Source organism: Bradyrhizobium sp., assembly GCF_035309285.1.
GTDB lineage: Bacteria > Pseudomonadota > Alphaproteobacteria > Rhizobiales > Xanthobacteraceae > Bradyrhizobium.
Genome location: NZ_DATGFH010000161.1, coordinates 1 through 57,333, shown reverse-complemented (window position 1 = coordinate 57,333; position 57,333 = coordinate 1). Strand labels below are relative to the sequence as shown.

The 57,333-nt window shown below is 64.5% G+C and carries 51 protein-coding genes and 1 riboswitch (1 of these 52 only partly in view); of the genes, 29 read left to right on the top strand and 22 right to left on the bottom strand.

Features of this window, described 5'->3' with window-relative positions:
* The 3 genes in view from glgC to VKR55_RS28320 are tightly spaced (at most 59 nt apart) and all read left to right on the top strand, a layout consistent with a single transcriptional unit that may run on beyond the window.
* A protein-coding gene (gene glgC / locus VKR55_RS28330; protein ID WP_324408653.1) for a glucose-1-phosphate adenylyltransferase crosses the window boundary here: on the top strand, positions 1-557 show its 3' end. 706 nt of this gene lie to the left of the window's left edge; the window shows 557 of its 1,263 coding nt (coding positions 707-1,263); the start codon falls outside the window, past its left edge; it ends in the stop codon at positions 555-557.
* Entirely contained in the window at positions 554-2,011 is a 1,458-nt protein-coding gene (glgA, locus tag VKR55_RS28325) for a glycogen synthase GlgA (protein ID WP_324408651.1), read from the top strand. Before glgC ends, glgA begins: the two co-directional genes overlap by 4 nt.
* A gap of 59 nt (positions 2,012-2,070) precedes the next feature.
* The gene (locus VKR55_RS28320) at positions 2,071-2,580 is read left to right on the top strand and encodes a DUF3617 domain-containing protein (RefSeq protein ID WP_324408649.1); all 510 of its coding nucleotides are present in this window, start codon (positions 2,071-2,073) and stop codon (positions 2,578-2,580) included.
* 164 nt (positions 2,581-2,744) lie between these two features.
* Here VKR55_RS28320 and VKR55_RS28315 read toward each other — a convergent pair whose 3' ends face one another.
* The 3 genes from VKR55_RS28315 to VKR55_RS28305 all read right to left on the bottom strand — a co-directional run bounded on the left by VKR55_RS28315 (position 2,745) and on the right by VKR55_RS28305 (position 6,727).
* Complete coding sequence (locus VKR55_RS28315; RefSeq protein ID WP_324408647.1) at positions 2,745-4,301, bottom strand: EAL domain-containing protein; 1,557 nt, start codon at positions 4,299-4,301, stop codon at positions 2,745-2,747.
* Between the two features lie 175 nt (positions 4,302-4,476).
* The gene (locus tag VKR55_RS28310; protein ID WP_324408645.1) at positions 4,477-5,595 is read right to left on the bottom strand and encodes an amino acid ABC transporter permease; all 1,119 of its coding nucleotides are present in this window, start codon (positions 5,593-5,595) and stop codon (positions 4,477-4,479) included.
* Positions 5,596-5,599: 4 nt separating this feature from the next.
* Complete coding sequence (locus VKR55_RS28305) at positions 5,600-6,727, bottom strand: amino acid ABC transporter permease (protein ID WP_324408670.1); 1,128 nt, start codon at positions 6,725-6,727, stop codon at positions 5,600-5,602.
* Between the two features lie 141 nt (positions 6,728-6,868).
* Here VKR55_RS28305 and VKR55_RS28300 point away from each other — a divergent pair, with 141 nt between their 5' ends.
* From VKR55_RS28300 to VKR55_RS28275, 6 genes are all read left to right on the top strand, one after another.
* Positions 6,869-7,744 carry a MurR/RpiR family transcriptional regulator gene (locus VKR55_RS28300; protein ID WP_324408643.1) on the top strand — a complete coding sequence of 292 codons (876 nt, stop codon included), beginning with the start codon at positions 6,869-6,871 and terminating at the stop codon, positions 7,742-7,744.
* Between the two features lie 5 nt (positions 7,745-7,749).
* Positions 7,750-9,093 carry an aspartate aminotransferase family protein gene (locus tag VKR55_RS28295; protein ID WP_414642476.1) on the top strand — a complete coding sequence of 448 codons (1,344 nt, stop codon included), beginning with the start codon at positions 7,750-7,752 and terminating at the stop codon, positions 9,091-9,093.
* Between the two features lie 44 nt (positions 9,094-9,137).
* Complete coding sequence (locus tag VKR55_RS28290; protein WP_324408641.1) at positions 9,138-10,151, top strand: amino acid ABC transporter substrate-binding protein; 1,014 nt, start codon at positions 9,138-9,140, stop codon at positions 10,149-10,151.
* 172 nt (positions 10,152-10,323) lie between these two features.
* The gene (locus tag VKR55_RS28285; protein ID WP_324408639.1) at positions 10,324-10,962 is read left to right on the top strand and encodes an aspartate/glutamate racemase family protein; all 639 of its coding nucleotides are present in this window, start codon (positions 10,324-10,326) and stop codon (positions 10,960-10,962) included.
* Positions 10,963-11,081: 119 nt separating this feature from the next.
* Entirely contained in the window at positions 11,082-12,332 is a 1,251-nt protein-coding gene (locus VKR55_RS28280; protein WP_324408637.1) for a multidrug effflux MFS transporter, read from the top strand.
* 202 nt (positions 12,333-12,534) lie between these two features.
* A complete protein-coding gene (locus VKR55_RS28275; protein WP_324408635.1) occupies positions 12,535-13,170 on the top strand; it encodes a TetR/AcrR family transcriptional regulator in 636 nt (211 codons plus the stop codon).
* A gap of 194 nt (positions 13,171-13,364) precedes the next feature.
* Here the strand turns inward: VKR55_RS28275 and VKR55_RS28270 are convergent, their stop codons facing one another.
* Positions 13,365-14,549, bottom strand: coding sequence for an MBL fold metallo-hydrolase (locus VKR55_RS28270; protein ID WP_324408633.1), 1,185 nt, complete (start codon positions 14,547-14,549; stop codon positions 13,365-13,367).
* A 1,552-nt stretch (positions 14,550-16,101) separates the two neighbouring features.
* On the opposite strand from VKR55_RS28270, the gene VKR55_RS28265 reads away from it, so the two are divergent.
* Positions 16,102-17,607: a glycosyltransferase family 39 protein gene (locus VKR55_RS28265; protein WP_324408632.1), complete on the top strand. Its 1,506-nt coding sequence runs from the start codon at positions 16,102-16,104 to the stop codon at positions 17,605-17,607.
* Positions 17,608-17,706: 99 nt separating this feature from the next.
* On the opposite strand, the gene VKR55_RS28260 is transcribed toward VKR55_RS28265, so the two are convergent.
* The 7 genes from VKR55_RS28260 to VKR55_RS28230 all read right to left on the bottom strand — a co-directional run bounded on the left by VKR55_RS28260 (position 17,707) and on the right by VKR55_RS28230 (position 27,010).
* Entirely contained in the window at positions 17,707-18,087 is a 381-nt protein-coding gene (locus tag VKR55_RS28260) for a hypothetical protein (RefSeq protein WP_324408630.1), read from the bottom strand.
* Between the two features lie 465 nt (positions 18,088-18,552).
* Complete coding sequence (locus tag VKR55_RS28255; RefSeq protein WP_324408628.1) at positions 18,553-19,782, bottom strand: ABC transporter substrate-binding protein; 1,230 nt, start codon at positions 19,780-19,782, stop codon at positions 18,553-18,555.
* A 458-nt stretch (positions 19,783-20,240) separates the two neighbouring features.
* Positions 20,241-21,710, bottom strand: coding sequence for a GH1 family beta-glucosidase (locus VKR55_RS28250; RefSeq protein WP_324408626.1), 1,470 nt, complete (start codon positions 21,708-21,710; stop codon positions 20,241-20,243).
* On the bottom strand, positions 21,700-22,752 hold the full coding sequence (locus VKR55_RS28245; protein ID WP_324408624.1) for a glycoside hydrolase family 16 protein: 1,053 nt from the start codon (positions 22,750-22,752) through the stop codon (positions 21,700-21,702). The genes VKR55_RS28250 and VKR55_RS28245 overlap by 11 nt, the downstream gene beginning before the upstream one ends.
* Positions 22,753-22,853: 101 nt before the next feature.
* The gene (locus tag VKR55_RS28240) at positions 22,854-24,074 is read right to left on the bottom strand and encodes a serine hydrolase domain-containing protein (RefSeq protein WP_324408622.1); all 1,221 of its coding nucleotides are present in this window, start codon (positions 24,072-24,074) and stop codon (positions 22,854-22,856) included.
* A gap of 103 nt (positions 24,075-24,177) precedes the next feature.
* Entirely contained in the window at positions 24,178-25,797 is a 1,620-nt protein-coding gene (locus tag VKR55_RS28235) for a DHA2 family efflux MFS transporter permease subunit (RefSeq protein WP_324408621.1), read from the bottom strand.
* Positions 25,798-25,801: 4 nt separating this feature from the next.
* The gene (locus VKR55_RS28230; protein WP_324408619.1) at positions 25,802-27,010 is read right to left on the bottom strand and encodes an HlyD family secretion protein; all 1,209 of its coding nucleotides are present in this window, start codon (positions 27,008-27,010) and stop codon (positions 25,802-25,804) included.
* A 180-nt stretch (positions 27,011-27,190) separates the two neighbouring features.
* Between VKR55_RS28230 and VKR55_RS28225 the strand changes: the two genes are divergently transcribed.
* Positions 27,191-27,868, top strand: coding sequence for a TetR/AcrR family transcriptional regulator (locus tag VKR55_RS28225; RefSeq protein WP_324408617.1), 678 nt, complete (start codon positions 27,191-27,193; stop codon positions 27,866-27,868).
* Positions 27,869-27,923: 55 nt separating this feature from the next.
* On the opposite strand, the gene cobS is transcribed toward VKR55_RS28225, so the two are convergent.
* Complete coding sequence (gene cobS / locus VKR55_RS28220) at positions 27,924-28,694, bottom strand: adenosylcobinamide-GDP ribazoletransferase (RefSeq protein ID WP_324408615.1); 771 nt, start codon at positions 28,692-28,694, stop codon at positions 27,924-27,926.
* Positions 28,695-28,697: 3 nt separating this feature from the next.
* Entirely contained in the window at positions 28,698-29,201 is a 504-nt protein-coding gene (gene cobU, locus VKR55_RS28215; RefSeq protein ID WP_324408613.1) for a bifunctional adenosylcobinamide kinase/adenosylcobinamide-phosphate guanylyltransferase, read from the bottom strand.
* Positions 29,202-29,328: 127 nt separating this feature from the next.
* Between cobU and cbiB the strand changes: the two genes are divergently transcribed.
* Both cbiB and cobD read left to right on the top strand, forming a co-directional pair.
* A complete protein-coding gene (gene cbiB / locus VKR55_RS28210; RefSeq protein WP_324408611.1) occupies positions 29,329-30,273 on the top strand; it encodes an adenosylcobinamide-phosphate synthase CbiB in 945 nt (314 codons plus the stop codon).
* 9 nt (positions 30,274-30,282) lie between these two features.
* A complete protein-coding gene (gene cobD / locus VKR55_RS28205) occupies positions 30,283-31,248 on the top strand; it encodes a threonine-phosphate decarboxylase CobD (protein WP_324408609.1) in 966 nt (321 codons plus the stop codon).
* On the opposite strand, the gene VKR55_RS28200 is transcribed toward cobD, so the two are convergent.
* Positions 31,237-32,685: a cobyric acid synthase gene (locus VKR55_RS28200; RefSeq protein ID WP_324408607.1), complete on the bottom strand. Its 1,449-nt coding sequence runs from the start codon at positions 32,683-32,685 to the stop codon at positions 31,237-31,239. The two genes, cobD and VKR55_RS28200, sit on opposite strands and share 12 nt — an antisense overlap.
* 10 nt (positions 32,686-32,695) lie before the next feature.
* On the bottom strand, positions 32,696-33,319 hold the full coding sequence (gene cobO / locus VKR55_RS28195; RefSeq protein WP_324408605.1) for a cob(I)yrinic acid a,c-diamide adenosyltransferase: 624 nt from the start codon (positions 33,317-33,319) through the stop codon (positions 32,696-32,698).
* 41 nt (positions 33,320-33,360) lie between these two features.
* Positions 33,361-33,584: riboswitch (cobalamin riboswitch) on the top strand.
* A gap of 96 nt (positions 33,585-33,680) precedes the next feature.
* Here cobO and VKR55_RS28190 point away from each other — a divergent pair.
* From VKR55_RS28190 to cobJ, 7 genes are read left to right on the top strand one after another with little or no spacing between them, the layout of a single operon-like run.
* Positions 33,681-34,055: a DUF1636 domain-containing protein gene (locus tag VKR55_RS28190; protein WP_324408603.1), complete on the top strand. Its 375-nt coding sequence runs from the start codon at positions 33,681-33,683 to the stop codon at positions 34,053-34,055.
* Positions 34,052-35,086, top strand: coding sequence for a cobalamin biosynthesis protein CobW (gene cobW / locus VKR55_RS28185; protein ID WP_324408601.1), 1,035 nt, complete (start codon positions 34,052-34,054; stop codon positions 35,084-35,086). Before VKR55_RS28190 ends, cobW begins: the two co-directional genes overlap by 4 nt.
* Positions 35,086-38,334, top strand: coding sequence for a cobaltochelatase subunit CobN (gene cobN / locus VKR55_RS28180; protein WP_324408600.1), 3,249 nt, complete (start codon positions 35,086-35,088; stop codon positions 38,332-38,334). Before cobW ends, cobN begins: the two co-directional genes overlap by 1 nt.
* The gene (cobG, locus tag VKR55_RS28175) at positions 38,331-39,494 is read left to right on the top strand and encodes a precorrin-3B synthase (RefSeq protein ID WP_324408599.1); all 1,164 of its coding nucleotides are present in this window, start codon (positions 38,331-38,333) and stop codon (positions 39,492-39,494) included. The genes cobN and cobG overlap by 4 nt, the downstream gene beginning before the upstream one ends.
* Entirely contained in the window at positions 39,494-40,123 is a 630-nt protein-coding gene (locus VKR55_RS28170) for a precorrin-8X methylmutase (protein ID WP_324408597.1), read from the top strand. Before cobG ends, VKR55_RS28170 begins: the two co-directional genes overlap by 1 nt.
* Before the next feature lie 2 nt (positions 40,124-40,125).
* Positions 40,126-40,860, top strand: coding sequence for a precorrin-2 C(20)-methyltransferase (locus VKR55_RS28165; RefSeq protein ID WP_324408595.1), 735 nt, complete (start codon positions 40,126-40,128; stop codon positions 40,858-40,860).
* Positions 40,857-41,591, top strand: a complete 735-nt coding sequence (cobJ, locus tag VKR55_RS28160) for a precorrin-3B C(17)-methyltransferase (RefSeq protein WP_324408593.1) — start codon at positions 40,857-40,859, stop codon at positions 41,589-41,591. Before VKR55_RS28165 ends, cobJ begins: the two co-directional genes overlap by 4 nt.
* Here the strand turns inward: cobJ and VKR55_RS28155 are convergent.
* Complete coding sequence (locus VKR55_RS28155) at positions 41,567-42,313, bottom strand: cobalt-precorrin-6A reductase (RefSeq protein ID WP_324408591.1); 747 nt, start codon at positions 42,311-42,313, stop codon at positions 41,567-41,569. The genes cobJ and VKR55_RS28155 overlap by 25 nt on opposite strands.
* Here VKR55_RS28155 and cbiE point away from each other — a divergent pair.
* The 7 genes from cbiE to VKR55_RS28120 all read left to right on the top strand — a co-directional run bounded on the left by cbiE (position 42,312) and on the right by VKR55_RS28120 (position 50,155).
* Complete coding sequence (gene cbiE, locus VKR55_RS28150) at positions 42,312-43,505, top strand: precorrin-6y C5,15-methyltransferase (decarboxylating) subunit CbiE (protein ID WP_324408590.1); 1,194 nt, start codon at positions 42,312-42,314, stop codon at positions 43,503-43,505. The genes VKR55_RS28155 and cbiE overlap by 2 nt on opposite strands.
* Positions 43,502-44,284, top strand: coding sequence for a precorrin-4 C(11)-methyltransferase (gene cobM, locus VKR55_RS28145; RefSeq protein ID WP_324408588.1), 783 nt, complete (start codon positions 43,502-43,504; stop codon positions 44,282-44,284). The genes cbiE and cobM overlap by 4 nt, the downstream gene beginning before the upstream one ends.
* Positions 44,284-45,597, top strand: a complete 1,314-nt coding sequence (locus tag VKR55_RS28140; RefSeq protein ID WP_324408586.1) for a cobyrinic acid a,c-diamide synthase CobB — start codon at positions 44,284-44,286, stop codon at positions 45,595-45,597. The genes cobM and VKR55_RS28140 overlap by 1 nt, the downstream gene beginning before the upstream one ends.
* Positions 45,594-46,322 (top strand): uroporphyrinogen-III C-methyltransferase, encoded by a 729-nt coding sequence (cobA, locus tag VKR55_RS28135; RefSeq protein ID WP_324408584.1) that lies wholly within the window; start codon positions 45,594-45,596, stop codon positions 46,320-46,322. The genes VKR55_RS28140 and cobA overlap by 4 nt, the downstream gene beginning before the upstream one ends.
* A complete protein-coding gene (gene cobF, locus VKR55_RS28130; RefSeq protein ID WP_324408581.1) occupies positions 46,319-47,071 on the top strand; it encodes a precorrin-6A synthase (deacetylating) in 753 nt (250 codons plus the stop codon). Before cobA ends, cobF begins: the two co-directional genes overlap by 4 nt.
* Positions 47,072-47,083: 12 nt before the next feature.
* Entirely contained in the window at positions 47,084-48,136 is a 1,053-nt protein-coding gene (gene cobT / locus VKR55_RS28125) for a nicotinate-nucleotide--dimethylbenzimidazole phosphoribosyltransferase (protein WP_324408579.1), read from the top strand.
* A 195-nt stretch (positions 48,137-48,331) separates the two neighbouring features.
* Positions 48,332-50,155, top strand: a complete 1,824-nt coding sequence (locus VKR55_RS28120; protein ID WP_324408577.1) for a chloride channel protein — start codon at positions 48,332-48,334, stop codon at positions 50,153-50,155.
* 98 nt (positions 50,156-50,253) lie between these two features.
* Here the strand turns inward: VKR55_RS28120 and VKR55_RS28115 are convergent, their stop codons facing one another.
* The 6 genes from VKR55_RS28115 to VKR55_RS28090 form a co-directional block, all read right to left on the bottom strand.
* A complete protein-coding gene (locus VKR55_RS28115; protein WP_324408576.1) occupies positions 50,254-51,906 on the bottom strand; it encodes an acetolactate synthase large subunit in 1,653 nt (550 codons plus the stop codon).
* Between the two features lie 83 nt (positions 51,907-51,989).
* On the bottom strand, positions 51,990-52,790 hold the full coding sequence (locus VKR55_RS28110) for an SDR family NAD(P)-dependent oxidoreductase (RefSeq protein WP_324408574.1): 801 nt from the start codon (positions 52,788-52,790) through the stop codon (positions 51,990-51,992).
* A gap of 1 nt (position 52,791) precedes the next feature.
* A complete protein-coding gene (locus VKR55_RS28105; protein ID WP_324408572.1) occupies positions 52,792-53,346 on the bottom strand; it encodes a carboxymuconolactone decarboxylase family protein in 555 nt (184 codons plus the stop codon).
* Positions 53,347-53,363: 17 nt separating this feature from the next.
* Entirely contained in the window at positions 53,364-54,176 is an 813-nt protein-coding gene (locus VKR55_RS28100; RefSeq protein WP_324408570.1) for an SDR family NAD(P)-dependent oxidoreductase, read from the bottom strand.
* Positions 54,177-54,325: 149 nt separating this feature from the next.
* Positions 54,326-54,964, bottom strand: coding sequence for a Vgb family protein (locus VKR55_RS28095; RefSeq protein ID WP_324408568.1), 639 nt, complete (start codon positions 54,962-54,964; stop codon positions 54,326-54,328).
* A 32-nt stretch (positions 54,965-54,996) separates the two neighbouring features.
* Entirely contained in the window at positions 54,997-56,217 is a 1,221-nt protein-coding gene (locus tag VKR55_RS28090) for a helix-turn-helix domain-containing protein (protein WP_324408566.1), read from the bottom strand.
* 82 nt (positions 56,218-56,299) lie between these two features.
* Here VKR55_RS28090 and VKR55_RS28085 point away from each other — a divergent pair, with 82 nt between their 5' ends.
* Both VKR55_RS28085 and VKR55_RS28080 read left to right on the top strand, forming a co-directional pair.
* Positions 56,300-56,428 carry a hypothetical protein gene (locus VKR55_RS28085; RefSeq protein WP_324408565.1) on the top strand — a complete coding sequence of 43 codons (129 nt, stop codon included), beginning with the start codon at positions 56,300-56,302 and terminating at the stop codon, positions 56,426-56,428.
* Positions 56,429-56,482: 54 nt separating this feature from the next.
* Complete coding sequence (locus tag VKR55_RS28080) at positions 56,483-57,181, top strand: DUF899 domain-containing protein (RefSeq protein WP_324408563.1); 699 nt, start codon at positions 56,483-56,485, stop codon at positions 57,179-57,181.
* Positions 57,182-57,333 lie beyond the last annotated feature (152 nt).

Genomic DNA, 57,333 nt, shown 5'->3' with positions numbered 1-57,333 from the left:
ACATCATTCCCTACATCGTCAGGAACGGCCGCGCGATCGCCCATCAGTTCAGCCGCTCCTGCGTCCGCTCGGGTAACGATCAACCGAGCTACTGGCGCGACGTCGGAACGGTCGATGCTTATTGGTCGGCAAATATCGATCTCACCGACACCGTCCCTGATCTCGACCTTTACGACCAGTCCTGGCCGATCTGGACTCACGCCGAAATCACGCCGCCGGCGAAATTCGTCCATGACGAGGAGGGACGTCGCGGCGAAGCCGTCACCTCGCTCGTATCCGGAGGCTGCATCGTCTCCGGCGCGGCGTTGCGGCGCTCGCTCTTGTTCACCGGCGTTCACCTGCATTCGCATGCGCGAGTGGAGAACGCGGTGATCATGCCCTATGTGGATGTCGCCCGACATGCCCGCTTGAGCAATGTGGTCATCGACCGCGGCGTGCGGATTCCGGAAGGCCTCGTGGTGGGCGAAGATCCAGAGCTTGACGCGAAGCGATTCCGGACCACGGGCAATGGCGTCTGCCTGATCACCCAGCCGATGATCGACAGGCTGAATGCATGACGTCCCTTCGCGTCCTGTCGGTCGCCTCGGAAATCTATCCCATCATCAAGACCGGCGGCCTCGCCGACGTCGCGGGCGCCTTGCCGATCGCCTTGAGGGCCGAGGGTGTCGAGATGCGCACGCTCGTGCCCGGATATCCCGATGTCCTGAATGCCCTCGCGAAAGCGGAGGGCGTTCTCGAATGGCAGCAATTCTTTGGCGGAACGATTCGACTGCTCAGTGGATCGTGCGGAGAGCTCGACCTGTTCGTGCTCGATGCGCCGCATCTCTTCGCGCGCCCCGGCAATCCCTATCTGTCGCCCGAGGGGAAGGATTGGCCGGATAACGGGCTGCGGTTTGCAGCGCTCTCGCGCATGGCCGCCAATATCGGGCTCGGAGCCGTCCAGGATTTCGTGCCTGATGTCGTGCATGCGCATGACTGGCAGGCGGCGCTCACTCCGGCTTATCTACACTATAGCGGCCGGCCGCGCCCGCGCACGATGATCACCGTGCACAATCTCGCCTTTCAGGGGCGATTTCCGCAATCGATGCTGGCGGAGATCGGGCTGCCGCCGGACTCCTTCAACATGTATGGCGTCGAATATTATGGCGACATCGGCTTTCTGAAGGCCGGCCTGCGATTCGCTGACATCATCACAACCGTTTCCCCAACCTACGCCGTCGAGATTCAGAGTGATGAAGGCAGCATGGGCCTTGGCGGCCTCTTGCGCGATCGATCAGGCGACCTCCGCGGCATCCTCAACGGCATCGATACGAATGTCTGGAATCCCGCAACCGATCCTGCCATCGCCAGCCGTTACGACGCCGGTGATCTTGATTCCCGCGCGGCCAACAAATCCGCGTTGCAACGACGGTTCGGCCTCGAGCAGAGGCCGGATACATTTCTGCTTGGCGTGATCAGCCGTCTGTCCTGGCAAAAGGGGCTCGATCTTCTGCTCGAGGCCATTCCGACGGTGCTGGCCGATGATATGCAGCTCGCCGTGCTCGGCAGCGGCGACGCCGATCTTCAGGAGCGCTACCGCGCGGCCGCGCAAGCCAACGGCGGGAAGATCGGCGCCGTGATCGGCTACGATGAGGAGCTGGCCCATCAGATCCAGGCCGGCAGCGATGCCCTCATTGTGCCGTCCCGGTTCGAGCCGTGCGGTCTCACCCAGCTCTGTGCGCTGAGATACGGGGCGGTCCCCATCGTATCCCGCATGGGCGGCCTCGAGGATACGGTGACTGAGGCCGACACCGCAGCCATTGCGAGCGGTGCCGCCACCGGCTTCAAGTTCGCGCCGGTGACCACTGACAATCTCGCCGCAGCGCTGCGTAGGGCTCATGCGGTGTTCGGCGACGGGCCGACGTGGCGGACGATTCAGGACAACGGGATGCGAACGGATGTGTCCTGGCGCGACCGCGCCCGCCGCTACGCCGATCTCTATCGCGAGATGATCGCGCTTGCACCGGCCTGACTTGCGGCCATCGCTCACGACAACGAAGTCATTCCCGCATTGAGGTGCAAGACGTCATCATGAAGATAATTGGAATAGCCGCCGCGTTGGCCGTGTTCTGCACAACTTCGGCCCTCGCAGTGGACACGATGTCGCGCAAGCCCGGCCTGTGGGAAGTCAAGACCAGCATCGAAGGAAGCAATGCGCCAGCGCGGACAGTCCGCCAGTGCATCGATGCCGAGACGGACAAGATGTTGCAGTCAAGCGCGGGACCCTTCAATCCCGCTGCCTGCAAGCAGAAGGTACAGACGTCGGGAGACACAACGACGACGGATTTCACCTGCACCGTCGCCGGTAAGCCCGCAACGGCACATTCGGTTGCGTCCGGAAATTTCGACAGCGCCTACACGATGACGGTGGCGGCGGAGAGCCCCGCGCTTCCGGGTGGCAAGATGGTCATGTCCATGGATGCGAAATGGCTGGGCCCGTGCGCAGCGGACGAGAGGCCGGGCGACATTGTGCTGAGCAACGGCAGGACGGTGAACATCCTCGATATGAAGAAACTCGCACCTCCGTCGGCGCCGCGTTAGATCGTTGGCAAGAAATAACGAAACGAAAGAAGTCAGCAAAGGGACGTGATCTTGAAAGCCATTCCGACCATCGACGCGCATCATCATATCCGGTGCCTGAGGACACGCGACATCAGGCGGCCTGACGCAAGCATCCCGATTTTATGAGTACACGGCCTAACCGTTCAGGCAACCAGCGCGGCGTCGTCGACGATGCTCTTGGCGGTGAAACGCGCCTGCCGGATTTGCATCAGCTCGATGAATTTCGCGCAAGGAAGCGGCGGCGAGACGATATAACCCTGACCTTCCTCGACGCCGCAGGCGAGCAGCGACTGCATCTGCTGGTCGGTCTCGATGCCCTCGGCCACTACCGTCATCTGCAGGTCCCTGGCGAGCCGCACCAGGGTTTCGACGATCCGCGAGGTGGATTCGTCCTTGATGGTGTCGACGAAGAATTTGTCGATCTTCATGGTGTTGGCGCCGAGCGCCTTCAAATGCGATAACCCGCTATGGCCGACGCCGACGTCGTCGATCGCGACCTTGAAGCCGAACTCGCGCAGATCGCGCACGATTTCAGCGGCCTTGCCGAGATCCTGCAGTTCGTCGCGCTCGGTGATCTCGAGCACGATCTGCCGCGCCGATACTTTTGCGTCGGCCACGGTCCTGCGGAGCTGCTCGACAAAGCCCTCGCTCATGAGATGGCTCGGGACAACATTGAAGGACAGCTTGAATTCCTTGCTATGTCTCAGATGCGCGTTCAGTTCCTTCAGCGCGATGGCGAGGATCTGCCAGGTCATGACGCGAATGCGTCCGCTTTGCTCGGCAAGGGGGATGAATTTCATCGGTGGAACGATGCTGCCGTCCGCGCGAATCCAGCGCGCCAGCATCTCGCAGCCGAGTATCTCGCCGGTTGCGAGATGAAAGATCGGCTGGAAGAACGGCCTGAATTCAGCTCGCGCCAGCGCCTGGTCAAGATCGGCGAGGGGACCTTCGACACGCAGCGCGCGGGTGAGCAGCACGCCGAAGGCGAGCCCGAGCCCGAGCGCGGCCAGCATCCCCGGCCAGTAGCCATGCCCGTAGGCCCTGGCGAGCGCGCTGCTCTCGACGCGGATCGTGGCATGGAGCGGATAGCGGCTGGAGGTCTTCGTCAGCTCGATGGGATCCTGAAGGTCGAGATTCTCGAGCGAGAACTGCGCAAGCTGCTGATCATTGTTGAGCGCCAGCACGACCTCGCTGTGCGCGCGCAGCTCGGCCGGCATGATGTCGAACAGGTAGGAGTTGATGCCGATAATGGCGACGAGCCCGCGCTTGGGATCGACGTCGCGCAGCACGCCGAGCGCGTCGCCGCCGAATTGCTCGACGCGGAACAGGCGAAGCTTGTCGTCGCTGGTCGCCAGCATGTCGCGGCGGGTGACCCAGTCCTTGTCGAACTCAAGCGTCTCGGAATAGGCCGAGCATACGATCGAGCCATCGTGATTGACGAGCCGCACGTCCTTGACCGCGGAGCGCTGATAGGCCTGCAGGCGGAACTGCTGCAGCGACGTCGGTTCGCAATCGAGCTTGCCGATCGATGCGAGCTCGTCGACGCTGGCGGCGGCGAAGTCGACCGCGACCTCCGACCGGCGCAGCGCAATCTCGGTCAGCTCTTGCAGCCGCTGCTGCTCCTGACCTCCGATGATGGCTTGTGCGACGAAATGACCGCCCGCAGCGAACACGGCCATGCTCGCGACAACAGTAGCCATGGATGCACGACTCGGGCGGCGGAGCTTCATCGAAACACGCTGGTGCTAAGGCAATTCGACTGCCAACGGTAGGGTGGTAGCTTCTAATATTCGTTTAAGGAGGGAGATCACAAAACCATGAGGTGTGCCCCTCAATGGCCGGCTTTTACGAAGCCCTAACCATAAGCGAGGCCGGTCAGGTGCGTTTGCCCTGTGCCTCGAGATGCCGGCTGTAGCGGGACATTGCAAAGCAGAACACGAAATAGATCACGGCGACAAACAGGTAGACTTCGATGCTGAAGGCCTGCCAGGCGGGATCGAGGATCGCGGTCTTCGCCGTGGTGAGCAGGTCGAAGATGCCGATGATCAGTACGAGGCTGGTATCCTTGAAGAAGGCGATGAAGGTGTTGACCAGCGGCGGAATCACATGGCGGATCGCCTGCGGCAGGATGATCAGCCGCTGCTTGCGCCAATAGGAGAGGCCGAGTGCGTCGGCCGCTTCGTGCTGTCCGCGCGGCACCGCCTGCAATCCGCCACGGACCACCTCGGCGAGATAGGCGCCGGCGTAAAGCACCACCGCGATCTGCGCGCGCAGGAGCTTGTCGATGTTGAAGCCCTCGGGCATGAACAGCGGAAACATCACGCTCGCCATGAACAGCAGGCTGATGAGCGGAACACCGCGGATCAGTTCGACATAGAGCACGCAGAGCGAGCGGATCGCCGGCAGCTTTGAGCGGCGGCCGAGCGCAACGAGGATTCCGAGCGGGAAACCGAAGGCGAGGCCGAAGGTCGCCAGCACAAGCGTCACCGGCAGTCCGCCCCAGCGTTCCTGTGATACGAAGGGCAGGCCGGGAACGCCGCCCCACATCAAGAGCCCGATCAGCGACAGCGCCACGGCCCAGATCAGCACCAGTTCTCTGCGCCAAAAGAAGCGCAGGCTGGAGACACAGAACAGCGCAATGAACAGCAGGGTGGCGAGCGCCGGCCGCCATTGCTGGTCGTAAGTATAGGTTCCGAACAGGATGAAGCGATATTTTTCCGGGATCACCGCCCAGCAGGCCCCGAGGCCCCGCGCGGCCCGGCATGCGCCGGTGTCGTTGCCGGGAACACTCCAGACCGCATTCAGGATGCCCCATTGCACAAAGCCGGCGATGACTTTTGCGAGCAGCGCGAACAACAGTAGCGTGATGACGGTCGAGGTGATCGACGAGAACAGGTTGGCGTGCAGCCAGCGCAGCAGAGGATAGGCGTCCACGCCTGTGCGCGGGCGGTTCGAGGGACGCGGCATCTGCGGCAGTTCGGTTGCGATTGCCATGGCCTTAGCGCTCCACCAGCGCGATGTGGGCGTTGTACCAGTTCATGAACAGGCTGATGCCAAGGCTGATGGTCAAGAACACCGCCATGATCAGCGCGATCGACTCGATCGCCTGCCCGGTCTGGTTCAATGTGGTGTTGGCGACCGAGACGATGTCCTGATAGCCGATCGCGACCGCGAGCGAGGAGTTCTTGGTGAGGTTCAGATATTGGCTCGTCATCGGCGGGATAATGACGCGCAGCGCCTGCGGCAGCACGATCTGGCGCAGCACGAAGCCGCGCCGCAAGCCCAGCGCGACCGCCGCATCCCACTGTCCCTTCGGCACGGCCTGGATGCCGCTACGCACGATCTCGGCGATGAAGGCTGAGGTGTAGGTCACCAGTGCGATCAGCAGCGCGAAATATTCCGGCGCAAAGGTCCAGCCGCCGGCAAAATTGAAGCCGCGCAATACGGGCATCGTCGGGGTCCAGGCAACGCCGAGCCACCAAGACAGCAGCGCCGGTGCGGCGATCACGAACAGGATTCCATAAGGCCAGATACGCCGAGGATGGCCGTCCCGCACCTGGCGGGCGAGCAAGTCGCAGCGCAGAAAGTAGAACGCCACGAGCCCGAGCAGCGCGGTACCGATCACCCACGCTTGTCCGCCATCGAGCGGAAGCGAAGGCACGATCAGGCCGCGATTGGAAAGAAAGACGCCGTTGATCGGCTTCCAGGCGCCGCGTGCCGGTGGCAGTCCCTGCATCAGCACGTACCAGAACAAAAGCTGCAGCAGGAGTGGAATGTCGCGCAGCACCTCGACATAGACCAGTGAGAGCCGCGACAACAGCCAGTTGGAGGAAAGCCGGGAGATGCCGACCAGGGTGCCGAGGATCGTCGCGAGGACGACGCCGATCACGGCCACCCGCAGCGTGTTGACGACACCGACGACGAAGGCCCACAGGTAGGTATCCCTCGGACTGTAGGGGAGCCAGGTATCGATGATCGGCATGCCGGCTTCGCGGCCGAGGAAGGCAAAGCCGGTCGAGATGCGCCGGACCGACAGGTTGTGCACAGTGTTCGACCACAGCCAGGCCGCGATGCCGACCACGATTGCGACCACCACGATCTGCCAGAGTAACGCCCGGAAATTCATCCGCCGGCGGGGAGGGCGTTTGGGTGCAGAGGTCGTCGGCGCAGGTGTCGTCACGGCACGATTCCTTGAACAAGCGAGGTCGGGTGTCGTCGGCGCGTTTCATATGTTGCATTGAATGAAGGAATATGCAACATTTGTTTCATGCCCGAGCAGCCGTCGAAATCCTCGCCCTTGAACGAGCTCTGCAGCGCATTGCCCTCGCTGCCGATGCGGCTGCAGGAAGTCGGCCGTTTTGTCGCCGCTAACGACTACGACGCCACCACGCGCTCGATGCGGGAACTCGCTTCCGTCGCCGGCGCCGATCCCGCCTCCTTCACGCGCCTCGCCAAGGCGCTCGGCTATTCCGGCTGGGACGGACTGCGCGCGGCGCTGACCGAAGCGCGCCGGCCGGCGCAATCCTCGCCGTTCTCGGGCCGTGCGCGCGGCCGGCGTCATGGGCCGAATGCCGACGTCTCGCTGATCTCAGACAAGCTGGACGCCGAAGCTGCAGGTCTTGCGCGCATTTCCTCCGACGCGGTTGCGGGAGCAGCGAGGGCGCTGCACGCCGCGCGGAAAATCTGGATCGCGGGCTTTCGAAGCTGTCGCAGTGTTGCCGAGCTGCTCAACTATCAGCTTCGCCTGTTCCGCTCTGATGATGTGCACCTCGTCGGCGGTTCGGGGCCGCAGGATCTCGACTTCGGCGCGTTCCGCTCCGGTGACGCCGTCGTCGTGATCGGATTCATGCCCTATTCGACCGCAAGCGTTGAGTCGGCGCGTGCGGCGCACGGAGCGGGCGCAAGCCTGATCGCGATCACCGATTCCCTCATGGCGCCAATGGCCGAAGGCGCCGATCACCTCCTGCTCTATGAATCTGCGTCCTCGCCCGGATTTTTTCCGAGCCTGACCGGTGCGATCGCGATCGCGCAATCGCTTGCCGCGGTCACCTTCTCGCTCGGCGGCGCGGACGCGAAGAAGCGACTTGAAGCGACCGAGGCCCGCCTCGTGGCGATGTCGCAATACGTCACCGGGAAAGGTTGATCACCATGGCCACCACCCGCGTCCTGCATCGAAGCCTGCGCGAGACGCCGCCCAAGGCGATCGGCGGCGAGGGCATCTGGCTGATCCGCGAGGACGGCCGCAAGGTGCTCGATGCATCCGGCGGGGCGGCGGTGTCCTGCCTCGGCCATCAGCATCCGCGCGTGCTGGAGGCGATGGCGAAGCAGGCGTCGAAGCTTGCTTATGCGCATACCGCCTTCTTCTCTTCGGAAGCGGCCGAGACGCTCGCCGATCATCTGGTCGGCCATGAGCCCGGCGGGCTTGCCTATACCTATTTCGTCAGCGGCGGATCGGAAGCGATCGAGGCCGCGATCAAGATCGCGCGGCAATATTTCATCGAGGTTGGCGAGCCGAAGCGGGCGCACTTCATCGCGCGCCGGCAGAGCTATCATGGCAACACGCTCGGCGCGCTGTCGGCCGGCGGCAATGCGTGGCGGCGCGAGCCCTATGCGCCGCTGTTGTCGCCGTCCTTCAGCCATGTCACGCCGGCTTTCGCCTATCATGAGAAGCGAGACAGCGAATCAGAGGCGGATTTCATCGCGCGGCTGGCGGCAGAGCTCGATGCCGAATTCCTCAGGCTCGGGCCCGACACGGTTGCCGGGTTCATCGCCGAGCCCGTGGTCGGCGCGACCGCGGGTGCGGTGACCGCGCCGGAAGGTTATTTCCGCGCGGTGCGCGAGATCTGCGACAGGCACGGCGCGCTGTTGATCCTCGATGAAGTCATGTGCGGCATGGGCCGCACCGGCACGATGCATGCGTGGGAGCAGGAGGGCGTTGCGCCCGACATCCAGGCCGTCGCCAAGGGGCTGGGCGGCGGCTATCAGCCGATCGGCGCGATGCTCACGACAAACCGTATTGTCGACGCGATCCGGCAGGGCTCGGGCGCGTTCCAGCACGGCCATACCTATCTGGGACATCCGATGGCCTGTGCTGCCGCGCTCGAGGTACAGCGCGTGATCGCCGAGGAGAACTTGCTCGATCGCGTCAAGGAGCTGGGAAAACATCTGGAGCGGCGGCTGATCGAGCGCTTCGGCAATCACCGTCATATCGGTGATATCAGGGGCCGCGGCCTGTTCCAGGCCATCGAGCTGGTCGAGGACCGCGCCACGCGAAAATCCTTCGATCCAGGTCTGAAGCTTCATCAGAAGATCAAGGCGGCGGCGTTCGAGGGGGGCCTCGGCTGCTATCCGTCGGGCGGCGCGGCCGACGGCAAGAATGGCGACCATGTGTTGCTGGCGCCGCCTTATATCTGCACGCCTGCCGATATCGACATGATTGTCGATCGGCTGGGTAGCGCGGTCGACAGTGCGTTGAAAAGTGCAGGTCACTAGAAAGACAGGTCACTAAAAAAGTTGATAACCAGGAGGAGAGTGCAATGAAGTGGGGAGTGATTACGACTGCAGCGTTGCTTGCCGTTGGCGTTTCGAGTGCCTCGGCGGCCACGCTCGACACCATCAAGCAGCGCGGCACGCTGGTGTGCGGCGTCTCGACCGGCTTTGCCGGATTCTCGATGCCGGATTCGCAAGGCAATTTCAAAGGACTTGACGTCGACTATTGCCGCGCGCTTGCCGCCGGCATCTTCAACGATCCGAACAAGGTGCGCTACGTCGCGCTCACCGCGCAGAACCGTTTCACCGCGCTGCAGTCGGGCGAGATCGACGTGCTCTATCGCAACTCGACGGAGACCTTCTTGCGCGGCGCGACGCTCGGCCTCAGGCAGGGACCGATCAACTTCTATGACGGTCAGGGCTTTGTCGTGAAGAAGGACGCCGGCGTCAAGGAGCTGAAGGATTTGAAAGGAGCGACCGTCTGCGTCGCGCAGGGCACCACGCACGAAGTCACGCTCGGCGATTACGGTCGCGCCAACGGCATCGATTGGAAGCCGCTGGTGTTCGACCGCGTCGACACCATGTACCAGACTTTCTTCGGCGGCCGCTGCGACGCCATGACCCAGGACGCTTCCGCGCTCGCCGGCGCGGTCGCCACCGCCGCGCCCAATCCGGCCGACTATGTCGTGCTGCCGATCACCATCAGCAAGGAGCCGCTCGGTCCGTTCACCCGCAATGGCGACGAGGTCTGGACCGATATCGTCGCCTGGCTGCATTACGGTCTCGTCGAGGCGGAAGAGCTCGGCGTGACCCAGGCCAATGTCGACGAGAAGGCAAAGTCGGATGCGCCCGCCGTGCAGCGCCTGCTCGGCATCTCCGGCGATTTTGGTTCGCGGCTGGGGCTCGACAACAAGTGGATGCAGCAGGCAATCAAGGCGGGCGGCAATTACGGCGAGATCTTTGAGCGCAATGTCGGCAAGACCAGCCCGCTGCACCTCGAGCGCGGGCTGAATGGACTCTGGACCAAGGGCGGCTTGATGTACGCCCTGCAGTTCAAGTAAGGACACGTGTGTTCATCTCTCCCCGCTCTTCGCGGGGAGAGATCGATCGCGAAGCGATCGGGTGAGGGGGCTCTCCGCGAGTCCGTTTCTCACCGTTTGGGCGGAAGCAGCCCCTCACCCCAACCCTCTCCCCGCGAAGAGCGGGGCGAGGGAGAAGAAGCACCGATCCATCATGCGCATCACGCTCGTTCATGCCCTGAAGCATTCGATCGTCCCGATCGAAGCATCCTTCGCCAAGCTCTGGCCGGAAGCGCGGCTGATGAACCTGCTCGATGACAGCCTGTCGGCCGATCTCGCGCGCGACGGCGAGCTCACCGATGCCATGACCGAACGTTTCCTCGCGATCGGAAACTATGCGGCGCGCACCGGCGCCAACGGCATCCTCTTCACCTGCTCGGCGTTCGGTCCCTGCATCGAGGCGGTGGCCGGCGCGCATGCGCCGATGCCGGTGTTGAAGCCGAACGAGGCGATGATCGAGCAGGCCGCGAAAGCAGGCCGCAAGGTCGGGCTGTTATCGTCATTTCCGCCGACGCTGGCCTCGATGCCCCGGGAGTTTCCCGCATCCATCGCGCTCGTGCCGAAACTTGCGGAAGGTGCGCTGGCTGCCCTCGATCGCGGCGATCGCGCCGAGCATGACCGTCTTGTGACGGAAGCCGCGAAGGATTTGCGCGACTGCGACGTCATCGCGCTCGCGCAATACAGCATGGCGCCGGCGGCCGAGAAGGTTGCTGAGGCCACAGGCAGGCCGGTGCTGACAACGCCCGACAGCGCCGTAATGAAGCTGAAAGGCATGCTCGGCGTTGCCGGTTAGGCAGCTTGTGCCGATAAATTGGGCGACCTAGTCCGGCGCCGCCACCCACCCATGCCCAAATCGCGCGTTGTGCGCCGCAGCACGGTCGATTAAATGCAGCCTCTGCAAGAGGTTGCTTCGTGACTGAAATCAATGCCGATGCCTGGGTCTCCTCAGGCCATCGCCCGATGGGCTTTCCGGAATTCGTTGTCGCCATTGCCGCCATCATGGCGCTGAACCCGCTGGCAATGGACATGATGTTACCGGCGCTGCCGAACATCCGCTCCGCCTTCGCGCTGACTGACGCCAATCGCGCGCAGCTTGTGCTGTCGACGTTCCTGACCGGCTTCGGCGTCGGCCAGTTCGCGATGGGGCCGTTGGCGGATCGTTTCGGCCGCAGGCCGGTGCTGCTTGGCGGGATGATCCTCTATTCCGTCGCGAGCCTGCTTGCGATCGCCGCGCCGTCGTTCGAGCTGCTGCTCCTGGCCCGGGCGCTGCAGGGGCTCGGCACCTCCGCGACGCGCGTGATCGCCACCTCGATCGTCCGCGACTGTTATGCCGGTCGGCGCATGGCGCATGTGATGTCGCTTGCGATGATGGTCTTCATTGCGGTGCCGGTGGTCGCGCCGTCCTTCGGACAGGCGGTGCTGCTGCTTTCAGAGTGGCGCGGCATTTTCATCGCACTCATGCTCTACGGCATGATGGCGCTGATCTGGAGCGCGCTGCGCATGCCGGAAACGCTCCCGACGGACATGCGCAAATCGCTCGCGGTGCGCGAAGTGTTGTCTGCGTTCCGGCAGACTATCACCAATCGTCAGACGCTCGGCTATGCGTTCGCCTGCGGCGGTGTCTGGGGCGCGATGTTCGCCTTCGTGTTCTCGTCGCAACAGGTGTTCACCGACATCTACAGGCTCGGTCACTATTTCCCGCTCGCGTTCGCGGCCGTGGCGGTCGGCGTTGCGATCGCGGGCTTTGTCAACGCGCGCCTGGTCGGGCGTCTCGGCATGCGCGTGATGTCGCATGGCGCGCTGATCGGCTACGCGCTTGTTGCCGCGGCGATGTTGCTGGCCGTGAAGCTGCACGCGCTGCCCTTGCCGTTGTTCATGGTGCTGTCGGCGCTGATGATGTTCGCCTTCGGGCTGATGATGGCGAACTTCACGGCGCTCGCCATGGAGCCGCACGGCAACATTGCCGGCACGGCCTCGTCGCTCTACGGCTCGATCACGACGCTGCTCGGCATCGGCGTCGGCATGGCGATCGGCCAGAGCTATGACGGCACGCTGGTGCCGTTCGCGACCGGCTTCTTCATCTGTGCGCTGGTCGCGCTCGCGATTGCGGCGGTGACCGAAAAGGGCCGGCTGTTCCAGCCGCATCACGCGCCGATCAAGTAAGTTTCACGGAAACCCGCAAGGCTTGCGGGCCGCTCGCCGCGGATAGTCGGGGAGGGCGTTCGTGCAGCCGTGCCGCCCGCGCCGATCAGTCCGGTGTGGATCGCACCGTCGCGCGTCTTGACGCGGTACCTATTGGTACCATATCCTACCGGGCCGATGGTACTCTGTGGTACCTAATCAAGCGAAAGAATTCGAGATCGATGTGAAACAGCTTCAGAAAGAGGCGGAGGAAACCCCGGTTCGCCGGCGCATCCTCGAGGCCGCGTTCTCGGCGTTCCGGGAATCCGGCTACGCGGGGACGAGCACGCTTGAAATCGCAACGCGCGCACGGGTCTCGAAGCGAGAGCTTTATGCGCTGGTCGGCAACAAGGACGAGTTGCTTGCTGCATGCATCGGCGCGCGGGCCAGGCGGCTCCAGATGCCGGCCGATTTGCCGGTACCGCGCGACCGGAAAACTCTTGGCGCGACGCTGACTTCTTTCGGAGTCCGCCTTCTGCGCGAGATCAGCGACCCCGCGGTGATCGGCGTGTTTCGACTCGCGATCGCAGAGGCGGTCCGTGCGCCCGAGGTTGCGCGGGCTCTGGATTCGATCGGTCGCGGGACCAGTCGGACCGCCTTGCGGGGACTCATGGATCAGGCCCGATCGGCCGGACTTCTCGACGGAGAGGTGGGTGAAATGGCCGAACAATTTTACGGGCTGCTGTGGGGCAGCCTGCTGGTCAGCCTGCTGCTCGGTGTCGCCGATCGACCGTCCGCGCGCGAGATCACGCGCCGCGCTCACGACGCTACGGTCGCCTTTCTCCGACTTTATCTCAAGCCGCATGACGCGGCGCAATGATGCCCGGCGTGCTTCACTACAACGAGCCGGCGACGGAAGAAGCACAGAAGGAACTGGCGCTCGCGTTGGGACGGTTCGTGCGTCCGAAGCTCTCAGGCAATTCGTAGCAGAGCTTGGCCTGCCAACGCGCCCGCAGCCCTGGAACGATCCTGCCTGCTTGCTCTCTCTGATCCACCATTGGAAGCCGTCTCCAATCAGGGCTCCAGCTCGAAGCGGTCGCGATTAGCTTCAGCGCACTCGCGCATCGCAGTCAGCGCGCGCTCGACCGCCGGAGTTCCCATAACGAACGGGTTGGGCTGTGCAGAGCCGGCTTGGATCGAGGCGAGTTTCTGCAATGCATTGTCGAAACCTGAATGGTTCGAAATCAGCACGTCGATATGCTGCTGCGTCGCCAGCGATTGCATGCGCGCCGTGCTGTCGATGTAGCTTGCGAGCCGCGGCAAATCCTTGCCAAAATTGAATCCCGTTCCGCCCCAAAGCATCACGCGATGCGTACTCTTGCCATCTCGCACGTCAAAGACGGGCGACAGCGTACCCATGGTGTGACCGGGTGTCAGGTAGAGCTTGATAGTGGTGTCACCTAGCCGGACTTCGTCGCCGTCGTTCACGGCCATGTCGCGCTTTGGAGGCGCGGGCCAGAGCGGGGACGTAAACTCGAGCTGGGTTTCAGTCATGGTCCAGTCGGCGGCGCTCATGACGACGCGCGGGTGGTACTTCTGCACGAGAAAGGGAACGCCACCGTAGTGATCGCCGTGTGCGTGCGTCACGATGATGTACTTGATCTGCGCCGGATCCATGCCGAGCTTGCGCAGACCGCCCACGATCTGGGATTCTGCCTCATCGGCATTGTTCAAGGCGTCGATCAAAATAATGCCGTCGGACGTCTTGATGGCCCATGAGCTGACCCATTTGGCGCCGACAAAGTAGAGATTGTCGAAGGCCTTTCCCGGAGACGGCCTGGGCTCGGCAATGGCTTTTGCGAGAAGCTTGTCGACCTGCTCTTGCGACGGTCTCTGAGCCGGCGCCGGCTTGCAAAGAGACATCAGCGATTTTAGATCGTCGCCCGCAGCGCGCGTCGCGGCCATCACGTGCGCCGCGACGGTTTCCTGGGATGCCCCGCTTTCGGCCCTGCTCGCTCCAGCCACGAACGCGATGACAAGAGCCACCAACCCCTTCCTCATTGTCGAGGATAATGACAACATGCGATTCCGACCCCATGACGTTTTCCGAATTGATTTGGGCACTCTATCAACTGACGAAGTCATTTCAACTCCGCCTATCTCGGTTGACAGAGTCAGTTCGACATGCTCATCAACTGCACTGGCGTTTTTCCGCCGCCACCGATGAAATGCCGGATCGCCACGATCCGCGGTTTGCATACTGGAAGAGCCCTGAGCGAAGCGGATCGACAGCGGTTTCGTTCATAGCGACCGCATGTAATGCCGCCGGGTGTGGGATGTTCCGCCGCAGGCGCGATTGCACGGTCGCACACGTTTACCAGATCGCCGCGCGGCGGGCCGATAATCAATGTTTGCCGTCGTGTCCCTTAGGACAGCCGGATGCGGGCTTGTCGCATCCCTCCGTTTGCTACAGGCCGGATCGTGCAATCCTTTGGCACGCTTCCGACAGGCGCTGGGCTATTCACCGACGGATTCGCACGCCGGCGCGCCAATAACACCCGTGGTGAGAAACAGGGTAGGGGTGAATGGGCCGTCTGACCACCACCGCTCCATGAGGTGCAACGCATCCGGCGCGATCGACCCCGCGGGCGCAGACGACGGCGCCCGTGGTGGGTATGCTTGCAGCCAGCACAAGTGCGGTGAGGCCCAGCACCACCAGCTGCCTTCCAGGGCTGATCGACGGAAGTCTTGTCATGGCGTTTCTCCTCATTGTCATCGCGTTTCCTTCAATGCTTCAAAGGATTTTGCCGGAGGCCGTCGCGCGCTTCTTGAAGACAGCCAGGATCAGGGGCCTCTCGACGAGCGGTCTGGCGACACAGGCCAGAATCGGGAGCAGCAGCGCCCATAGGACGAACTCTTCTGCGATCGGCGGAAGGCCTCGGCTCGCGGCCCGATGCGCTGCTCTTCAGGGTTGGCATGGTGAGAATGTGGCTGCAAGCGGAGCTGCAGCAATCCGTCTGATGCTGCGACACGTCACGACCATGGCGGTTACGCCACTGTTCGAGGTTGTCAGATTGCAACGACGCCTGGGCCGACAGTCTAACGTGTAACGTGCATCGATAAAGAGGTGCTGGTTGATGTCGAAAAAAATCAGACGCGCTCGGCCAGCTAAATGGTCACGGTCATTCGATCACCTGATCGGCAGTCGCAAGTAAGGACGGCGGGACCGAGTTGCGTTTCGGGCACGCGGATTCGCTTATCGGCAATTCTGCCAAGGCCCTCTTCGCGCTGCAGATCGCCCTAAGTCTGCACTAAGTCTGGGGCGCAAGAATTGTCGGCCTTTATCCCCTCCTGCGCAAGGACCCGACGATGCGCGTTCTGCCAATCGAAGACGACCGGACGTTCAACACGACCATCCGGCAGGCGCTGAGAGGCGCGGCTTGCGCGATGAGCTGGGTCCTTCGGCGCGAGACCCCCATGCATACGGCGGAGAGCGAAGCATCAAGTTCGCCTCGCTCCATCTCAGGCGTCCCAAGACCGACGGCCAAACAGTGCCTCGAGCGCCTGCGCGCTCCTGGGTGCAGGCTTGCAGTCATCATCGGGACAGCGCGGGATTGAATCGACGGGATCGATCTCGGCCAACCGCTCTCTAGAAACGGCCTGAATTTGTTTCGCGCAGCGGGAGAGGAACGCCAACTTGCTTAGCCTCTTCCTGCAACGAATTTGGATTCCGGTTTGTGCTCGCTTCTCGGCAATGGCTGCTCGCTCAGAAGCGTCACCGGCGCGTTGGCGACGTCCCTTTCTAAGGTGGATGGACGGTATCGAGGCAGGTTGGGCCATTCCGCTTTTGCTCATTGGGTTCGTCGCAGTTTGGCAGGCGTTTCTCTCAATCGCATATTTCAACGGCGATCTGCATCCGGATGTTCTGGAAACATGGACGCTCGGGCGCAGCCTTGAATGGGGCTCCTCTAAACACCCACCGCTGATGGGGTGGGTCGCGCGGGCCTGGACGTCGATTTTTCCACTCAGCAACTGGTCCTTCCAGTTGATGGCGTTGGTCAATTCGGCAGTCGCATTGTGGATCGTCGATCTCATTTCGCGCCGCTTCACAAGGGGCGACAAGAGACTGGTGGTGCTGCTGCTTCTGATGCTGCTGCCGACCTACCAGGTTCATGCGCAGCGGTTCAATGCGAACGCGGTTCTTCTCGCGACCTGGCCGTTGGCCACCTATTGCTTCCTGCGGTCATTCGAAACGCGCCAAGCCGGATGGGCCGCCGCTGCCGGCGCTGCTGCCGCCCTTGCAATGCTTGGCAAATATTATTCGGCTTTTTTGATTGCCAGTTTCGTTGTCGCCGCGATCTTGCATCCACAGCGGCGCGCTTATTTTCGCTCTTCGGCGCCTTGGGTTTCGCTGACTATCGGCCTTGTTGCGCTCGGACCGCATTTGTATTGGCTGGCAACGACAGGAGCGAAGCCATGCTCTTATGCGCTCACGCATGCTGGTAAGCCCGTTGCTCGCGCACTGAGCGAAGCGTTGCTTTTCATCCCGGGCGTTGCGATGGTCCTTGCGCTCCCTGCAGCGGCCTGGGTTCTGATCGCGGGAGAACGGCTCAAGAGGTTTCCTCAGGACTTCCGGGCGATGAACCCCGGCCTATGGTTGCTGTTTCTCGTCAGCGTCGGAACGATCGTCTTTCCCGTTATCACGACGCTGGTGCTGCGAACCGACATGGAACCAATTTGGGCTCTGCAGGGCCTTTTCCTGTTCGCGATCTTGATCGTCTGCGCCGCCAGCTATCCGATTGAGCGCTTTTATTCCGTCAATCTCGCGGTCACTGTCATCGGCATAGCGTTACTGGCAGTCGTCCTGGTCGCGCCGGTTCATGCCCTTTATCGAAACAACCACCCACTGCACGAGGGCCGCAATTTCTATCGGAAGGCCGCGGCAGAATTGACCGGGCAATGGCACGCGCAGTTCGATACCGCGCTTTCCGCTGTCGGCGGCGACGATGACCTCGCTTTTGCGGTCGCATTCTACAGCCCCGACCACCCCGTCTATACGAGGCGCCTTGTCAACTCCAGTGGCGGGCATTTGCCAGATCCCTCCGCCCTCGAGGTCGGATGGGCAGCCTTGTGCTTTGGTGAAGATGCCGCTTGTGTCGCTGCCATGGAGCAACTCGCGGCGCGAGCTCCGCGGTTCGTCAAGTCCGAGTTCGGCGTTCAATCAACGCTATTGGGTCTGCGCGGCGTCAGCCAGCGCTTCACCGCCATCATGGTGCCGCCTGCCGCAGGGCCGACGACCGCGCCGTCCCCCCGGTGAATTGTGGGTTTGTGCGCAAAGCTGGTTGGTGATCTCCCATCTCTCGACTCTTGGATCGAGGCGGATCGTTTGCCGGACCGCAGCGCGGCAGGCCGACAATCAATGTTTGCCGTCGTGTCCCTTAGGACAGCCGGATGCCGGCTTGTCGGTAAGCATCCCTCCATTTGCCACACGTCGGATCGTGCAGTCCTTTGGCACGCTTTTGGGTTGTCCGCCAAATCCAAGGCCGATGACAGTCGTCGTCGGCAGGATGTCTCTTCCGGTGCATACAAGCTGGAGCGTCGAGCATCCGTGAATGCATTCCTGCAGGGTTGTCGCTGGATGCACATCCGAGCTGCCGCTGCAAATGCAGCCCTGGCACGCCTGCCCCTGCAAATCCTCTGCAGCCGAAAAGCAGAGCACAATACCGAGTGCGATCTTGAGCGCCGTTACAGGCCTGCGCATGTCGAGGCTTTCGCTATCGTAGAGGGCTTTCCTCACAAGCTCCTCCCGTAGAAGCGGGAACAACCGGGATCGCGCAAGCAGGTTCCTCCATCGCGCCGATGGACAGGGCAGCGATTGGCTGAACGCTGCGCCGCCGGCCGTCGCGGCCGACCCGCACGCGTGTTGGCTTGCGGGATGCGATGGACGCGGAGGGTCAACCGACGAGTAACGCCTAAGCCCGGCGGAGCCACACCGTTGACCACCGAAGTCCGCCTTCGACGAAGGCGGTAGGCGAAGGCCGGTGCCGCGGATGGCGAAGTCACATGGTCCCCCGCGCCATTGGCCAAAGGCGGGTTGCGCGGGGACTGCCATTGGAAGGAGGGACCTGCGCGCCGTCCGCAATGGGCGAAGCCATCCTCTATCGCTCCGGTCCGAATCTCGTCATGTCCCTGCAGCGGTCGAGACGCGAGTTGATCGTCACTCGCGACGACGCTCCTCCATGCGAAATCAGGTTGACCGGACCTACCCGCCGACTTCGCTGCTGAGCAGCGGCCCGAACAGCACCCATGTCTGGCCCTCGAACCTCCTGAGCCTGACCTGCTTGATCGGCGCGAAATCAATCGGGCTGGTGTTGATCGTGATGCCGGGCAGCAGATTCGTGGTTCGAAACTTCTTGAGGTTTGCGGCCTGTTTCATCACGTTCTCGCGCGTGAGATTGTCCCCGCACTGCTTCAGCACCTGAACCAGCGTCTGGCCCTCATTGTAGCCGGTCACCAGCAGGCTGTCGGCCCGGTTGCCTTCGGGAAAATAATTGGCCAGGAATTCGTCGAACGCCTTCATGCCCGGATCATCCTTCCATGTCGGGTCGAGCGGGTCCATCAGGTAGGCGACCGAGATGATACCTTGCGCGTTCTGAAAGCCGGCCGGCTTGATCACGGCGCCGATGGAGGTGGCGACGCTGTTGAGGATGTGCAGCGGCTTCCAGCCGATCTCGGCCATCTCTCTGATGGCCTGCGCAGCGAATTTCGGTGTGGCGACATCGACGAACACGTCGGCATTCAGCGATTTCATCTTGACGACGTGCGAGTCGACGGTTGTCTCGGCCACATCATAGGCGTCCGCGGCAACGATCATCGACGCGGCCTTGTCGCCGAGGCCATCCTTCAGGCCTTTGAGATAGTCCTTGCCGTAATCGTCGTTCTGGTAGAGCACGCCAATCTTAGCGTTCGGCTTATTCGTCAAGATATACCGCGCGTAGATCCGTGCCTCGCTCTGGTAGTTAGGTTGCCAGCCCATGGTCCACGGGAAGTTCTGCGGATCATTCCATTTGGTCGCGCCGCTGGAGACAAACAGCTGCGGCACCTTCTTCGCATTCATGTATTTTTGAATGGCGGTGTTCGAAGGTGTGCCGAGCGGGTCGAAGATCAGGAGAACTTCGTCGCTCTCGACCAGTTTGCGCGCCTGCTCCACCGCTTTTGGCGGGCTGTAGGCATCGTCATAGGAAATGAAGTTGATCTTGCGGCCGTTGATGCCGCCTTCGGCGTTGATCTTGCGAAAGTAAGCCGCCTCGGTCCTGCCGATCACGCCATAGGCCGACGCCGGCCCGCTGTAAGGCATGATGTTGCCAATCTTGATCTCCGTATCGGTAACGCCCGGATCGTATTTCTTCTGGGCAGGCGCGCTGCTTCCGCTGGCAGCAAGCACGATGAGGGCGGTTGAAAACGCCGCCAATCGTCGCGTGACGAAGGACATTTCGTTTCTCCCTATTGAAATCAATGAATGCGTCTGTCGCGGGACCTCTTGCGGGTCTCTTGTCCGACATTGAATACCCTCCATCACGCCCTGTCGATATCGATGAGCGCCGCTTCGCGTGCGCTTTCGACGCGGCTCGCGATCAGTCAATGTTGCTGACCGTAATCCTTCATAAGCTGCGTCAGGACGCTTTTTGGTCGAGAGAGGTGTGCAGCGTTTGCGCGCCCTGGATCCTCAAGCCCCTCCGCGGAAAATATTGTGCTTCCGTACTCGGGCGCAAAACGCGTCGCGGGACGGTGGTTGCTCGTCATTGCGAGCGCAGCGAAGCAATCCACACTGGTTCCGCCGATGCAGTATGGATTGCTTCGTCGCTATCGCTCCTCGCAATGACGGCGCGGCCGTTTGACAGTTTGAATCGGATCGGGTGCCGGCGCGATGGGAGCGGCGCTAGCACCCCGTCACGAGCTCACCGCGTTCGTCGCGATCACGTTGCGGTAGAACTCTGCGCTGAGCTTCGGGAGCCGCTCCAGTGTCTGGAAGTCGACGTGGTAGAGTCCGAAGCGCTGCTCGAAGCCCCAGATCCACTCGAAATTGTCCATCAGGCTCCAGAGGAAATAGCCGCGGACCGGCGCGCCATCGGCGATCGCACGCTGCAGCTGCATCAGGTAGTTGCGGAGGTACATGATGCGGTCGAGGTCGTAGACCTTGCCGTCGGCCGCGATCTTGTCGTCCGACGAGGTGCCGTTCTCGCTGATATAGATGGTATCGACGTTCCAGATCTTTGCCGTCAGCCGCGGCGCCCAATACGCTGTTTCGGGAGCGATCAGCAGCCACTTGGATTGCATGTGCGGAAACGAGGCGGGGAAGGGGAGGATGTGGAAGCCTGCCCCCTTGTCCTTTGGCTCGATGTAGCATTGCGGGGTATAGATGTTGAGGCCGACGAAATCGATCTTCGAGCCGATGATCATCAATTCTTCCGCGTTGAACTTCGGCGCGTCCTTGCCGGCGTAGTCGAGATAGCCTTCCGTGTACTTTCCTTCCAGGATCACGCCCAGAACGCCGGAGTTCAGTTCGCGCATGGCGATCTCGGCGGCGCGAACATGCTCCGGCGTGTCGATCGCAGGCACGCAGGCGGCGATGTTCTCCGCAAGGCCAACGCGCGTGCCGGCGCGCGCGTGGGCGCGGATCGCCTGCACGGCGAAGCCGTGGCCCAGCACGACGTTGTGACGGGCCTGGTTCAATTCGCCGGTCGGCAGTTTCAGGCCCGGCGCGTCGATGCCCCAGCCATAGCCGAAATTGAGGAAGCGTCCGCACTCGTTGATGGTAAAGAAGTTTCTCACGCGGTCGCTCAGCCGCTCGGTGACATAGCCGGAATAATCGCCGAAGGCCTTTGATGTGTCGCTCGACCGCCATCCGCCGACGCGGTCCTGCAGGGATTGCGGCAGATCCCAGTGATAGAGTGTCGCATAGGGCTCGATGCCCCGGGCCAGCAACTCGTCGATCAGGCGGTTGTAGAAATCGAGGCCTTTCGGATTGGGGGCGCCGTCGCCGTTCGGAAACACGCGCGGCCAGGCGATCGAGAAGCGATAGGCCTTTGCGCCAAGTTGCTTGATCAGGCCGACGTCTTCCTTGTAGCGGTGATAATGATCATTGGCGCGATCGGCGTTGGTGTTGTCATCGATCTTGCCCGGCGTGTGGCTGAAGGTGTCCCAGATCGAGGGACCGCGCCCGTCTTCGTGGACCGCGCCTTCGATCTGATAGGCCGATGTCGCCGTGCCCCAGACAAAGCCGTCCGGGAAGCTCGCGGGCGCGCTTTTTTCGTTGGCCGCGCTCGTGCGGCTGTCCTTCGCCGCGGCCGGCGAAACCATCGAAAAACCGGCAAGGCCGGCAAGCCTGGCAAAATTCCGGCGCGAGAACCTACCGGGCATCGCTTTCTCCCTCGAAACTCGCCTTGATCGGCTGAGCACCCTGCGGTTGCGGTGGCTTATACGGCTGGAACGGATCGATCTGGTAGGCCGAAATCCGGTCGATCTGGAATTCGACCATCTCCGGCGACTCGCCGTCGACGACGCCGACGCCGCCGAACCATTTCGAGCCCATGGCGAGGTTGACGATCATGTACATGGGATCATCGAAGCCGATCGGGACCTTGATATCGGACACCGGCTTGCGGTCGATGAAGTAGATTATCCGGTCCTGCGCCCACAGCATACCGTAATTGTGGAAGGCCAGCGCGGCGTCCGCGAGCTGGAAGTCGAAGCCGCAGGACTCGATCTTCTGGGTTGTGGGAATGCGCCAATGGGTCGTCATCACGAGGTCACCCGGACGCTGCCCGCGTCCTTCCAGGACGTCGATCTCCGGCGGCCAGCCGCCATCATCGGCGAGCATCCAGAACGCGGGCCAGACGCCGGTGCCGACCGGAACCTTCGCGCGGATCTCGAAATATCCGTACTTCTGCGAGAACCAGCCCTGCGTGGTCAGGATGCCCGAGATATAGGCATTGTTGAACAGCACCGGCTTCAGCTCGGGCGGCGTGCGGCTTGCGACGATCGACAGCACGCCGTTGCGGACTCGAAACGGATTGAGCCCGAGCGGCTTTTTTGCAAGCCCCGCATAGCGGGGATCGACATAAATCTGCTGCTCGCCGTTGGGCTTGGTCTGGCGCCTGAGCTGCGAGGTGCTGCCGCCCCAGTATTGCGCCTCGGGCCACATCGCGCCGCCGGCGTAATGCGGCACCCACCGTCCGTGCGCGAGCGGATGCACGTTGAAATCATCATTGAAGGTGCGGCGCAGGACGACGGGAGCAAGGTTTGAGGGACCGGCGTTCTCGACCCGGCGGCATTGGGCACTGACCGGTTCGCGCGTTGCTGCAAGCGAAAGTTTTCGCGGCGCGTCCGCCAGAGGGTCTTGCGCGAAAGTGGGCGGCGCGGACACCAGGCAGCCGATCAGGACAAGAAGCTTCAGTCTCAACGCTGCTTCTCTTGCTGGATATCTTGCCATCCCGGCATCACACTATTCTCCGGCCGCTGCGACGTCTTGGATGAAATAATCACAAATAAGGCGTGGCCAAGTCACGCGGCTTTGATGGCGTGATAGACGCCGCGCTCGAAGGCGCGATAAAGCTTCAGCGCGGGTGCATCGGCGAAGGGCAACACCTGCATCATGATGACGCCGGCGATGCCGGAGGCGGGATCGATCCAGTAGTAGGTGTTGAGCAGGCCGGCCCAGGTCAGGCTGCCCGCCTTGCGGCCGCCAGCCACTGGATCGAGCGTCATCATGTGGCCGAAACTCCAGCGCTTGCGCACGTGTGGAAAGAAATCGACGTCGCTAGAGAGTGCCGGATTGGTGGTCTTCATGATGCCGGCTTCGAGGTCGCCGATCTGGTTCTCCGACATCAGCGCCACCGTCTCGGGCTTGAGCAGCGTGGTGCCGCGCAGGCTTCCGCCATTGAGCAGCGCCTGGAGCAGGGTCAGATAATCGGGCGCGGTGGAATAGATGCCGCCGCCGCCCGTGAACGAGGTGACGACCGTAGGCTTCTCCTGCGGCTCGGCCTTGAAGCTGCCGTTAGCGTTGCGCCTGTGCACGCTGGCCTCGCGCGCACGCTGGCTGGCCGAGAGATTGACGGTGGTGTCGTGCATGCCGAGCGGGCCGGTGATGTTTTCATGGAAATAGCGCTCGAGCGGCATGCCGCTTGCGATCTCCACCAACCGGCCGACATTGTCGATGCTGCTGCCATAGGCCCATTTCGTGTCGGGATCGAAGGTCAGCGGCCTGTGCGGGAGCGTCTTGTCGGTCCGGCAGCATTTCAGGTAGCGGACGACCTCGGCGTCCCAGAGAGGATAGCTGAAGCCGGAGGTATGCGTGAGCAGGTTGCGCAGCGTGAGCGGCTTTCGGGGCGGGCGCATTTGAGGCACGCCCTTGTTGTCGAAGCCATTGAGCACAGGAACAGAGCCAAGCTCCGGATCGATCGTCTCAGCCGGTCCATCGAGCTTGAGCTTGTTGCGCTCGACAAGCTGCATCGCGGCGACCGATGTGAGCAGCTTCACCATCGAGGCGATGCGGAACACGGTGTCGGGCGACATCTTTGCCGCAGTGCCGACAGAGCGCGGTCCGAACGCACCTTGGTAGATGATGGAGTTCTCGGTCGCGGCCATGGCAACGACGCCCGGCACGTCCCTCGCGTCGACGCCGTGCTTCAGGATCACGTCGAGCGCATGGTTGCGAACGGGTGCGGCAGCAGCGAGGCTGGGCGAGGGCGCGCCGAGCATTGCGCCCGCACCGGCCAAGGCCATTGTTTGCAAGGCACCGCGGCGGCTGAGCGTCCCCGTCATTGGCATGGGCTCAAGAGGCTGGTGATGCTCCGGCGCGAATATAAGGCGATTTGGCTGCCGTTGTCTAATGCGCGCCGGCGCCCGCCGCCGTGGCCTTCGCCTTCCGCGTCAGCAGGATGGCCGCCGCGGAGAGCAAAAGCACCACGCCGAGCACCATGAAGGTGTCGCCAAAGCCCAGCACCAGGGCCTGGCGCTTGACCACCTTGCCCAGTGCGATGATGGCCTGCTGGTGGGCGGCGGCCGGATCGGCCACGCCATGGCTCAGGAAATAGTTGGTCATCTGGGCGATCCGGTTGCGCACTTCCTCGCGGCCGAGATCGACCGACTGGCCGATGATGTTGGAGTGGAACTGCTCGCGCTTGGTCACGATGGTGGCGAGCACGGCGGTTCCGATCGCACCGCCCAGATTGCGCATCATGTTGGAAATGCCGGACGCGGCCGCCGCGTCCTGCGGCGCGACGCTGCCGAGCGAGACGTTGCTCAAGGGCGCCAAGGTCAGCGCCTGGCCGACGGCGCGGACGATATTGGGAATCCAGAACTGGTCGCCGGAATAGTCCAGCGACATGGTGGTGTTCATGAAGGAAGAGGTGGCGAACAGCAGGATGCCGAAGGCCGCGAGATAGCGCGCATCGATCCGCTGCATCAGCTTCGGCACCAGCGGAATCAGGACGAGCTGCGGCAGGCCTGTCCAGGCGAGAACCTGGCCGATCTGCTCCGCATTATAGCCCTGCACCTGGCCGAGATAGGCCGGCAGCAGATAGATCGAGCCGAACAGTCCGAAGCCGAGGAAGGTCGCCGCAGTCGTGCCCATGCCGAAATTGCGGTTGGCGAGAAGCCGTAGGCGCAGCAGCGGCTTTTCGACGATAAGCTCGTTGGCAACGAACAGCGACAGGCTGATCGCGGCAGTGACGGCGAGCTTGACGATGAAAGGCGAGCCGAACCAATCGTCCTTGTTGCCTTCCTCCAGCACCGCCTGCAGCGCCGAGAGGCCGACCGCCATCGTGGCAATGCCGAACCAGTCGCCTTCGCGGAGCAGGCCAAGCTGCATCGGCTGACGTTCCAGCGTGAAATAGAGCATCGTCACCATGACAGCGGTCGGAATGACGTTGACGAAGAAGATGGTCTGCCAGCCGTAATTCTCGGTGAGATAGCCGCCGATGGTCGGCCCGATCGCGGGCGCAAACGTGACGGCGATCGAGAACATGGCCAAGCCGATCGGCTGCTGCGCTTTCGGCAGCTTGGTGAAGACCAGCGTGAAAGCCATCGGGATCAGCACGCCGCCGAAATAGCCCTGCAGGCCGCGCATCGCGATCATCGACGGCAGATCGTGGGTGAAGGCGCAGGCGATCGAGAAGACCGCAAACAGCGTGGCATGGGCGAGCATGATCTTGCGGAAGGAGAACACGCGGCTGAGATAGTCGGTGAGCGGAATCACCACGATCTCGCCGATCAGATACGAGGTCGAGATCCAGGAGCCGTTGTCGACGCCGGTGCCGATGCCGCCCTCGATATTGAGCAGCGAGGCGTTGGTGATCTGGATATTCAGGATCGCCATGAAGGCGCCGATCATCGCCGCGAGAATGGCGATCCACACCGCAGCGCTGGCGCGGTCCGGGTTTTGTCGCGACGCTTGTGCAGCGGCTCGCGGGACAGGCGCGGGGGATGAAAGGGCGAGGGCACTCATGGCGTCACCTCTGCGGGCTGGCGTAGGCGATCTTTGGAGACGCAGGCGTCTTGGCCGGATTTTGCTGCGCTTTCGTTTCGATGGTCGGGATGACCGACATGCCCGGCCGCAGCTCGATCGGCGTGCCGCCTTCGAGCGCTATCTTCACGGGGATGCGCTGCACCACCTTGGTGAAGTTGCCGGTGGCATTATCCGGCGGCAGCAGCGCGAACTCCTGGCCGCTGGCTGGCGCGAGGCTGTCGACATGGCCGTGCACGATCTGGCCCGGGAACATGTCGACCTTGACGTCGACCTTCTGCCCCTGCTGAACGTGGGTGAGCTGGGTCTCCTTGAAGTTCGCGATGATGTAGGCGCCGCTCGCCGGCACCAGGGACATCAATTGCGTGCCGGCCTGCACGAACTGGCCGGTGCGCAGCGTGCGGTTGCCGACCACGCCATCGATCGGCGCGGTGATCGTGGTGTAGCTCAAATTGAGCTCGGCCTGGCGCTGCAGAGCGGCAGCGCGTGCGGAGGCCGCCACCGCCTGCGCCAGCTCGGCCTTGAGGAGGTCGACCTGCTTTTCGGCGGACTTGAGATTGGCAGTGTCGCGCTGGATCGCGGCTTCCGCACCGGCGTTGCGCGATTGCGCGGCCTGTGCGTTCTGCACACTGCCGAAACCCGTAGCGGCGAGATCGGTGTAGCGCTTGTTCTCCTGGTTCGCGAAGGTCTTGGTCGCGGTGTCGACCTCGATTGTTGCCTTCGCCGCTGATATCACGGCCTGCTGTACGTCGAGCTGCGCCTGCTTGGAGGCAACGGTCGCCTTCGCCGCCGCGACGTCAGCTTTGGTCTGATCGAGCGCCACGCTGAAGTCGCGGTCATCGATCCGCGCCAGCACCTCGCCCGCCCTGACGCGCTCGTTGTCGCCGACCAGCACCTCGGTCAGATAGCCCGAAACCTTCGGTGCGATGGTGGTGTTGTCAGCCTTTATATAGGCGTCGTCGGTCGAGACGAGAAAGCGGCCGACGGTCCAGTAATCCCAGCCGTACCAGGCGGCGCCCGACAACACGGCGACCGCGGCGCCGGCCATCAACAGCCGCCGCAATTGTCCCTTGATGTCGCGGGCCTTTGGCGCCGCGGCCACGACCACATTGTTGTGATCCTCGGCGCGCAGGCCTTCGACGGCTGCAGCGGCGACCTCCTGTTCGGCCTCGAAGGCGGTGGAATGACGGCTCATGATAGCCCTCCTTTTGGATCATCCCCTTGCAAATAAACGGAAATTTGGTTCCGTTGAACACAAGGATTAATTTGGAAACTTGACGTTTTCCAAAATAGAGCGCATATTCGGACTGTCAATAGGATGACAGACATCATGCAAAAGCATGGCTCGATGGCATGACAATTCCGAAGGCGGACCATGACAAATGTGAAGGCGGATGCTGGTGACGTGAGCGAGGCGGCCGACGAGCCGCGGCGCGGCCGCGGACGGCCGCAGCTACGCTCCGACGATGAAACGCGTGCGCTGATCCTCGAGGCTGCGCGGCACGAATTTGCCCATAGCGGCTATGCGGCGACCAGCATGGAGAATGTGGCGCGGCGCGCCGGCGTCTCGACCAAGACGCTCTATCGCCTGCTGCCCAACAAGGCCGCCTTGTTCGAAGCAATGGTGACGCAGCGGATCGACGACTTCGTCTCGGTCGTGAGATTGCGCGCCTGCGACGGCAGCGACGTCGAGGCACAGCTTACGGAGGCGCTGACCGTTTTCGCTGATCTGATACTCGATGCTGAGGTGATGGCGATACAGCGGCTTATTCTCGCCGACAGCGACAAGTTTCCCGATATCGCCGAGACATTTTTCCGCAAGGCGATCACGCGCACACAGGAGACGCTGGCGAGTTGGCTTCGGTCCCAGCAGAAACGCGGCGCGATCGTGCTTGACGATGCGGATTCCGCTGCCGGCATGCTGCTCGGCATGCTTGTCTTCCAGCCGCAGCGCTCGGTCATGTACGGCCACCAGCCGGCGCCGACCGCGGAGGAGCGCAAGCGGCGCGCACAAGCCTGCGCCAGGCTGTTCTTGCAGGGCTGCCGGCGCTGATCGCTTTCAGACAAGCGCACGAGAACGAGGCCGACGGCCTCGAGCGGGTCGCCGTTCAGAATCGTGATGCCGCGACCACCAGCACGACGATTTCCGCGATCTGCTCCATTGCCCCCAGCACGTCGCCGGTCTGTCCGCCGAACTGCCGGATCGCGAGTCGCGCAAGCACGAGCGCGGCCAGAAGCAGCATCAATAGCGTGACCACCGTTCCGGTCGGCCCGAATGCGAACAGGAGGCAGACGATGCCGAGCAAGAGTGCTGCGATCACGCTGGGAAATGGCGGCTGCCCGGCGCTGCCCGAAAGGCCGTCCGCGCGCGCCGGTGGAACGAGGTACATGAAGGCCGGCAGGCAGGCCCGCGCTGCCACATGGGCCGAAATCAGCGCGGTCGCGACAAAGCGCGGCTCGGCAATGTCGGCGATCGTGCTCCAGCGCAGCAACAGCGAGATCGCAAGCGCACAGGCGCCGAAGGTGCCGATCCGGCTATCGCGCATGATCTCGAGCTTCCGCTCGCGCGTCTTGCCGCCGAATCCATCGGCGGTGTCGGCAAGCCCGTCCTCGTGCATCGCGCCGGTGAGGAGCAGGATTGCGGCGAGCGTCAGCGCCGCGGCCGGCTGCGGCGCGGTGTTGGTGCGCACGGCGATCCAATAGACCAGCGTGCCGACGAGTCCGACCAGAAGTCCCGCGATCGGGAAGGTCCAACTCGCGCTTGCGATGTCCCCTTCGCCAACTGCCTCGGAGGGGCCGACCGGCAGGCGCGTGCATAGAGAAAGACCGATCCGCAAATCGGCGACCAGGTTCTGCAGGTTCTCCTTGTAGTCAGTCATCGTCTACTTCACCCGCATCGGAAAACCCGCGACCACAAGCTCGACTTCGTCGGCTGCGCGCGCGACCGCCTGGTTCAGGATTCCGGCCGCATCGCGGAAACGCCGCGCCAGCGCGTTTTCGGGCACAATACCGAGCCCGACCTCGTTGGTGACCAGCACGACCGGGCTTTGCTGGCGGCCCAGCGCGTCCACAAGGCGCGAGCCCTCTTTTTCCCAATCGCGCTCCGCGTGCATCAAATTGGAGAGCCAAAGCGTCAGGCAATCGACCAAACGCGCGCCGGCGCCATCGGTTTCGTCAAGCGCCGCGACCAGCTCGAGCGGGGTCTCGCGCTCCAGCCAATCGTTGCCGCGGCGCGCGCGGTGACACGCAATCCGCTCGCGCATCTCGGCATCGAGCGTTTCGGCGGTTGCGATGTAGACCGGTTGGCCTACAAATTCGCGCGCCCGCGCCTCGGCCCGCGTGCTCTTGCCCGATCGTGCACCTCCGGTCACGAGGATGATGGCCATGGCTACTCCGTCTACCATCCCGCACTAATCACCAAATGCGGGCGATGACAAACGGCTAAATTTGTCGCGTGAGGGCTTGCGCCGGACCGACAATCTTCGCATCACGGGAGGGTAAAGGGAGGTTTGCGTGGGATTTGCGGGCGCGATGGTGGTGGCGATGGCGACGGACGCCCTGCTGGGCTGGCCCGATCGCCTGTTCGCGCGCATCGATCATCCCGTGGTCTGGATCGGCAAAGCCATTGCTGCGTTGGATGCCTACGCCAACCGGGAATCCGATTCGCCCGCGACGCGGCGGAGTGCCGGTCTTGCCGCCGCACTGATTGTTATCATGCTGGCGGCAGCGGCCGGTTGGGCCATGCAGCGCCTGATGCCCTCCGGGCTGCGAGGTGCAGTGCTATCTGGCATTCTGGCCTGGCCCTTTGTCGCGTTCCGCTCGCTCTATGATCATGTCGCGGCGGTTCGCGATCCGCTCCGGTCGGCTAATGTCGAGGCGGCACGGAAGGCGGTGTCGATGATCGTAGGGCGCGATCCCGACACGCTCGATGAAGCCGGCATTGCCCGCGCCGCGATCGAAAGCCTCGCCGAAAATGCTTCCGACGGCATCGTCGCACCCATCTTCTGGGGCGTCCTGTTCGGGTTGCCCGGCATCGTCGGCTACAAGGCCGTCAACACGCTCGATTCCATGATCGGCCATCGCAGCCCGCGGCATGAAGCCTTCGGTTGGGCCGCCGCGCGCATCGACGACGCCGCGAATTTCGTCCCGGCGCGTCTTACGGGATTCCTCTTCGCGCTTCTGGCGGGAAACGAGCGGTCGCAGGCGATGGCGTGCATGCAGAAGGACGCGCGGCAGCACCGCTCCATCAATGCCGGCTGGCCCGAAGCCGCGATGGCGGGCGCGCTCGGAATCCGCTTGTGCGGGCCGCGCTCCTACAATGGCGCGATGGCCAATGAGCCGTGGCTCAATGGCAGCGCGCGCGATCCCGCCGCCGTCGACATCACGCGAGGGCTGGAGCTCTATGTCGGCGCGATGTTCGCGCTCGCCGTGGTTCTCGCCGTGATCGCCCTCGTCTAGGATCAAGAGATGCTGGACCACGGTGGAAATCTCGATGTGGCCTGCCAGCGCTTCGGCGGACGCGTCGAAGACTGGATCGACCTTTCTACCGGCATCAACCGGCAACCCTATCCGATCGGCGCGTTACCGCAGCGATCCTGGACTGCACTGCCGTCGCGCGCGGAGATCGAGGCGCTGCATGAGGCGGCGCGCCAAGCGTATGCGACGAAAGCGCCGCTGCTGGCAGTTGCCGGTGCGCAGGCCGCGATCCAGATGCTGCCGCAGCTCGCGCCGCCTGGCCGCGCTTGCGTTCTCGCGCCGACATATAACGAGTATGCGCCGGTGCTTGTCTCCGCGGGCTGGCAGGTTGAAGAGGCAGATGATCTCGACGCGCTCGCAGGCGCCGATCTCGCCGTCGTCGTCAATCCGAACAATCCCGACGGCCGAGAGTATGATCCGAAAGCGCTGCTCACGCTGGCGTCGCGTGTAAAGCGTCTCGTCGTCGACGAAAGCTTTGCCGATGCCGCGCCCGACGTGTCGCTGGCGGCAGAGGCGGGAAGGCCGGGCTTCCTCATTCTGCGTTCCTTCGGCAAGTTCTACGGGCTCGCAGGACTGCGACTCGGCTTTGTGCTGGGCGGCGCGGATGTTGCGGCTCTGGCTGCGATGGCCGGTCCGTGGCCGATCTCGGGTGCCGCGATCGAGATCGGACGGCGCGCGCTGCTCGACCGCGATTGGGCGGACGCCACGCGGGCGCGGCTCTCACGTGATGCCGAGCGGCTCGACGCGCTGGTGCTGACGGCAGGCTGGCAACTCAACGGCGGCACGCCGCTGTTTCGTCTCTATGAGACCGGCGATGCCGTCGCCGCGCAAAAGCAGCTCGCGCGCGCAAAAATCTGGTCGCGGGTTTTCAGCGGCAAACCCGGATGGCTGCGGCTGGGCTTGCCCGGCGACGAACCGGAATGGCAGCGTCTCGCGTCCGCGCTGTCAGCGCGCTAGCGAGAGAATTCCATCGACGTCGAGATGCTGCTCGATGTGATCGGCCAGCGCATCGAGTGCGCTCTCAACACGCGCGCCATGGCTCTCGTTGGCCGCGGACACGCCGAGGCGGGCCAGATAATCGCGCCGGAATTCATCCGATGTGAACAGCCCGTGCAGATAGCTGCCTTGCACGCGTCCGTCCGCCGAGATCGCGCCTTCCGGCGCGCCGCCGACAAACGCGAAGGGACGGGCGCGGTCTTCTCCTTCGGTGCAGCCGATGTGGATTTCATAGGCGTCGATCGCCTGCGTCGTCTCGGCATGAATTGCGGTGACGCGTGTGAGGCTCTTTTCCGGTGTCATCACCGTTGTTACGTCGAGCAACTCTAGCCCGCGCGTCTCGCCGGCCGGCCCTTCGATGCCGTCGGGGTCTAAAACGCTCCGGCCCAGCATCTGATAGCCGCCGCAAAGCCCGAGCACATGGCCGCCGCGTCTGACATGGGCGAGGAGATCGACGTCCCAGCCTTGGCTCCGCAGGAAATCGAGATCGCCGCGGGTCGATTTCGAGCCGGGGATGATCACGAGCGTGGTATCGCCGGGAATGGCTTCGCCGGGCCGCACCATCACGAGGTCGACGTCCGGCTCGAGCTTCAACGGATCGAGATCGTCGAAATTGGCAATCCGCGATAGCGCGAGGAACACGATCTTTGTCCGTCCCGGCTTGCGCGCTTCGCCAAGTCCGAGCGCGTCTTCCGCCGGAAGTTCGCGCGCGCGATCGAAATAGGGCAGCACGCCAAAGCCGCGCCAGCCGGTGCGCTCCGCGATCATCCTGTAGCCATCGTCGAACAGCGAAGGATCGCCGCGGAATTTGTTGATGATGAAGCCGGCAATAACGGCGTCATCCCCGGGATCGATCACGGACCTGATCCCGACCATCTGCGCGATCACCCCGCCGCGTTCGATGTCGCCGACCAGGATTACCGGCACATCGGCGCGCCGCGCAAAGCCCATGTTTGCGATGTCATTGGCACGCAGGTTCACTTCCGCCGGGCTGCCGGCACCCTCGACCAGCACCAGATCGGACTTCGCCTTGAGCCGCTCGAAACTCTCCAGCACCGCGGGCATCAGCGACGGCTTCAGCGCCGCATAGTCGCGTGCGCGCAAGGTGGCGACGCGCTTGCCCTGCACGATCACCTGCGCGCCGACATCGGTCTCAGGTTTGAGCAGGATCGGATTCATGTCGGTGTGCGGTTCGACGCCCGCGGCGAGCGCCTGCAGCGCCTGCGCACGACCGATCTCGCCGCCGTCGACGGTGACCGCTGCATTGTTCGACATGTTCTGCGGCTTGAAGGGGAGTACGTGAAGCCCCCGCCGCTTTGCGGCGCGCGCAAGCCCGGCGACGACGAGCGACTTGCCCACGTCCGAGCCCGCTCCCTGGATCATGATCGCGCGCGCCATCGTGACCGAGTTAGAACTCGACGCCAGGCTGCGCCTTGATGCCGGAGCGGAACGGGTGCTTCACCAGCGTCATCTCGGTGACGAGATCGGCCGCGTCGATCAGCTCCTTCTTGGCGTTGCGTCCAGTGAGCACGACATGCATCAGCGGCGGCTTCGACGTCTGCAGAAATTCGACGACCTCGTTGACGTCGAGATAGTCGTAGCGCAGCGCGATGTTGATCTCGTCGAGCACCACCATGTGAAGATTGGGGTCGGCGATCAGCTCCTTCGCCTTTTCCCAGCCGGCTCGGGCTGCGGCGATGTCACGGGCGCGGTCCTGCGTCTCCCAGGTAAAGCCTTCGCCCATGGCGTGGAATTGGCAGAGCCCGCCGAAATGCGTGGTGAACAGCCGCCGCTCGCCGGTATCCCAGGCGCCCTTGATGAATTGCACCACGGCGCAGGGGAAACCATGCGCGACACAGCGCACGATCATGCCGAAGGCGGAGGACGATTTCCCCTTGCCCGCGCCGGTATGCACGATGATGAGGCCCTTCTCGCCACTCTTCTCGGCCATCATCCGGTCGCGGACGGCCTTCTTCTTGGCCATTTTGGTGGCGTGGCGGGCGTCTTCCGCCAGTTCCTGTTCGGAAGCCATCTGCTTCGCTCCTCCGGCTTGACAAGCCCAGCGCTTGGGCAAATGGTGCATTAAGCGCTGGTTCCTGTCCTACGACAGGCGAAGAGGGAATGCGATAGGGCTCCGGGACCTTCAAAATAGGGATCGGGCTCGAAGCAGCCGCCCCCGCGACCGTGACCGGAGAGATCCTCAATGTGCCACTGACCCCTGGGGTCGGGAAGGCGGGGATCGGAGGAGAAAATCCTGCTCCGCAAGCCGGGAGACCTGCCAGCGCATTGTGTGTTGAACCGGCGGACGGGGTGTTCCGCGACGGGGAGCGGGCCGCGCTACCTGCCCGTTGGCCTCATCGCCTCTTCCCACTGCCACATGTCAAGGAAGGGCGATGGCCGTCACGCTTCATGTCTGCATCACCTGCAAAGCAGGACAGGCGATCCCCGAAGGCCAGCCCACGCCGGGCAAATTGCTGCATCAGGCGATCGCGGACATCGGCGCGCCGGACGACGTCACCATTGTGCCGGTCGAGTGCCTGTCGGCCTGCAATAATGGCTGTTCGGTCGCGCTGAGCGCGCCGGGCCGATGGTCCTACGTTTATGGCCGGATGTCGCGGGAAAACGCGAGGGACATCTTGGCCGGCGCCGCGGCCTATGCGGCCGCGCCCGATGGCCTCGTGCCCTGGCGCTCGCGCCCGGAAATCTTCCGCAAGCAGTCGCTGGCGCGGATTCCCCCCATTTCATCCTTGTCGGAGGCTGCAGAGTGAGTTCGCTTGCCAAAATTCCGGTCACGGTCATCACGGGCTTCCTCGGCTCAGGCAAGACCACGCTGATCCGCCATCTGATGACCAATGCCAACGGCAGGAAGCTCGCCGTGCTGGTCAATGAGTTCGGCAGCGAAGGCGTCGATGGCGAAATCCTGAAATCCTGCGCCGACGCCAATTGCCCCGAGGAAAACATCGTCGAGCTGGCGAACGGCTGCATCTGCTGCACGGTCGCCGATGATTTCATCCCGACCATGCAGACGCTCTTGGCGCGAAAGACGCGTCCGGATCACATTCTGATCGAGACGTCGGGCCTGGCGTTGCCGAAGCCGCTGTTGAAGGCGTTCGGCTGGCCGGAGATCCGCTCGCGCATCACTGTGGATGGCGTGATCGCGCTTGCCGACGCCGAGGCCGTCGCCGCCGGCCGCTTCGCACCAAATCCGGAAGCTGTCGCAGCGCAGCGCGCGGCTGATGCGAGCATCGATCACGAGACGCCGCTGTCCGAGGTGTTCGAAGACCAGATCTGCTGCGCCGATATCGTGCTTCTGACCAAGGCTGACCTCGCGGGGCGGGCCGGCCTTGAAGCGGCGAAGCAACTAATCGCAGCCGAGACGCTGCGGCCGGTGCCAATGCTGGCGGTGACCGATGGCGCGATCGATCCGCAGGTGATCCTGGGGCTCAACGCAGCGGCCGAAGATGATCTCACCGCACGGCCCTCGCATCATGACGGCGAGGAGGAGCATGAGCACGACGATTTTGCGTCGGTCGTGGTTGATCTTCCGGAAGTCCACGACATCGACGCGCTGGTTGCTTCGATCGCGCGGCTCGCCCGCGAGCAGAATGTACTGCGCGCCAAGGGCTACCTCGCGGTGAAGGGCAAGCCGATGCGGCTTCTGGTGCAATCGGTCGGTGAGCGCGTGCGCCACCAGTTCGACAAGCCCTGGGGCGTCGCGCCACGGCAATCGAAGCTCGTCGTCATCGGCGAGCAGGGCGATATCGACGAGAACGCGATCAGGGCGGGATTGGGAGTCTGATGCACGTCGTCTTCCGCGAGAGCCATGGCCTGGAGGAGACCGCGACACCTGTCGATCTCGGTCAGGATCCGGCAGATCTCGTGGTGCTCTCGTTTTCCGACAGCGACCTCGCGGCCTTTGCCGCCGGCTGGCGGCGCGGACGCAAGAGCCTGCCGTCGCTGCGGCTTGCCAATCTCGTCGCGCTTCGCCATCCGCTCTCGGTCGACACTTACATCGAGCGCACGCTAGCGCAGGCGCGCGGCATTCTGGTCCGCCTGATCGGCGGCGAATCCTACTGGCACTACGGCATCAATGCGCTGCACGGATTCGCAAAGCAACGCGGCATCGCGCTCGCGGTCTTGCCGGCCGACGGCCGCGACGACGCACGGCTCGATGCGCTCTCGACCGTGCCGGTCTCGACCTTGCGGCGGCTGCGCGCGCTATGCGACGCCGGCGGTGCCGTGGCGGCGCAGGTTGCGATCGCGCAGTTGGCGCTGGCGTCCGGCCTTTATGCCGGGCCGGTGTTCGGTGAGACTGAAATCCCCGACATGGGTTTTTATGACCCCGCGAAGGGAGCGCTGGTGTCGTTGCCGCCGGCTGACGGAAGGCCGCATGCGCTGGTCACCTTCTATCGCTCCTATCTCACCTCCGCCGACACCGGTCCGGTTGATGCACTGATCGTTGGCTTGCGCGAGAGGGGCTTTGACGCCTGTGGCGCGTTCGCGACCTCATTGAAGGCGCCCAGCGTGGCGGAGTGGCTGAAGGCGCATTTCGCCGAGCATCCTCCGGCTGCGCTCGTCAACGCGACCGCGTTCTCCGCGCTGGCCGATGACGGCGCGACGCCATTCGATGCGGCATCCTGCCCGGTGTTCCAGGTCGCGCTGTCGACCGCGCGCAAGGAGGATTGGGCATCTTCGTTGCGCGGTCTGTCGCCCGCCGATCTTGCGATGCATGTGGTGCTGCCCGAAGTTGACGGGCGGCTCTTCGCCGGTGTCGTCAGCTTCAAGTCGCCGGGCGAACGCGACCCGGACCTGCAATTCGCGCATCTCGCGCATCAGCCGGATCGCGAGCGCATTCGCGCAGTGGTGGAACGCGTCTGTGCCTGGCATCGGCTCGCGGCGGTCCCAGCGCGCGACAAGCAGTTCGCCATCATCCTCTCCAGCTATCCCGGGCGTCCGCATCAGATCGCCCATGCTGTCGGGCTTGATGCGCTGGCTTCAACCGAGATGCTGCTCGGTGATCTCCGTGCTGCCGGCTTCGACGTCGAGGCCGTGGATTCGTTGGGGCAGGCGCTGGGTGCGGAGGGATTAAGGTGGAGCGTCGCTGACTATCGCGCTGCCCTGGCGACCCTCCCGCAGATTTTGGAGGACAATCTCCACGCCGCCTGGGGCGTTCCCGAGGATGATCCTCAGGTCCGCGACGGCGACTTTCATTTCGCGGCAATTCAGCGCGGCAAGGCGATCATTGCCGTGCAGCCCGAGCGCGGCGACGTCACCACTCGCGATGTCGACTATCACGACCTCTCGCGTATTCCTCGTCATTCCTATGTCGCGTTCTATCTCTGGCTTCGCGCACAAGCCGTTCACGCGCTGATCCATATGGGCGCGCATGGCACGCTGGAATGGCTGCCCGGCAAGTCGGTGGCGCTGTCGGAAGCCTGCTGGCCGGAGGCGCTGACGGGCGAATTGCCCGTGATCTATCCCTTCATCGTCAATGATCCCGGCGAGGCCGCGCAGGCCAAGCGGCGGATCGGCGCCGTCACGCTCGGCCATCTGCCGCCGCCGCTCGCGTCTAGCACGCTGCCGCCGAACCTGGTGCAGCTCGAGCAATTGCTCGACGAATATTCCACCGCCGACGGCCTCGACCCGTCGCGGCGCCAGCGGCTGATTGCTACCATCCGCGACGAGGCGCGCGCGGCCGGCGTCGAAGCCGATCTTGGACTGGCTGCGTCGGCAGCGCCTGCCGAGGCGATCCCGCGTATCGATCGCTTCGTCTGCGATTTGAAGGAAAGCCAGTTCGGCGACGGCCTGCATGTATTTGGCCGCGGCGCCTGCGGCGAGGCCGAGCGCGACGCGCTGATCGCGACGCTGTCGGGCCAGCGCGTCGCGCCGGGACCGGCGGGCTCGCCGCATCGCGGGCGCGGCGACGTGCTGCCGACAGGGCGCAACCTCTTTGCGGTCGATCCGCGCGCGGTGCCGACCCGCGCCGCTCATGCGCAGGGCATCAGGCTTGCGGAGGAATTGTTGCGCCGGCATCTGCAGGATCACGGCGATTGGCCGAAGGGGCTCGTCGTCGATCTCTGGGGCTCCGCGACCATGCGCACTGCGGGTGAGGAGTTTGCGATGGCGCTGCAACTCGCCGGCATCGCGCCACGCTGGGATGGCGCGTCGGGACGGCTCACCGGTTTCGAGATCCTTCCGCTCGCCGCGCTTGGCCGCCCGCGCATCGACGTCACCTTGCGCATCTCGGGCCTGTTCCGCGACGTCTTCACGCCGCTCGCGCAACTATTCGAAGCTGCCTCGGACGCGCTATCGCAGCGCGATTTCGAGGGTGACGAGAATCCCTATCTCATGCGCGCCGCGCGTGTGTTCGGTCCGCGCCCCGGGCAATATGGTGTCGGCATAACGCCGATGCTTGATGTCTTCACCAGGCAGTCGCGCAAAGCCGCGGGCGAAGCCTGGCTTGTGGCATCGTCCTGGTCGATTGGATCGGATGGCACGGCGAAGCCCGACCGCCGAGGCATCGAGACGCGATTAACCGCCGCCGATGCTTTCGTGCATGTGCAGGACCTGCCCGAGACCGACTTGCTGCTTGCCTCCGACTATGCCGCGCACGAAGCCGGCGTGGCGGCGGCTGCGTCGAGCCTCGGCGTACGAATCAAATCGCTCTATCATCTCGACGCGACTCGGCTCGAGACGCCGCGCGCAAGATCGCTGACCGAGGAAATCTCCCGCGTCGTTCGTGCGCGCGCCGCCAATCCAAGATGGATCGCCGGCATGATGCGCCATGGCTTTCGCGGCGCCGCCGAGATCGCGGCGACGCTGGAGCACATGGCCGCGTTTGCGCATCTGGCTGACGCCGTGCCGTCGCACCTGTTCGATCTCTATTATGACGCGACGCTCGGCGACGACGACATCCGCGCATTCATGGCCAACAAAAACCCTCAAGCGCTCGCCGCAATCGAAGACTGCTTCCGGCGTCTCGACGAAGCCGCGCTCTGGGTGACGCGGCGCAATTCCATCCTGGCATCGCTTCGGGGGGCGTCATGAGCGCCTTCGCGATCAAGGGCTGGTGTCCCTCTGCGTTGCGCCCGATGCCATCGGGCGATGGCCTTGTGGTGCGCCTGCGTCCGCGCGGCGGCCGGCTTTCTGCCGAACAGGCCGCCGGCATTGCCGAACTCTCGCAACGCCACGGCAACGGCGTTCTTGATCTGACCGGCCGCGCCAATCTGCAAATCCGCGGCGTGTCCGAAGCGAGCCACGTGCCGCTGATCGAAGGTCTCGATCGGCTCGGCCTGGTGGATGCGGAATTGCAATCGGAAACCCAGCGCAATGTCCTGGTCGCGCCGTTCTGGCGCGAGGGCGACGACACGCAGTCGCTCGGGGCGGAGCTTGAACAGGCGCTGGCGCGGCGGCCGCTCGGGCTGCCCGAAAAATTCGGCTTTGCGGTGGATTGCGGCGAGAGCCGCGTGCTCGCGCAGGCGCCGGCTGATATCCGCATCGAGCGCGGCGCGGACGGCAGCTTGATCCTGCGTGCCGATGGTGCCTCGCGCGGCCGAAAGCTGGTGAGGGAAGGGGTGGTTCCGGGCGCGCTCGCGCTTGCCGAATGGTTCGTTGCATCGGGCGGCGCGAGGAATGGGCGAGGACGGATGGCCGCGCACATCGCAAACGTCGCAAAGTTCCCGCCAGCATTCGCGGGCGAGACGCTGCCGGCCGCCTCGCTTGCCGCACCAGGGCCTGGATTGTACGCGGCCGGCGCGCTCGTGGGCCTCGCGCTCGGTCAACTGCAGAGTGCGACGCTGGCCTATCTTTCCAGCCTCGAGCCGGGTTTGCGCCTGACCCCATGGCGGATGCTGCTGGTCGAAAGCCTGCGCGCGATGCCGCAGCACGACGGACTCGTCACTCATGCCGACGATCCGCTGCTGCGGGTCGTCGCCTGCACCGGCGCGCCGATCTGTCCGCAGGCGTTTGCGGAGACCCGCGGATTGGCGGCCACCCTTGGGCCGCATGTGCCGCCGGATATCAGACTCCACGTTTCCGGATGCGCCAAGGGCTGCGCGCATCCTGCGACGTCCGCGGTCACGCTGGTCGGAACGCCGGACGGCTTCGACATCGTTCGTGACGGTAGCGCCCGCGACGTTCCGATGATGCGCGGGATCGACCCTGGTGAGATTCTCGCCGACCCCTCCGCCTGGTTCGGAGGCCGCTGATGCCCTACGCTTTCGAAACTGACGGCGCCGCAATCTATCGCCAATCTTTCGCGACCATCCGCCGCGAGGCAGACCTTGCGCGCTTCTCGCTCGACGAGGAGCCGGTGGTGGTCCGTATGATCCACGCCGCCGGCATGGTCGGTCTCGAGTCGCACATCCGCTTCTCGCCAGCCATGGCGACCGCCGCCCGAGCAGCGCTGCAGAAGGGTGCGCCGATCCTGTGCGACGCGCGGATGGTCTCCGAAGGCATCACCCGCGCCCGGCTACCTGCGAACAACCGCGTGATCTGTACCCTCGACGATGCGAGCGTTCCAAAGCTCGCCGCGTCGATGCAAACGACGCGCTCCGCCGCGGCGCTCGAGCTCTGGCGGCCTCATCTCGACGGCGCAATCGTCGCGATCGGCAATGCGCCGACCGCGCTGTTCCATTTGCTCAACATGCTCGAAGACGAAAGCTGCCCGCGGCCGGCCGCCATCATCGGCTGCCCGGTTGGCTTCGTCGGCGCCGCCGAATCCAAGGCGGCGCTGATAGCGTCACCTCCGGCGCCGGCGCTCACTGTGCTCGGCCGCCTCGGCGGTTCGGCGATCACGGTGGCGGCCGTCAACGCGCTGGCAAGCAGGAGCGAATGACCATGGGGCGGATCATCTGCTGTGGGCTGGGGCCCGGCGATCCCGATCTGATGAGCGTGCGCGCGAACCGCGAGGTGCGCGCGGCGACGCATGTCGCCTATTTCCGCAAGACAGGCCGCGCCGGTCAGGCGCGCGCCATCGTCGAGGGGATGCTGGCCGCGGGCGTCCACGAATATCCGATGGAATATCCGGTCACGACCGAGCTTGCCGTCAACAGCGAGGAATATGCCCGGCTGCTCGGAGGCTTCCACGACGAATGGGCCGATCGTCTGGTGGAGCTGTCGCGCACCACCGATATCGTCGTGCTCTGCGAGGGCGATCCCTTCTTCTACGGCTCCTTCATGCATCTCTATACGCGGCTCCAGGGACGCGCCGAGGTCGAGGTGATCGCCGGCATTCCCGGCATGGCCGGCTGCTGGAATGTCGCTGGTCTTCCGATGGCGCTCGGCGATGACGTGATGACGGTCTTGATGGGCACGCTGCCGGAAGCCGAGCTCGAACGGCGCGCGCAAAGTTCTGACGCGCTCGTCATCATGAAGACCGGCCGCAATCTGGCAAAGATCCGCCGCGCGCTGGAGCGTGCCGGGCGCGTCGATGCAGCCTGGCTGATTGAACGCGGCACCATGCCGGGCGAACGTGTCGCGCGCCTCTGCGACGTCGATGCCGCGGATTGCCCGTATTTTGCGATCGTGCTGGTGCATGGGCGCGGCGGAAGGCGGCAGGAAGCGGCGGAATGACGGGCACGCTCACCATCGCAGGGCTAGGGCCGGGCGATGCCGCGCTGGTGACGCCGGAAGTATCGGCCGCGCTTGCCGATGCCACCGACGTGCTCGGCTACGCGCCTTACGTGGCGCGCGTGCCGGCGCGCGAGGGCTTGCGGCTACATCCTTCCGACAATCGCCAGGAATTGCAGCGCGCCGGCGAGGCGCTGAAGCTTGCCGCGGAGGGACGCAGCGTCGTCATCGTTTCTTCCGGCGATCCCGGCGTGTTCGCGATGGCAGCCGCCGTGTTCGAGGCGCTGGAAGCCGCACCTGAAATGCAGGACCTGACCATCCGCGTGCTGCCCGGTGTCACCGCGATGCTGGCGGCTGCGGCACGGGCCGGCGCGCCGCTCGGCCATGATTTCTGTGCGATCAACCTCTCCGACAATCTGAAACCGTGGGAGCTGATCGAAAAGCGGCTGCGGCTCGCCACCGAGGCCGACTTTGCGATCGCGATCTACAATCCGCGCTCCGCCAGCCGGCCCGAGGGCTTCGCCCGCGCGCTCGATGTTTTGAAAGAAGCAGGCTGCGGCGACCGCGCCATCATCTTCGCGCACGCGGTGACGACGCCGAAGGAACGGATCGAGACGCTGCGGCTTGCGGACGCGCGTCCCGAGATGGCCGACATGGCAACCCTTGTTATCATCGGCAATTCGGCAACCCGCCGCGTCGGCCGCTGGGTCTATGCCCCGAGGCGCGCCTCATGACCAAGCCATGCCAGCGCCGCTTCGACGCTTTCGACCCGCTTCCGTTCGGGCAACGCCGGGCGCGCGATCATGATTACGGGGAGCCCAAGCTCGCGCGCGGCGTCGATCTTGGCGCGCGCACCGTAGCCTCCGGAATTGCGCGCCACCAGCCATTCGATTCCGCGGCCGCGCATCAGCTCGCGGTCGCTTTGAAGCGTGAATGGACCCCGCGAGACGATGATCTCGGCATCAGGCAACGGCAATTCGCGATCAGGAGCATCGACGAAGCGCAGCATATATGCGTGCTGCGGTTTGGCAGCGAACGGCGCGATATGCTGTCTGCCGATGGCAAGAAAGACGCGCGCGCGCCGTTCAGGGAGGACGGCAACGGCGGCGTTGATATCCGTAACCTCGATCCAGTTATCGCCGTCCATGCGCGTCCAGGGCGCACGCTCCAGCGCGACCAGGGGGACGCCGGTCAGCGTACAGGCCTCGACTGCATGTCGGCTCATCTCGACGGCAAATGGATGCGTTGCGTCGATCACATGCGTGATGCGCTCCTTGAGGAGAAAATCCGCAAGTCCCGCAGCGCCGCCAAATCCGCCGATCCGCATCGGCAGCGAATGCCCAAGCGGAATCTGCGTCCGTCCCGCGTAGGAATAGATCGCGTCGATCTTTTCGCACGCGAGCGCGTCCGCGAGCTGGTTGGCGTCGCCTGTTCCGCCCAGAATGAGGGCGCGCATGGTTGATCCTTGCACCATTCCTTGGTTGACCATCATCGGCATCGGCGAGGATGGCCTTGCCGGGCTCTCGGAAGCAAGCCGAAAGGCGCTTGCGGAGGCCGAGACCGTGTTTGGCGGCGAGCGGCACCTGAAGCTTGCCGGCGTCGATGGCCGTGGCAAGTCGTGGCCGGTGCCGTTCGACGCGGCCTGCGTGCTCGCCCGTCGCGGTCGTCCGACGGCGGTGCTCGCCTCCGGCGATCCCTTCTGGCATGGCGCCGGCGGCAGCCTCGCGGCGCACCTGTCGCCGCACGAATGGATCGCGCATCCTTCGCCTTCGACCTTCTCGCTCGCGGCCTCACGGCTCGGCTGGACGCTGGAAACAACGATCTGCATCGGGCTGCATGCGGCGCCGTTCGAGCGGCTGGTGCCGTTGCTCTCGCGCGGTGCGCGGATCATCTGCCTCGTGCGAGATGCGACGGCCGCGATCGATCTTGCGCGATGGCTTGATGCGCGCGGGTGGGGCGCTTCAAAACTCTGGACCTTGTCGGCGCTCGGTGGTCCGCGTGAACGGATCATCGAAAGCCGTGCGAATAGTTACGAGGCGGAGTCTGCCGTAAGCCCGCTCGCGGTCGCGATCGAGGCCGACGGCCGAACCGGATTGCCGCGCGCGTCTGGGCTGGCCGACGATCTCTTCCGGCATGACGGCCAAATCACCAAGCGACCGATGCGCGCGCTGGCAATGTCGGCACTGGCGCCGCGACCGGGCGAGACATTGTGGGACGTCGGCGCGGGCTCCGGCTCTATCTCGGTGGAGTGGGCGCTTGCGGGCGGCACGGCGATCGCGATTGAAGCGCGCGAGGATCGCGCGTCGAATATCCGAACCAATGCCGAAGCTTTTGGTCTCGCGCACAAGGTCAGCGTTGTCACGGGGAGTGTACCCGAGGCGCTTGCATCTCTTGAGAGCCCGAATGCGGTCTTCATTGGCGGCGGCCTCGATGCGGCATTGTTCGACGTGGTCTGGTCGCAGGTCCCCTCAGGAACGCGCCTCGTCGCGCACAGCGTGACGCTGGAGACCGAAGCGCTTCTGTCCGGGCTGCAGCAGAAGCACGGCGGCGATCTCATGCGGATCGAGATAGCTCATGCAGCAGCACTCGGCCGCTACCGATCCTGGGAGGCCGCGCGCGCCGTGGTGCAATGGAGTGCAGTGAGATGACCGTGCATTTCATTGGCGCCGGCCCCGGCGCGCCTGATCTCCTCACGCTGCGCGGCCGCGACTTGATCGCGTCCTGCCCGGTCTGCCTGTACGCCGGCTCGCTGGTGCCGAAGGAAATCCTGGCGCATTGTCCGCCCGGGGCCCGCATCGTCAACACGGCGCCGCTGTCGCTCGACGAAATCATCGACGAGATCGCCGCCGCGCATGCCGCGGGCAAGGACGTGGCGCGGCTGCATTCCGGCGATCTTTCGGTATGGTCGGCGATGGGCGAGCAGCTCCGCCGCCTGCGCGAGCTTGGCATTCCCTATTCCGTCACGCCGGGCGTGCCGTCGTTCGCCGCAGTGGCCGCCGCGCTCGAAGCGGAACTGACCCTGCCGGGTCTTGCGCAATCGGTGGTGCTGACGCGTACCTCCGGCCGTGCCAGCGCCATGCCGAAGGGCGAGACGCTGTCCGCTTTCGCCGCGACCGGAGCGGTGCTGGCGATTCATCTTTCCGTGCACGTGCTCGACAAGGTCGTTGCCGAGCTGACGCCGCATTATGGCGCCGATTGCCCGGTGGCCGTAGTCTGGCGGGCGAGCTGGCCCGACGAACGGATCGTTCGCGCGACGCTCGGCACGCTGCAAGCCTCGCTTGGCGCCGAGCTCGAGCGCACCGCGATCATCCTGGTCGGCCGGACGATCGCGGCTGAGGATTTCGACGAGAGCCGGCTCTACGCCGCCGACTATGACCGCCGCTACCGGCCGGTCGGCACCGCGCCGCGCTTTCCGGAGGCGACCTGATGGCGCGTTGCCTCGTTATCTCTGCGCCCGCATCGGGCACCGGCAAGACCACGCTGACGCTTGCGCTGGCGCGCGCGTTCCGCGACCGCGGGCTCGCCGTGCAGTGCTTCAAGAGCGGCCCCGATTATATCGATCCGGCCTTTCACACTGCGGCGACCGGGCGCGCCTCCGTCAACATCGATAGCTGGGCAATGACGCACGAGTTGATCGATATGCTCACCGCGCGCGGCGGCGATGCCGACCTTGTTCTGGCCGAGGGCTCGATGGGCCTGTTCGACGGCGTTGCGACGCCGGGCATGTCCGGCACCGGCGCGAGCGCCGATCTCGCCGAGATGATGGGCTGGCCGGTATTGCTGGTGCTCGATCCCTCCGGACAGGCGCAGACCGCGGCGGCGGTTGCCACTGGCCTGCGTGATTTTCGCAAGGGCGTGCGCATTGCGGGCGTCGTGCTCAATCGCGTCGCTAGCCCGCGCCATGAAGATCTCGTGCGCCGCGCAATGGAAGGCGTTGATATCCCTGTCCTTGGCGCGCTGCCACGCCATGCGCCGATCGCGCTGCCCGAGCGGCACCTTGGCCTCGTTCAGGCCGAGGAACTGACCCGCCTGAACGATCTCATCTCCGAGGCCGCACGTCTCGTTGCCGAGCGTATCGATCTCGACGCAGTGCTGCAGTTGGCGAAATGCGATTGGACCACCTCCGGGACCACTGCGCCGGCGCACGTGAACCCGCCCGGCCAGCGCATTGCGCTCGCGCGGGATGCGGCGTTCTCCTTCATCTATCCGCACATCCTCGAAGGTTGGCGCGCCGCCGGCGCCGAAATCCTGCCGTTCTCGCCGCTGGCCGACGAGGGGCCGGATCATGGTGCCGACGTCTGCTGGTTGCCCGGCGGCTATCCCGAACTGCACGCAGGCCAGATCGCCACCAATGGGCGCTTCCGCCATGCCCTGCGCTCGTTTGCGGAGACGCGGCCGGTGCACGGCGAATGCGGCGGCTACATGGTGCTGGGCGAGGGGCTCACCGACGCCAAGGGCGCGCGGCATGAAATGACCGGGCTGCTCGGCCTCGAGACCAGCTTTGCCAAGCGGCGCATGCATCTCGGCTATCGGCGGGCGGAGCTCACCGCCGGCATGCCCGGACATCCACAAGGCACACGCTTGCGTGGTCACGAATTTCACTACGCCTCGATCCTGGCGCAACCCGATCCCCCGCTCGCGGCTGTCCGAGACGCCAATGGCGCCGAGGTCGCCGAGACCGGCTCGCGCCGCGGACATGTCACCGGTACTTTCTTTCATCTGATCGCGGAGGAGCGATGAGCGGCTTCGTCTCCTTTGTCTCGGCGGGCCCCGGCGATCCCGAGCTGCTGACGCTCAAGGCGGTCGCGCGGCTGCGGGCTGCCGATGTCGTGCTCTATGACGACCTCGCGGCCGGCGCCATTCTCGATCATGCGCGCAAGGGCGCAACCCTGGTGTCGGTGGGAAAACGCGCTGGCCAGCCCTCGGCGAGGCAGGAGCATGTCAGCCGGCTGCTCGTCGACTATGCGGCAACGGGCGCTGGTGTCGTGCGGCTGAAGTCGGGCGACGCCGGCGTGTTCAGCCGGCTGGAAGAGGAGGTCGAGGCGGTGCGCGCGGCCGGTATCGGCTATGAGATCGTCCCGGGCGTGACCGCGGCCTGCGCCGCAGGTGCAGCCACCGGCATTCCGCTCACCCGCCGCCACACCGCACGCCGCGTCCAGTTCATCACCGGCGCCGACGCGAACGGCGAGCTGCCGGAAGACCTGTATTGGGCGGCGCTTGCCGACCCGCATGCGATGACTGCAGTCTATATGGGCAAGCGGACCTTTCCGAAGCTTGCGGCGAAATTGATCGCGCAGGGCCTGTCGCCGGACACCCCGGCGCTGCTTGCCGAATCCGTCGGCCAAATCAACCAGCGGCTCGTTCGCACCACCATCCAGAAACTTGCTGAGCAGCTTGCTGCGGAAAACGTCACGGCGACCGCCGTGATCCTGTATGGTGCGCTGGCAGCGGACCATTCGGTATGATCACGCTTTCACTGATCGGCATCGGCTGCGGGGATCCCGAGCAGCTTACGCTCGCCGCGGTCCGTGCCGTCAATGCTGCCGATCTTATCCTCATTCCGCGCAAGGGCGAGGAGAAGTCCGATCTTGCTGCGCTCCGGCGCGAGATTTGCGCGCGGGTCCTGACTAACGGCAAGACGCGGCTGGTGGAATTCGATCTGCCGGTACGGGATGCCGAGCGCGAGGATTATCGCGGCGGGGTCGATGATTGGCACAATGCCGTTGCCGCCGCGTGGTCGCGCGAGATCAAGACGCATCTTGGCGGCGATGGGCGCGCGGCGTTCCTGATCTGGGGCGATCCATCGCTGTTCGACTCCAGTCTTCGCATCGCGCACCGGCTTGAGCCGTCGCCTGAAATCCAGGTGATCCCCGGCGTCACCGCCATCCAGGCGCTTTGCGCCGCGCATGCGATCCCGCTCAACGACATCGGCGCGCCCTTCCTTGTGACCACAGGACGGCGCCTGCGCGAAGGCGGCTGGCCGGCCGGTGCGGAGACGGTTGTCGTGATGCTCGATGGCGGCGCGGCATTCCAGTCGCTCGATCCCGCCGGGATTCGCATCTGGTGGGGCGCCTTTCTCGGCATGCCGCATCAGCTCACGTTCTCCGGGCCGCTCGCCGAGATCGGAGCAACCATCGTGGACGCGCGCGCGAAGGCGAGGGCGCGGCACGGCTGGATCATGGACAGCTACATCCTCAAACGCGTCACCATCTGAAGCGAGAACCGCATGTTTCCCGAATGGATCACTAAGCCATGCCCGGATATCTCCGCCGTCCATCGCGACGCGGCGGCAGCGCGACAAGCCCAGCTCACCAAGCCGACGGGCGCGCTTGGCCGTCTCGAGGCGCTGGCGATCGAGTTGGCGTCCGTCCAGCACACCGATCGCCCTCGCGCCGAGCGCGCGCCGATCATCGTCTTTGCCGGCGATCACGGCATCGCCGCCCAGGGCGTCTCCGCCTATCCGCAAGAGGTGACGATCGCGATGATGGCGAATTTCGCCGCCGGCGGCGCCGCGATCTCGGTGCTGGCGAAGGAACTCGGCTCGTCGCTCGAAGTTGTCGATGCGGGCACGCTGGCGGCGCAACCCATGCCGGGCATTGTCACCGACAAGCCGCGCCGCGCCAGCCGCGACTTCTCCAAGGAGGCCGCGCTCGACGTAGCGGATCTTGCGTTCGCCCTCGAATGCGGCGAGCGGGCGGTTGCGCGCGCCGCGGTGTCCGACCCTGATCTCGTCATTCTCGGGGAGATGGGCATCGGCAACACGACCTCGGCGGCCGCCATCGCGGCGGCGCTGCTTGGCCTCAGCGCCGAAGCGATCTCTGGCCTTGGCACCGGGCTCGACGCCGCCGGCCGCGACCGCAAGGCGCGCCTCGTCGACGCCGCGCTTGCCCAACATGGCCTGGCCGGTGCTTCCGCCGGGCAAACCCTGTGCGCCGTCGGGGGGCTCGAAATTGCGGCGATCTGCGGCGCGATCATCGCGTCCGCCCAGCGCCGTATTCCGATACTGATCGATGGCTTCATCGTCTCCGTTGCCGCGTTGGCGGCATCGCGCGCCAATCCCTCCTGTCGTCCCTATCTCATCTTCTCCCATCGTTCAGCCGAGCAGGGGCATCGGCTGGTGCTGGAGGCACTTGAGGCGCGGCCATTGCTCGACCTCGATTTGCGGCTTGGCGAAGGCTCGGGTGCGGCGCTGGCCTTGCCCATCTTGCGGCTTGCCTGCGCGCTCCATAACCGTATGGCGACCTTTGCCGAGGCGGCCGTCCCGGACCGTCCGGGCTGATTTTTGGGCACCCATTAACCCCGCTCTGCCAACATCTTAACTGCGACTTGACCCGCGGCACTTTGCCCCCTTATCTGCGTTATGGGCCTCGCATCTGCAGGTGCTTCGGGGCCCGGGCTCGCAACATGGCCGCCGTGGTTGCCGAAGCACGACTCGAAAACGTCCGCCTGAAACTGGCGGGTTATGGTTACGCCGATGCTTGATACGGGAAAGACATCGCCGGCGCGGTCGCAGATCCGAACGATCGTCGGACGCCGCCGCGCGTCAAACCGCGGCTTGACCGCGCTGCGCGCGCTCTTGCGCAGCAACGAATTCTACCTGATTCCGCTTGCGCTCGTGATCGGCGTCGTCGCCGGCGCCATCGTGACGCTGATGAGCGAGATCGCTCAGGTCGCGCACGTCATGATCTACGGTATTCCGATCGACGTGCGGCTCAGCGCCAACACCTATGTCAATCCGATCGTCGCGTTTGTGGCGCCGGCCATCGGCGGGCTGTCGCTCGGCATCATGGAGTGGTCGCGGCGGCGGTTGAAAATCTCGAATGCGGTCGACCCGATCGAAGCGAATGCCCTGCGCGGCGGCAGGCTCTCGTTGCGCGACAGCGTGGTGGTGAGCGGGCAGACCCTGATTTCCAATGGTTGCGGCGCCTCGGTCGGCCTCGAAGCCGGCTATACCCAGATCGGCGCGGGAGCGGCCTCCCTGATCGGCCAATTCCTCAACCTTCGCCGCAACGATTTGCGGCTGATCGTCGGCTGCGGCGCGGCGGCGGCGATCGCGGCCGCCTTCGGCGCGCCGATCACCGGCGCATTCTACGCCTGTGAGCTGATCGTCGGCGTCTACGCGGTCGGAAGCGCCGCCCCGATCCTCGCCGCGTCGCTTGCGGGCGCGCTCACCGCGCAAAATCTCGGCGGCGCGCCCTATTCGCTGGAAATCGCCCATGTCGGCAGCGTCGGCCTCGAGCAGTATCTGGCACTCGTGGGACTTGCGCTGATCGTCGCCATCATCGGCATCCTGGTGATGCGCAGCTCCTCGCTGTTCGAGCGTGTGTTCAAGCAAAAATGGTTTCCGGTCTGGCTCAGGCCGGTCGTCGGCGGCGTCTGCGTCGGCGGGCTTGCCATCGTCACCCCGCAGGTGCTCGCCGCCGGTCACGGCGCGATGGTGCTCGACCTGCATCGCGAGATGGCCATCGACATCATTGTGACCGTCATCGCCCTGAAGCTGATCGCCTGCCTGGTCTCGCTCGCCTCGGGATTCCGCGGCGGCCTGTTCTTCTGTTCGCTGTTCGTCGGCAGCCTGCTCGGGAAATTCTTCGCGGCCGTGGTTGCTCTGCTCGGCTTCAGCTTCACCGTCGACCCTGTGGTGAGCATGCTGACGGGCATGGCGACGCTCGGGGTCGCCATTGTCGGCGGTCCGCTCACCATGTCGTTCCTCGTGCTGGAGATGACGCGCAGCGTCGACGTCACCGCCGTGGTGCTGGCAGGCTGCATCGTGACCAGCATCTTCGTACGCTTCATGTTCGGTCACTCGTTCTCGACCTGGCGCTTGCATCTGCGCGGCGAGACCATCCGCAGCGCCAACGACGTCGGCTGGCTGCGCAATCTCACGGTCGAGCGCATGATGCGGACCGACGTCGGCAAGGTGCCGTCCACAACGACAATCGCCGCTTGCCGCCGCGAATTCGTGCTGGGCTCGCGCCAGGCGGTCGTCGTGGTCAACAATAACGACGACTATTGCGGACTGCTGCTGCTGCCGGAGCTGTTTTCGCCCGAGCTCGATACCATCGCCGACGAGATCCAGGTGGTTGAGCTCGCGCGCTATACCGACGTGGCGCTCCTGCCCGAGATGAACGTCAAGACCGCCATGAAGCTGTTCGACGATGCCGAAGCCGAAGTGCTGGCGGTACTGGAATCGGCCGACAGCCGCAAGGTGATTGGCCTCTTGAGCGAAACCTTCGCCCGCCGCCGCTACGTCGAAGAGATCGACCAGGCCACGCGCGGCGTGCTGGGGGCGCTGTCGTAAATCGAGATCCGGGGCGGGCCGTTCTGCGTCGCGGTCGCCCATGATGGCGCGCTGTTGATTGCTGAGGACGCAAACGGAACGATCTGGCGAACAACTCACTAGGCCGGTTGTTCCAGGGTTCGGTTGCCGAGCTCCTCGACCAGCACGCGCATATTCTCGCTGTAGTCGATCGGTACGGCGACGAGATGCACGCCGCCCTGGCTGAAGGCCGCCTCCAGCGTCGGGACCAAGTCGGACGCCGCCGCGATCAGATGTCCATGCGCGCCATAGGAGGTCGCGTAGCGCACGAAGTCGGGATTGCCGAAGGTCATGCCGAAATCGGCGAAGTGGTCGACCGCCTGCTTCCAGCGGATCATGCCGTAGGCGAAGTCTTCGACGATCAGCACGACCAGGTCGAGCTTCAGCCGCACGGCCGTCTCCAGCTCCTGGCTGTTCATCATGAAGCCGCCATCGCCGCAGACCGCGAGTACGCGTTTTCCCGGATTGAGGCATTTCGCGGTGATAGCCGAGGGCAGGCCGGCGCCCATGGTGGCGAGCGCATTGTCGAGCAACAGCGTGTTGGCAACCGTGGTGCGGTAGTTTCGCGCGAACCAGATCTTGTACATGCCGTTGTCGAGGCAGACGATGCCGTCCTCGGGCATGACCTTGCGGACATCGTGAACCAGGCGCTGCGGGATGACGGGAAAGCGTTCGTCCTCGGCGCGTTCACCGAGATGCCCGCGGATGTCGTCACGCAGCGTCATGAACTCTGCCGGTGCGTTGACGCGCTGATGCAGCGCGTCGGCCAGCGCCGTCACGGTCGCGCCGATGTCGCCGATCACCTCCGCATCGGGATGGAATACCTGCTCCACGGTCGCGGAGGCATAGCCGACATAGACCACCTTGGGGCCGCCACTGGCGCCCATCAGGAAGGGTGGCTTCTCGATCGTGTCGTGCCCGATCGCGATGATGAGGTCGGCGTGCTCGATCGCCCCGTGGATATAGTCGCGCTCGGAGAGGGCCGCAGTGCCGAGATAGAGCTCGGAGTTGCCGGTCACCGCACCCTTGCCCATCTGCGTGTTGAAGAAGGGGATCTGCGTGCGGCGGACGAAATCGGACAGCGCCTCGACGAGGCGCGGCCGATTGCCGGCGGCGCCGATCATGATCAGCGGACGCCTGGCGGCGAGGATCAGCTCGACCGCACTTTTGACCGCGACGGGCGAGGGGATCGGCCGCAGGATCGGATGCGGCGCGATCAGTGAAGCGCTGGCCTCTTCCGCGGCGATATCCTCGGGCAGCTCCAGGTGGACCGGCCCCGGCCGCTCCTCGGTCGCGACGCGGAAGGCGTCGCGGACCATCGAAGGGATGGCATCGGCCGAAACGATCTGCCGGGTCAGCTTGGTGATCGGCCGCATGGCGCCGACGATATCGACGAGCTGGAACCGCGCCTGACGCGCGCTCTTGATCGCCTTCTGGCCGGTGATCATGACCATCGGCATGGCGCCGAGATAGGCATAGGCCGCGCCGGTGGTGAAATTCAGGGCGCCAGGGCCGAGCGTGGACAGGCAGACGCCGGGCGCGCCGGTCAGCCGGCCCTGGGTCGCCGCCATGAAGGATGCCGCCTGTTCGTGGCGCGTCAGGATCAGCTCGATCTTCGATGCGCGCAGGGCTTCCACGACCGCGAGATTTTCTTCGCCCGGCAGTCCGAAAATGCGCTCAACGCCTTCGTTTTCGAGCGCGGCGACCAGAAGGTCGGATCCCTTGGTGCGCATCTGACTCGCCTCCCTGTGGTGCCACCGAGCGCTCTTCCTGCCAGAAATCGCAGGCCAACGCCACTTTGCCGGGATGCTCCGTCTTAGCCCCTCCGCACGCTCGAGCCGCCGTCGACCGGCAGCGTTACGCCGGTGATGAAATTGGCTTCATCGGAAGCGAGGAACAGCGCGGCATTGGCGACGTCCCAGCCGGTGCCCATCTTCCTTCGCAGCGGCACCTGACGATCGCGCTCGGCCTCGACCTCGGCGCGGGTCTTGTGCCACTCGCGGGCACGGGTATCGACCGCCATCGGCGTGTTCATCAGGCCCGGCAGAATGACGTTGGCGCGGATGCCGTATTCGGCGTTCTGGTAGGCGAGCTGCTCGGTGAAGGCGATCATCGCCGTCTTGGTCGCCTTGTAGGCGACATAGGGATAGGTGGTGATCGCCGCCATCGACGAGATGTTGATGATGGCGCCGCTCTTTTGTTGCCTCATGATCGGAATCACATGCTTGGCGGCTAGGATGCAGCTCTTGAGGTTGATTGCAACGCAGCGGTCGAAGGCTTCCTCGGTGATCGAAAGCAGCTCGGCATCGCCGCCGGAAAGACTGACGCCGACATTGTTGTGCAGCACATCGATCTTGCCCCAGCGCTTCATCGCATCCGCCACCATCGCCTTGATCTCGGCATCTTTGGTGACGTCGGCTTTGAAGGCTGCGGCGGTGCCCTGCTTCTCCGCGATCATGTCGACCGTTTCCTGCGCGGAGGCGAGGTTGTAATCGACGCACAACACCTTGGCGCCTTCACGCGCGAAAGTCAGCGCAGTGGCGCGGCCGTTGCCCATGCCTTCGCCGGGGCTCTGGCCGGCGCCGACGACGATGGCGACCTTGTCTTTGAGACGCATCTTATTCCACTCCCGGGATCGGGTACTGCTGCAGTACCTCTTTATAATAAGGTTCGTTGTCGATCTTCATGGTGGCGAGCACGCGCACCACGGCGCAATAGAAGGCGATCGTGAGCACGAGATCGACCATCTCCTCGTTGGAAAGATGGCGCTTGATCTCGGCAAAGGTCGTCATCGACATTTCGAGGTCGCGCACCATTTCGCGCGCGCCTTTCAGAATCGCTCTCGCGAGCGGCTCGAGCCGGGACTGAATGCCTTCGGTTTCGACCATGATCGCGGCGATGTCCTCGTCGGTGACGCCGAACTCCTTGCCGATCTTGACGTGATGCGTGAATTCATATTCCGACTTCTCCAGCCAGCCGACCTGCAGGATGGCGAGCTCCCGCAGGCGCGGATTGAGCTTGCTCTTGAAGCGGATGTAGCTGCCGACGCCGTTGAAGGCGCGCGCCATGTCCGGCGAGTTGACGAGCAGCTTGTGCAGGTTGGTGTTGCGCTTGAGCATATCGCGATATTCGGGCGCGACCTGGTCGGCCTCGAGATAGGGCAGGCGGGCCATTGGTTTTTTCCTTCTTCTCAGCGTTCCTCTGATTCTCGTTCCGGCGCCTGCAGGGTCACGCCGCCGTCGACCACCAGCACCTGGCCGGTGATGTAGCGCGCGTGATTGCTGAGCAGGAATTTCACCGCGTGGCCGACGTCCCAGCCGGTACCCTCAAGCTTCAGCACGGAGGCCCTGGCGCGGTTTGAGCGGGCAGTCTCGCTCATGCCGCGGGCATAGACCATCGGCGTATACATCGGCCCCGGGCAGATGCAGTTGACACGGATGTTGTCGCGGCCGTGATCGACCGCCATGGCGCGGGTCAACCCGATCACCGCGGCCTTCGAGGTGGTGTAGGCGGTGAGTCCGCGCGGGCGCAGCGCCGAGATCGACGAGATGTTGACGATCGCGCCGCCGCCAGCGGTCCTGATCATCGCGGGGATCGCGTATTTCGAGAGCAGGAACATGCTCTCGACATTGATCTGCATGACCCGCCGATATTGCTCGGGCTTCTCCTCGACGACGCTGCCGCGGCTGCCGATGCCCACATTGTTGTCGAGAAAGTCAAGCCGGCCGAAGCGATCGACGGTCGCTTCCACCAGCTTCCTGCAATCGTCCTCATCGGTGACGTCGGAGGCGATTGCCGTGGCCGTGCCGCGTTCGTCCTTGATCATCTCGACGGTGCGCTCGGCCAGCTTCAGCTCGCGGTCGGCGACCATGACCTTGGTCCCGGCGCGCGCCAAAAGGATCGCCGCCGCCCGCCCATTGCCGATGCCGTCACCGGCCGCGCCGCCGCCGGAGATCAATGCGACCTTGCCCTCGAGCCCAGCGTCTTCCTCGGGTCCCCTCATGATTTTTCTTCCTTGCTATGGGCGGACGATAGCAACGACATTCGGGGGAGAGAAGGGCGCCGGGAGCACAGCTGCCACGCGCACCCTTTCCGCGAGGTGGGATATCGCCACTCAGCCGACGCGCACCGGGTTTGCCGGCCGATCTTCCTTTACCGTGGCCGGCGAACGGCTCTCACCTTTCCTCCGCCGTTGCTTCCGCTGCCGCAGAAGAAAGTGTCACCGCCATCCGACTCGAGCCCGGACACGCCAGTGCCGGGCGGCATCTCGATCCGCTCCAGCACCTTGCCCGTCGTGGGATCGACACGCCTCACGTCGCTCTCCTCGCCTTCCCAGGTGCCGTGCCAGAGTTCGCCATCGACCCAGCTCACGCCAGTTACGAAGCGGTTGGACTCGATGGTGCGGAGGATCGCGCCGGTCTCGGGATCGATCTCATGGATCTTGCGGTCGCGATCCTGCCCGACCCAAAGCGTTCCTTCGGCCCAGGCCAATCCGGAATCGCGTCCGCCGCCCGGCGCCGGAATGGTAGAGAGCACGCGGCCGGTCTTCGGATCGATCTTCTGGATGCGATCCTCGGCGATCTGGAACAGGTACCGCCCGTCGAAAGCCGTTCCGGCATGGGCTGCGACCTCGATGCTGCGCACCGTCTTGCCGCTTGAGGGGTCAAAGGCGAGCATCCTGTCGCCGGCGGCAAACCAGACGCGCTCGCCGTCATAGGTGACGCCATGCACGCTGTCGACACCGGTAAAAGGACCATATTCGCGGACGATCTCAGCCGATGATCTCTTCATGTGTCGCTCCTCTCTTCCTAGCGGCTGCGATCCTAGCCGCTCGGCAGCGGAGCAGGGAGTAACAAGGTCGTCGTGAATCCCGACAGCGGCGGCGTCATCCAGCGACGCGCCCGCGCGCGGCCGACCGATTGCACCTTGCCGGAAGCCGCAAGCTCATCGAGCGCCCGCTGCACGGTGCGCTGGCTCGCGCCGAGCGCCAGCGCCAACGCCGAGCTCGACCACGACTCGCCGTCGGCGAGGAAGGCGAGCACGTCCGCGTGCTCGTCCTCGAATGGCCGCGCCAGCACGACGACCGCCGTCCCGCGGCGCGTCGTCAGCGCGAATCCGCGCTTGGTCGCACTCACGCCGGCGAGCGAGCGCAGCGCCGATCGCAGCCGCCCGACCTCGACCCGCAAGCGGGCACGGTGCGATTCGTCGACCGACTTGCCGCGGAAAGCCCTGGCGATGAGCGCGTCGCGTGTGACGTCGTCGGGCCACGCTTCGCCCAACGCGCGGACGATCGCAAACAACACCGGACGCGTCGCCAGCGAGACCGCTGCGGTGAGGTCGCGCACGACATGGCGGCAGGCGTCCACGACGATCGCTTTCGAGGCCTGCAACGCCTCGACCTCCTCGAGCAGGAGGAGACGCTCCGCGCCGCCTGCGATCAGGCGGGCGGCGGGCGTCTTCAGCGCAAGCGAGGCGCTTTCGACCTCAGCCGTCAGCGCCGGAATGCCGGCCGCACGTGCTGCGCGCTCGGCGCGGGCCAGTGCTGCGCGCGCCGTCTCGGTGCGAAGCCGCCGCATGGCGAGCCCAGCGACCACGAGCTCATGCGCGGCGCGCGAGGCGGGTGGAAACGGCGCTGGATCAAGAGACGCGAGCCTGCGCTCGGCCTCGTCGAGGCGGCCGATCAGGAGCAGGCGCCGGACCTCCAGATGCGCCGCGTGCGCGGCATTGAGCAAGTCGCCGTGCGCTTGAAGCGTGGCATGTGCCGCGTCGAGCGCCTTCGCCGGCCAGGCGAGGTCGCGCGACACCAGCGCGATTTCGGCTTCCGCGACGACGCATCGCGCCCGCGCCACGGCCTCTCGCGGTCCGAACGCGCGTGTCGCTCTGCGCAGCAAAACCTTCGCCCGGTCGAAATCACCAAGCCGCGCCATCGCGATGCCGCGCAGCGCAAGCGCCGGCGCATCGTCGCGCAAGGCGACGCGCTTCAAGGCTCCGAGCGGGTCACCGTGAGCGAGCGCGCGGGCCGCGGCCGTGATCAGCGAGTCCATGGCAATCCCGACACACTTGTCACTCCCGGCGTTCTTCCGTGCTGTCCTAGTCTACCAGCATGCATCAGGCGAGGAGGCCGCCATGGTCGACTGGAACATGCTTTCCCCCACCTATCTTACGGCGGTGGCCGAGTGGGCCGGCGCGGTCGTGACGGTGCTTGCCATTGGCCCGGGCGATGCGAGGGACAGCCGGGGCAGAAACGAACCGTGACGACGCGCATTGCACTCGCAAGCGACGGCATTTCAACAGATCAGGAGACTAGGCATGCCAAATCAAGTGGTCTCGCACGAGCAATGGCTGAAGGCGCGCCTCGAATTGCTCGCTGCCGAGAAGGAATTCACCCGCCAGCGCGACGCGCTGACACGCCGCCGCATGGCCATGCCCTGGGAGCGCGTGGAAAAGCCCTATCGTTTCGAAGGACCGAACGGCGCGCTGTCGCTGGCCGATCTCTTCGATGGCCGCTCCCAGCTCATCGTCTATCACTTCATGTTCGGTCCGGATTGGAAGGAGGGCTGCAAGTCCTGCTCGTTCTGGGCCGACAATTTCGACGGCATCGCCATCCATCTCAATCACCGCGACGTGACGTTCACCGCGGTCTCGCGGGCGCCGTTCGCGAAGCTCGACGCCTACCGCAAGCGCATGGGCTGGAGCTTTCCATGGGTGTCGTCGGAAGGAAACGACTTCAACTTCGACTACCACGTGTCGTTCACGCCAGAGGAGATCGCTGCGGGTAGAGCGTACTACAACTACGTGGTTCAGCCGATCTCGGCGTTGGACGAGCAGGGGATCAGCGTGTTCGTGAGGAATGAGTCCGGTGAGGTGTTTCACACCTATTCCTGCCACGGTCGCGGCATCGACATGGTCAATGGCGCCTATCATTTCCTCGACCTCGTGCCGAAAGGGCGCGACGAGGCCGCGTTCGATTTCCCGATGCGATGGGTGCGCCGGCACGATCAGTATTGAGCTTGTAGAACCGTAGGGCGGATTAGTCTTACTGCGTCATGGGCGTCTACGTCTGTTCGATGCTGCGCGGGCGCCGCAGCACGGACATTGCGGCAAGGTTTTGATGAGGGCTTTGATCAGGCGGGCGCGCATGGTTGCGATCGAGCTCGGGA

Bases quoted from the DNA above. Each gene is read 5' to 3' on its own strand.
- cobM (WP_324408588.1), top strand. From the start codon at position 43,502: ATGACCGTGCATTTCATTGGCGCCGGCCCCGGCGCGCCTGATCTCCTC.
- VKR55_RS28295 (WP_414642476.1), top strand. From the start codon at position 7,750: ATGGCCACCACCCGCGTCCTGCATCGAAGCCTGCGCGAGACGCCGCCC.
- cobS (WP_324408615.1), bottom strand. From the start codon at position 28,694: ATGACTGACTACAAGGAGAACCTGCAGAACCTGGTCGCCGATTTGCGG.
- VKR55_RS28270 (WP_324408633.1), bottom strand. From the start codon at position 14,549: ATGCAAACCGCGGATCGTGGCGATCCGGCATTTCATCGGTGGCGGCGG.
- VKR55_RS28310 (WP_324408645.1), bottom strand. From the start codon at position 5,595: ATGGCAATCGCAACCGAACTGCCGCAGATGCCGCGTCCCTCGAACCGC.
- VKR55_RS28235 (WP_324408621.1), bottom strand. From the start codon at position 25,797: ATGAGTGCCCTCGCCCTTTCATCCCCCGCGCCTGTCCCGCGAGCCGCT.
- VKR55_RS28100 (WP_324408570.1), bottom strand. From the start codon at position 54,176: ATGAGGGGACCCGAGGAAGACGCTGGGCTCGAGGGCAAGGTCGCATTG.
- VKR55_RS28300 (WP_324408643.1), top strand. From the start codon at position 6,869: ATGCCCGAGCAGCCGTCGAAATCCTCGCCCTTGAACGAGCTCTGCAGC.
- VKR55_RS28285 (WP_324408639.1), top strand. From the start codon at position 10,324: ATGCGCATCACGCTCGTTCATGCCCTGAAGCATTCGATCGTCCCGATC.
- VKR55_RS28305 (WP_324408670.1), bottom strand. From the start codon at position 6,727: ATGAATTTCCGGGCGTTACTCTGGCAGATCGTGGTGGTCGCAATCGTG.
- cobT (WP_324408579.1), top strand. From the start codon at position 47,084: ATGTTTCCCGAATGGATCACTAAGCCATGCCCGGATATCTCCGCCGTC.
- cobO (WP_324408605.1), bottom strand. From the start codon at position 33,319: ATGGCTTCCGAACAGGAACTGGCGGAAGACGCCCGCCACGCCACCAAA.
- VKR55_RS28200 (WP_324408607.1), bottom strand. From the start codon at position 32,685: ATGGCGCGCGCGATCATGATCCAGGGAGCGGGCTCGGACGTGGGCAAG.
- cobF (WP_324408581.1), top strand. From the start codon at position 46,319: ATGATCACGCTTTCACTGATCGGCATCGGCTGCGGGGATCCCGAGCAG.
- cobU (WP_324408613.1), bottom strand. From the start codon at position 29,201: ATGGCCATCATCCTCGTGACCGGAGGTGCACGATCGGGCAAGAGCACG.
- VKR55_RS28155 (WP_324408591.1), bottom strand. From the start codon at position 42,313: ATGCGCGCCCTCATTCTGGGCGGAACAGGCGACGCCAACCAGCTCGCG.
- VKR55_RS28290 (WP_324408641.1), top strand. From the start codon at position 9,138: ATGAAGTGGGGAGTGATTACGACTGCAGCGTTGCTTGCCGTTGGCGTT.
- VKR55_RS28080 (WP_324408563.1), top strand. From the start codon at position 56,483: ATGCCAAATCAAGTGGTCTCGCACGAGCAATGGCTGAAGGCGCGCCTC.
- VKR55_RS28120 (WP_324408577.1), top strand. From the start codon at position 48,332: ATGCTTGATACGGGAAAGACATCGCCGGCGCGGTCGCAGATCCGAACG.
- VKR55_RS28190 (WP_324408603.1), top strand. From the start codon at position 33,681: ATGGCCGTCACGCTTCATGTCTGCATCACCTGCAAAGCAGGACAGGCG.
- glgA (WP_324408651.1), top strand. From the start codon at position 554: ATGACGTCCCTTCGCGTCCTGTCGGTCGCCTCGGAAATCTATCCCATC.
- cbiE (WP_324408590.1), top strand. From the start codon at position 42,312: ATGGTTGATCCTTGCACCATTCCTTGGTTGACCATCATCGGCATCGGC.
- VKR55_RS28255 (WP_324408628.1), bottom strand. From the start codon at position 19,782: ATGTCCTTCGTCACGCGACGATTGGCGGCGTTTTCAACCGCCCTCATC.
- VKR55_RS28115 (WP_324408576.1), bottom strand. From the start codon at position 51,906: ATGCGCACCAAGGGATCCGACCTTCTGGTCGCCGCGCTCGAAAACGAA.
- VKR55_RS28110 (WP_324408574.1), bottom strand. From the start codon at position 52,790: ATGCGTCTCAAAGACAAGGTCGCCATCGTCGTCGGCGCCGGCCAGAGC.
- VKR55_RS28320 (WP_324408649.1), top strand. From the start codon at position 2,071: ATGAAGATAATTGGAATAGCCGCCGCGTTGGCCGTGTTCTGCACAACT.
- VKR55_RS28170 (WP_324408597.1), top strand. From the start codon at position 39,494: ATGCCCTACGCTTTCGAAACTGACGGCGCCGCAATCTATCGCCAATCT.
- cobA (WP_324408584.1), top strand. From the start codon at position 45,594: ATGAGCGGCTTCGTCTCCTTTGTCTCGGCGGGCCCCGGCGATCCCGAG.
- cobD (WP_324408609.1), top strand. From the start codon at position 30,283: ATGCTGGACCACGGTGGAAATCTCGATGTGGCCTGCCAGCGCTTCGGC.
- VKR55_RS28085 (WP_324408565.1), top strand. From the start codon at position 56,300: ATGGTCGACTGGAACATGCTTTCCCCCACCTATCTTACGGCGGTGGCC.
- cobG (WP_324408599.1), top strand. From the start codon at position 38,331: ATGAGCGCCTTCGCGATCAAGGGCTGGTGTCCCTCTGCGTTGCGCCCG.
- VKR55_RS28165 (WP_324408595.1), top strand. From the start codon at position 40,126: ATGGGGCGGATCATCTGCTGTGGGCTGGGGCCCGGCGATCCCGATCTG.
- VKR55_RS28250 (WP_324408626.1), bottom strand. From the start codon at position 21,710: ATGCCCGGTAGGTTCTCGCGCCGGAATTTTGCCAGGCTTGCCGGCCTT.
- cobJ (WP_324408593.1), top strand. From the start codon at position 40,857: ATGACGGGCACGCTCACCATCGCAGGGCTAGGGCCGGGCGATGCCGCG.
- VKR55_RS28095 (WP_324408568.1), bottom strand. From the start codon at position 54,964: ATGAAGAGATCATCGGCTGAGATCGTCCGCGAATATGGTCCTTTTACC.
- VKR55_RS28240 (WP_324408622.1), bottom strand. From the start codon at position 24,074: ATGGCCTTGGCCGGTGCGGGCGCAATGCTCGGCGCGCCCTCGCCCAGC.
- VKR55_RS28105 (WP_324408572.1), bottom strand. From the start codon at position 53,346: ATGGCCCGCCTGCCCTATCTCGAGGCCGACCAGGTCGCGCCCGAATAT.
- cobN (WP_324408600.1), top strand. From the start codon at position 35,086: ATGCACGTCGTCTTCCGCGAGAGCCATGGCCTGGAGGAGACCGCGACA.
- VKR55_RS28140 (WP_324408586.1), top strand. From the start codon at position 44,284: ATGGCGCGTTGCCTCGTTATCTCTGCGCCCGCATCGGGCACCGGCAAG.
- VKR55_RS28230 (WP_324408619.1), bottom strand. From the start codon at position 27,010: ATGAGCCGTCATTCCACCGCCTTCGAGGCCGAACAGGAGGTCGCCGCT.
- VKR55_RS28225 (WP_324408617.1), top strand. From the start codon at position 27,191: ATGACAAATGTGAAGGCGGATGCTGGTGACGTGAGCGAGGCGGCCGAC.
- VKR55_RS28315 (WP_324408647.1), bottom strand. From the start codon at position 4,301: ATGGCTACTGTTGTCGCGAGCATGGCCGTGTTCGCTGCGGGCGGTCAT.
- VKR55_RS28090 (WP_324408566.1), bottom strand. From the start codon at position 56,217: ATGGACTCGCTGATCACGGCCGCGGCCCGCGCGCTCGCTCACGGTGAC.
- VKR55_RS28265 (WP_324408632.1), top strand. From the start codon at position 16,102: ATGGACGGTATCGAGGCAGGTTGGGCCATTCCGCTTTTGCTCATTGGG.